Source organism: Helicobacter trogontum, assembly GCF_000765905.2.
GTDB lineage: Bacteria > Campylobacterota > Campylobacteria > Campylobacterales > Helicobacteraceae > Helicobacter_A > Helicobacter_A trogontum.
In genome coordinates, this window is the sequence record NZ_JRPL02000014.1 from 1 (window position 1) to 49,139 (window position 49,139).

Below are 49,139 nucleotides of genomic sequence, written 5' to 3' on the forward strand. Positions count from 1 at the left end.
ACGCAACAAAATGTAACTATTGCTAATCATTCGCAAGCAATTGGCAATTCGCTTGATGAAGTAGCAAAAAAGATTCTAGAGGATGTAAAAAGTAAAAAATTTACATAAAAGGTTGTCGCATTGCCATCCTTTAGTAGTATCGTAAGTCAACTCAATTTCACATGCTATATTTATGCAACTTCGTTATAATGGCAAATATCTAACTTAACAAAGGATGGAACATGCGTATCACAACACTAAAGCCCTTTAATAAGCAAGAATTTGAACAGATGGGGCTACTTTGGCATACAGACCCTGATAATACGGAATATATCAGTAATGAACTTATACATGTGAGTGAAGCAGAAGCTGATGCTTATTATGATGCTTGTAATGAACTTTATGATATGTATGTAGAGGCTGCTAGCTATGTTATTGAGAATAATCTTTTCTATGAGCTTGATATACCAAATTCACTCATTGATACAATTGTGCAAAGTTTTGAAGAGGATGTGCATTGGCATATTTATGGTCGTTTTGATTTGGCTGGTGGGCTTGATGGCAATCCAATTAAGCTTTTAGAATTCAATGCTGATACACCTACAATGCTATACGAAAGTGCAGCTGTGCAATATGCTCTTTTAAAGGCAAATGGCTATGATGGTGATGCACAATTTAATAATATTTATACTGCAATTTCACAAAACTTTCAACGGCTTATTACATTAAGTGAAGATATCAGTAATTTCCATGAGATATATGAGGGTTGGAAAATCTTGTTTTCAAGTATTCGTGGTAGCGAGGAAGAAGAAAGAACGATTAAGTTTTTGCAAGATATGGCACACGATGCAGGATTGCAAACAGATTTTTGCTATGTTGATGAAGTGCATTTAAGTCCTACTGATGGAATATTCTTTAATGACAGAAATTTTGAATTTTGGTTCAAGTTTATTCCATGGGAAAATATTAGTATTGATGAACCAGAATTAGCTTTAATCATAAATGATATCATGGCAAATCAAAAGGCGATTTTTTTAAATCCAGCCTATACTATCCTTTTTCAAAGCAAACGCATTTTAAAAATTTTATGGGATTTATATCCAAATCATCCCTTACTTCTTGAAACAAGCTATAATCCGCTTAATAAAAAGCAGGTTAAAAAACATGCATTTGGCAGAGAGGGTGCAAATATTAGTATTCTAGATGCAAATGGTAATCCTATTGCAACAAAAGATGGGGAATACGCAAATCATAAAGCAGTCTATCAGGAGTTTTGCCCACTCAATACACATAATGGATCGTTTTATCAAGCAAATGTGTTTTTTGCGTATGAGGCGTGTGGATTAGGCTTTAGAAAAGGAAGCGAAATTATTGACAATTACTCAAAATTTGTGAGTCATGTAATTGGTTAAATCTGATCGTATATACGACAGCGGCGTTACTCATATGTCTTGAAACTCTAAAACCTCTTAATTATACATTATAAACGCAATGCTTATATATTAGGCATTGCTAATCTGAGTTTTATTTAGTCTGCATATAATCTTAAATATCTGTTATAATATCCATGAAATTCAAATTTACATACTTTTAAAAACAAAGAGAGAAAATGGATAATATCGTTTTAATTGGCTTTATGGGTAGTGGTAAAAGCACAACTGCAAAATTACTCTCCATGTCTCTAAACATACCTTTTATAGATAGTGATACATATATTGCAGAACAGGAAAAAAGTAGTATTAAGGATATTTTTGCATACAAAGGTGAAGCATATTTCCGCCATTTAGAAGCTCTTTTTATAGAATCTTTTTCTACACAAAAAGGATATATTATTGCAACAGGTGGTGGTATGCCAATATTTAATAGTGTAAAAAAGCTTGGCATATGTTTCTATTTACAAAGTGATTTTAACACCATAATGCAACGTATTTTACAAGAAAATGAAACTACACAAGAAAACACACGCCCATTATTTAATGATATTTCTCAAGCTTTTTCTCTCTATAATGAACGAGTAAAAATTTATGAAAATTCATGTGATTATATTATAGATTCCAGAGGAGATACGCAGGTAATAGTGGATACAATTATATCACTAATACCTAACGTTCACTCTTAAAAAAGGCGTGTTGTATGCTTACCTTAAATACAAATACTCCATATCATTTTCTGCTTGTGCATTGCAATGATTACAAAAATGGTGTAAGCCTCGTACTCTCTTTGCATTGCATTAATGCTCTTGCAGAGCAGTTTCCACACGCTAAAATCAGCTTTCTTTTGCACTCAAGTATGCAAGACTTTTTTCAAAATAATCCATATATACATAAAATTTTTTGCATTGATACAGACCTTAATATAGTAAAATCTCTAGCAAATGCAAATATTAATATCTCACTCTCATTGGTTGCTGACAAAAAAAGTACAATAGCCTTATTTCGTGCTGGTATAAAAACACGAATTGGTATATTCTCACGTTTTTATTCACTTCTTTTTAACTATAAAATTAAACAGCAACGCACCTTAAATAACAAGCATGAGGCTGAATATAACTTTGATCTAATGCGATTTTTGCAATGCAAAAAATTTCTATATCCAAAACTTTACCTAAAACTTAGCGATATAAATATTGCTCAAGAGATTATTAGGCAGAAATTTGATGCAAATTCACAGGGAAATATCGATTATATTGCAATTTGCCCAAGTCATGGATTGCAAGAGATAGGGTGGAAATCAAGGCATTTTTTTACAATTGCAAATACACTTGCAAAGTTTCATAATGTCTTGCTATTAGCACCTGTAGATGAAATGCAAAGCTATCAAACTATGCTTCAGCAATTTCCAAATCTTTCACCAAAAAATCTTTTACTACAAGATAACACAGCACAATCTAATAAAATCACACAAATATTAGCTTTAATACATCTTAGTAGCCTCTTTATTGCCAACAATAACACGCTTTTACATGCTGCCGCTGCTCTTGAAGTCAGCACTTTTTCAATATTTCCTTATAAAAATACAATAAATCCTTACCGCTATGCGCCAATTAGTCAAAATACAAAACATATTATTTGCACACCTTTTGGAATCTTTAACCCAAAAGATTCCTATGAGATCAGTGATTACGGACTAAATACAGATAGCATTACCCCAGACCTTGTGTTGGCTATTTTACAAACAAAATTTTCCCTAGATGAACGGATTTTAGTGCAAAATCTTCCAAATGAACAAATACAAAGCAAGACAACACAAGATAACACAAAATCAGCAGAAGTTATTGCAAATACAGAATCTCAAACATTTATCACGCAAGATTCTACCTCCATGCCAACACCCCAAGACACAAGATTGAATATTATAGATTCAAATCTTACCCACACAAAACCAACTAGTCTTATTGACGAGAAGGGTTAATACGCTAGCAACTGATTTACATAAACCAATATAGCTTAACAGCTTAAAATGATATACTGAAGTGTAAGTTAAATATGTTGCATTATGCAGTATTATGTCTAACAATATTATTATAAAATATAGCCCCTATTAAAAATCAAATATTATTGCAATACTTTTATAAGTAAGCTAAACAACACAGCTAATATACTCTTTAGTTTTTACAAAAAAAACATGTATGATTAAGAAAAGCATTTAATGACTTATAGATTCCATAACCTCTTAAGGATGTTAGAAAAAAGTCCAAACAAAATTTAAGCTATGAATTGTTCCTAGCTCCAACTCATTATGTTTGCTATATATATTTGCACGATAGGTAATATCTGTATTGATTAAAAATGGAACTAATTTGAATACACCCAAGCCAATTTCAACATAATAGCCATTAGAACTTAGATTGCCTATCTTACTAAAGTTTGCCCCAGCACCCAATATGAAATGATACACACCTATCACCCCAAAGTAATTATCTTTACAGTGAATATAAAGTACTCCACCTACAGAGTGCGTAGGGGCATAAGTATCCATATAGAGATATTTCACCCTTACACCAAAATACAACTCTTGAAGGGTAAATGGAATGGGTATACCAGGATCTGGGTAAAAATTTTGTCAGCAAATACATTCCACCCCGCACTCACTCCGATAATACCGCTAAACATATCTTTGTTTATCTTGCTTGAATCTGCACTGTTGAGATCTAGGGTAAAACCATAATGCAATGAGGCCATTTGCCATACATTCATTAGATATAGGAGGAATTCATGGCCACTATCAGCTTTTGAGTTCCCACACATTATAAAACTAAACACAATAATTCTTAATAGCTTCATGATTGCTTCTTCTCTAATAAAGATTTTAAGATGCAACTCTAAAAGATAAAATAGTAGCATAGATTTCAATAGTCATGCGGTTTTTGAAATAATGATTTTTGCATAGCTATTGCAATTGCAATATGCATTTAATACACGCTATATTAAGCCATACTTACAAATGTTAAATCTCGCCAATGCATTTCAAGATTCTTTTGCCACTTTATAAACGCTGCTCACCAACTATACACAAAAGTATTTTTGATATTTTTCTAACGTGCTTTAAAGTGCGTTATCTAGGTAGTTTTGTCAGTGTTAAATGTGTAATAATGATATGTTATGATATAAAGCAATATGCAAAACCTCCTTACTTATCACATAAATAATAATCAAAGATTCTCATCATGCTATCTCATAACTATGCTAATTATTGAGGTGTGAATTTATCGCAGTCTCTTTACTTTGTCTTTGTCTACTTTTAATTATTTTTTTAGCTATATTTTTTATTTACTGCTGCCATCACAAATCTATGCTAAAAAATCTATCTTAGCATTAAAAAACTGAATATATAAAATACTTTAATTACTTTTAATCTTTATATTTTTATTGTTTGTTAGGATTAAAAAGAGTGTTTAAGGATTAAAAAATAAAAAGATTTAGACACATAAAGCTTAAGTATATTTACATGTATGTATAAGTGAATCTAGAAATACTTCTGTGGTTGCCTTATTATAATCAAAACTAGGTTTAGCTTTCTTAATTAGATTAAACATTTAAACTTTGATTGAGCAATATTGAGTACTGCTATATTAAAGTAATATAAAAATTAAAACATAAAAGTATTACTTCTTACATGCTACTCTTTTTAAATATTTATATAACTAAATATAAATATTTAAAAAATTAAAATAAGTAAAGCATTTACATAATACTTAAGCTACAAGGTTTACGTTTGAAGTTATATATGGATCAAGCAAATTAGGTTTTCATAAACCTTGTAATATGACACTATAAATTCTACCACAACCCATATCATTAATATTAATAAGGCTTTTTGTCTCATAAAAATCAAGCATAAGCTCTTTTGACATAATAACAGGACTTGTAACACAACTGGGACATGCAAAGAGAAATCCACGCGTAAGTGCCACAAAATCATGCAATAAGGCCCCACATGCAAAACAGACATTCTCTCGATAAAGTCTACCTTCAAACTCAAGTATATTTGCATACATGCTACAAATAAGTCGTTTTGCATTTTGCCTATGCAATAAGGTAACACTACGGTCCAATAAATCAAAATAAAACGACTCTATTTGTTTAGCTTCATGCAAATGTCTATCAAGCAGGGCACAGAATTGTTGCCAAACATACACTTTATCTAATTCCATCTCATAAGATTTTGGTAGATGTGTGAGGTTGCGTAACTTTGGTATATGCACTCCTTGATATTCAATCTCAAAATCAATCTTTCGCCCTGTATAAAGAATATTATGTCTTGCTCCATAGAATCTATAAAGTGTGTGGTAATGCCCTTGTGTTAAAACTTTTACGATTACATCCTCTCTAATGCTTTTTGTGATTTTAAGGATAAAGCCCTGCATTATCCATCGCTTTCTACTCTTAGAGCTTTTTTTGTGCAATTAGGAGTGAAGAAACATTTGCACTATAGCTTTTAGCAACAAGTGTGGACATACCACATGCTAAAAGCTCGGCTTCTAACCCTTCACGCGTAATAAAGCTATCAATAGAGCTAGGTAAATAACGATATGCTTTAAAATTACGAGAAATAAGCCCACCTACAATCGGTAGAATATTTTTTGTGTAAAATTGCATAAGCCTTGAGAACAAACTACGTGTATTTGGCGTAGTAAATTCCAAAATAACGAGTACACCATTTGGACGTAATACTCTATAAAATTCCTTCAGTGCTGCCTCCCTCTCCACCACATTACGCAACCCATAGGCAATAGATATGATATCTTTACTGCAAGATTCTAAGGGCAAGTTGTTTGCTTGTGCTACTTTGAAAACTCCATGTGGGATTTTTTGTCTTGCTTGTTCGAGCATACCATTTGATGGATCGATACCTTCTATGCTTTGAATCTCAACATGCAAGTTTTTGCCTACTTGTTCCCAATGCAGCATCATATCGCCTGTACCACAGGCTATATCTGCAATATCTAACTTTTGCCGATTAAGGATGCGAAATGCTTCTTTACAAGCTTCTTTACGCCAATTTATATCAATCCCCATACTTATAACACGGTTTGTCGTATCATAGGTTTTTGCAATGTCATCAAACATATGTATTATTTCGTCTTGTTTTAAACTTTGTTTTGCATTTAATCCTTGTTTATTCTCCATAATTGTATTGCCCTTACTTAGAATCTTTTTATAATTCTAGCATGTTTTTATGCAAAGTTTAGGGATATTGAGTTGTATTTATTGGGTAGCTATAATGGATTTTAGATAAAATTCTGTTATAATTTTGGACTATTTTTAATGTAGTTTTATGCTTTAAAGAAGGATATTTATGTTTGAAACATTGAGTAATGGCTTTCGTGGTGCAATTAATAAAATTAGATTTAGTGATGATGAGAAGGCACTTGATAAAGCTCTTGATGAATTGAAAAAGGCATTATTAAAAAATGATGTATATCATAAAACAACCAAAGAGATATTGCAAAAAACAAAAGATAAAACAAAGGCAAATGGTATTGGTAGGGATAGTTTTTTAAATGCACTAAGCCAGTCTCTTTTGGAGATTCTAGAAGTAAGTGGTATTTATGGTTTTACTTATGCGCAAAAACCACCAACAAATATTCTCATGAGCGGTTTGCAAGGTAGTGGTAAAACAACAACTTGTGCTAAACTTGCAAATTATTTAAAAGCACGCAATAAAAAAGTTTTGCTTGTGCCTTGTGATTTGCAGAGATTGGCAGCGGTTACGCAATTAAAAGCATTAGGAGAACAAATTGAAATTGAAGTATTCCAATCAGATTCTAATAACCCTGTTGCTGTGGCAAAAGAGGCAATGAAATATGCGCAAGAAGCACAATTTGATGTTGTGATTTATGATACCGCTGGGCGATTGGCTATTGACGAAGCTTTGATGAATGAATTAAATGAGATTAAAAACGCTATAAATCCACATGATGTTTTCTATGTTGCAGATGCTCTAAGTGGGCAAGATGGTGTGCGGACTGCACAAGCCTTTCATGATAAGATTGGTATTACCGGTGTGATTTTAAGTAAGTTTGATAGCGATTCAAAGGGCGGGATAGCACTCTCTATAGCATATCAAATCGGTATTCCATTGCGTTTTATGGGTATGGGAGAAAAAATTGCCGATCTTGATCTATTCATGCCTGATAGGATTGTATCAAGACTTATGGGTGCTGGAGATTTAACGAGCCTTGCAGAAAAAACTGCTAGTGTTATTAATCCAAAAGAAGCAAAAGACATTCACAAAAAGATTAAAAAAGGTACTTTTACTTTCACAGATTTTTTAAATCAGATTGAAAATGTTAAAAAAATGGGTTCAGTAAGCTCTCTTATGTCAATGATTCCAGGTATGGGAAATATGGCAAAATCTCTCAAAGATGTAGATCTAGATAATTCTGAAGAAATTAAAATTATTCGTGCCATGGTAAACTCTATGACGCCAAAAGAGAGAGAAAATCCTAGTCTTTTAAACGGATCAAGAAGAAAGCGTATAGCACTTGGTAGTGGACTACAAGTGAGTGATATTAATCGTGCATTAAAGCAGTTTGATCAAGCAAGTAAGTTTGCAAAAAAACTTAGTCAAAAGGGTGGTATACAAAGCCTTTTGGGTATGCTTTCTCAAAACCAAATACCACGTTAAATTTTTGATACAGAATCTTTGATTGTAGAGCATAGGAGGTAGGAGATTTATTTATGATTTCTTCTGTGTTTTTCGAGTGATGTGAAAAGTAATGAAAAATTTTAGACTTTAAATATCTTAGAGAAGTGAGATAAAATTGGTTGTCTCAACCCTATCGTGCTAATGTTGAACCTTTAATCCCCACCCCATTTTTTATTGGGGTATTTATGGATTAGTTATTTATTTATTCCGTTGTGTTTATCGAGTAGATGTGTTATAACTCTATCTTCAATGATTGCCATTTTAACTGCTGGTAAAAGATTATTTTTGCGATAATGTTCAATCACTTCTTGAGGATTTTGTCCGCTCATCATTGATTCATAATAAAGAGTTTGGAATACTTCATTATCATCTACATTGATTTTTTCTTGTTTTGCAAGCTTATCCACAACAAAAGTAACTCTTACGCTAGTTTCAGCTTTTGGTCTTTGTGCTTCTCTTAGCTCTTTAACCTTATCTTGATTGTCTTTTAATGCTTCAACCTCTTCTTGCTTCATTGCAGATATTTCGTTATTAAGCAACACATTCATTTCTTGCTCTAAAATATTTTCTGGCAAATCAAATGTGAATGCTTTGGCGATATTTTCCAAAGCCTCTTCTTTTAATTTTTCATTGTAGAGTTTCATTTTAGATTCCATCTCTAGATCTTTTCTAATTTGATCCTTGAGAGTTGTTAGAGTATTTTCCTCTTTATCGCCTAAAATAGCTTTTGCGAATGCATCATCAACAGCTACCTCATCTTTTTGCTTAATAGCATGTAATTTTACCTTAAATTGCACAGCTTTACCCGCAAGGTTTGGAGCTTGATAGTTTTCTGGAAAGGTTACATCAATCATTTTTTCTTCGCCTATCTCCATACCAATAAGTGCATCTTCAAACCCAGGAATGAATTGATTGGAACCAATTGTTAAATCAAACTTTTCTGCTTTACCGCCATCAAATGCTTTACCATCCAAAAACCCTTCAAAATCAATATGTGCTATATGACCACTTTTTAATTCTTTAGCTTCTGATGGCACTATTGGAGCACGATTTTTTGCAAGTTGTTTTAAACGCTCCTCCACTTGTTCATCTGTGATTTTTTCAAGTTCAAATTTTGGCATACAATTAATCGCATTATTAACGCTAAAATCAGGTGTAATGCCTATTTTAAGTTCAACTTCAATCCCATCTTCATGTTCTTCAAATTTTGTAATAAGAGGCTGCCCTATCACATCTTTCTCAGTGATATTTAACGCCTTAATAGCATTTGAAAAAAATTCGTTAATGCTTTGCTGACGAGATTCTTCAAGTAAACTATCTTTATAACGTGTTTTCACAATACTGACTGGCACTTTACCTTTTCTAAAGCCATCAAGTTTCATAGTCTTTGCATATTTATTTGCAAGCAAATCAATATGCTTGTTAATTGTTTCAGTAGCAATTCTCCCACTTGCTTTTGCATTTGCCTCATTAATTCTTTCTGTATTCATAACTATCCTTAAGGGTTTTTAAGTATAATTTCGTATTGTAACCAAATTTTTATTGTTTGTAAATCTTTTAAGGAGCAAAAATGTCTAAAACACATGACGATAATGCAAAACAACAACATACTATTAAAATTGCTTCTATTGAGAATCTAAAACAAAAATTAAGCCTTACAACCAACCTTTCACCAAACTTCGGTGAGATTATATCTGTGGAAACAAATATTATAAAAGCAGTGGGCTTGTCGCCGAGTGTGGGTGATGTGGTATGGCTTATTCGTGGCAATGATACACGAACAGAGGGCATTGTGATTGCTACACATAAGGAGGTATTTAGTATTAGTCCTTTTAGCTTTACAGAAGGGTTTAAAAGTGGCGATAGAGTCATGATTGCAAAAGAGGGCTTAAACATTCCTGTCGGAGATGAGCTCTTAGGACGGGTAATAAATCCATTAGGGGTTCCACTTGATAACCTTGGAGGAATATACGCAAGTGCTTGCACTCCTATTATTAATGCACCAATCTCTGCATTAAAGAGAGGGCTTATAGATGAGGTTTTTAGTGTAGGAGTAAAAAGCATAGATTCCCTACTTACTTGCGGTAAAGGACAGAAGATGGGGATCTTTGCTGGATCTGGTGTCGGTAAGTCTACGCTTATGGGCATGATTGTAAAAGGTAGTGTCGCACAAATTAAAGTGGTTGCATTAATTGGGGAACGTGGGAGAGAAGTGCCCGAGTTTATTGAAAAAAATTTGGGTGGGAATCTTGAAAATACAGTGCTTGTGGTAGCAACAAGTGATGATTCCCCACTTATGCGAAAATACGGAGCATTTTCAGCTATGGCAATTGCAGAGTTTTTTAAAGATAGAGGGCATGATGTGTTATTTATTATGGATTCTGTAACGCGTTTTGCGATGGCACAAAGGGAGATAGGGTTAGCTTTAGGTGAACCTCCAACAAGCAAGGGTTATCCACCTTCAGTTTTAACACTTTTACCACAATTAATGGAGCGCGCTGGTAAAGAGGAAGGGAAAGGAAGTATTACCGCATTTTTTACTGTGCTTATGGAAGGTGATGATTTGAATGATCCTATTGCTGATCAAAGTCGAAGTATTTTAGATGGGCATATTATGCTTGATAGAAATTTAACAGATTTTGGAATCTACCCACCCATTAATATCTTAAACTCATCATCAAGGGTGATGCATGACATTATTTCACAGGAACACAAAAATGCTGCAAGGAAGTTTCGTCGTATGCAAGCCCTTTTGAAAGAAAATGAAGTATTAATCCGCATAGGTAGTTATCATAAAGGCAATGATATTGAGCTTGATGAGGCAATTGACAAAAAAGCCTTAATGGAAGAGTTTTTGGGTCAAGATGAGAATGTGCAAACAGCATATGAGGAGAGTGTCGCACAAATGATAGAAATAGCCAATAATAGTGGTATATAATAAAATGGTTGGATTTTGTATTTTGTATCTCTATACATTGATAGTCCATCTAAACCAACAAATATGCTTATGTTTAACATATGAAAGAGGGTTATATAAAATTTTTTAAATGATTTTTCTGGATTAACAAGTTTTTTATATTAAATAACGAGTACATTAGACCAAGATTTATTCAATATGGCTTTTGGAGTATGGTAAAAATATGTAGGCAAACTTTCCATAAAAAGCAAGATTACAGAAGATAAGAAATCTTAAATTCACAAAAATTTGTTTTGATTCAATAAGGCTGATTTTGGAAAATAGCCTAGATATATATAGCCCTTATTTTGATATAATCTTAACATATCCTATACTTTCACGTCTAATACAGCCTTGTTTGCTACATAGAAGTTAAAAAGTTGTCTCCATCTTAAATCCTAACATACAAGATTGTTAGATATTGCTCGTTTTGAAAGGCTTTTATTTTTTGATAGGATTTTTAGTATCAAATAGATATAGAAACCTTGCAATACTATTTAGCAAAAAATATAGACATATTAAAAAACAAATAAGTAATTTGGGAGATACCCTTTAAGAACATTTGTGATAAAGGGTAAGTTACTTATTTATTGTCTTCTACCAAAAGTAATTGAATACACATCATTGCGTATTTCAAATAATGGATCTTTTGGAGCTTCTACACCAGTAGGTAAGATATTTGGCATAAATACATCACCATTACATACATCACCATTGTATTGTTTTACAAGTAATGTTCCAACCTCAATTTCTTTATGTTTGCCACTCCAAAGTGCGGTTGTATCATTGGTCTTGTCTTTAGGATTTGCAAGAACTAGGATCATTTTATAAGCAATAGGTGCCTTACTTGTTTTTGCTTTGAAATCAGATTCTAAAAAGTTATCACCTAGTTTTGCCAGTTGATCCTCATTGAGATATGAAACCCCATTTACTGGGACAAATTTAAATCGTGCAGGAATCATCTGATTTTTAGCATTTTTGAAGTAGAATGTGTGAATGCTATGATACATCGTATTTGCCACGCTACCTGTTATACCTATCTTTTTCATATATTCTTCAAAATTTCTATATGATGCTACTTCGTTGGTTTTTTTAGCAATATAATCAGAATCTACCTTACCTCCTTTTGGTATTCTCATTGCAAAAAAATCACCAAACTCTTGAGGATTTTTTGCAAAATTAATTTCAGTATTTAGCATAACGATTTCCCATTCATCTTTTTCCCCTTGAATCTTTAACGCCATGCCTCTTGGTTTTGATTTATCGCTTGCAACTCTGCTTCCACCGCCAAGTGAATACCTCACTTCCGTCTTAATGCTTTTTTCTTTCAACAATGGTATATCAAGAGTATTTGTAATATTTTTTGTTGGCACAAATTCTCCATATGCACAAAAGCCTTTTGCATGATTAATCTTTTTGTGTGGATCTTTAGAATCTCCATTGAGTGCATAAAACACATCAGCAATGCCTTCTGCATCATATTGCTTTACCTGTGTCTCATTTGCATAAACACATATTGTTGTAGCGAGTATGCTTGAGATAATAAACTTAGTAGTATTTTTTATACGAAACATTTACAGCCCTTAATATTAAAGATAAATTCTTAGAATCTCATGATTTGTTTATAAGTGTAACATTCATAAGATTGCCAAGGTGGAGGGAGTATAACATACAATGTTAAATTGTTAGAATTTTTTCTGCGTATTACCAATTAAGCCTTTTTATCCCTGTGTGATAGGATTTAGATACTAAGCAATGTAATAAAACATTTCATTTTTTACAGAGTTATGCAAACACTAAATAATTGATATAAATAGATGCAAGTTTCATAGATATTGTAGAGTTTTGCCTCCATATGCTCCATTATAGAGCCTATAGTGTGCATATTTTTGTCAGTTTGCCTAAAGGAACAAATATTGACAAATCTCTACATTAAAAACTATTTTTATGGATTTTGTTTACTAAGATTTGTGTTAATTTCATGTTTTACTTGGCGTGATTTCCATTTCAGATTCTACATCTTGTTTAGGTAATACTATGTGTTTGATTAGGGTTTTTGCAAGTAATCTTGAACCATAGGGTGTGAAGTGGATTCCATCTTGGGCTCTTACCAACCTGCTTTTTCCCTTACCATCTTTTATATAGGCACTAAATCTACCATTTTGTAAGATTGCATCTGCAGTGAGAAAGATCCCACCATTTTCACTCACAATCTGCTGATACAGTGTGTTTAGATACATTAGTTTTTTGTTTAAAGCCTCATTTTTTGTCATGGGGACTGCATACCATACAACCTCTGCGTGATGAGATTTTGCTACATTAATGATTGCTTGTATTCGTTTTTTATATGTTGCCTCCCAACTTTCAGAACCAAAACGCATTTTTGGCATATTCCACGGATCATTTGCTCCAAGACATACGACTAAAACCCCAATATCCTTATATTGCTGAAAAGCTTGTAGTGTTGCATTTTCCCAATCAAAAAATGATGGGTAAGTAAGCCCTGTGCTTTGTTTGGCGATATTTTTTGTACGGAATCCATGCTCTTGCAACATACGGGGTAAAACCATGCCAATACCCTGCATAAGAGAATCACCAATAAGCAAAAATCGTGTTCCTGGAGGCAATATAAGCATTTGATTATTATCTTGCATGTAATTGTAGGTAGATTCTATTGGCGTGATATATTGCTCTTGCGGTATGGTGCTTATAATATCTGTGGAATCTGATTTAAAATCCTGTAAAGACATACTAGTATCTTTAGATTCTAAAAGCTCCTTGTCTTCATACTTGATTTCATTTAATTCTAGTATATGTGTCATATGCGATTCGTCATATTGCGGCAAAGCCAATTCTATTGTGTTAGATTCTGCTTCAAAAATAGCTACTCGCATTTTTTCTAGCCCACTTGCAATTATATTGCCAAATGAAAAGAATGGGGATTCTGAGGCAATCATGTTACTTGCATAATGATATTGTTGCACGATATATGCAATAATGCTCTTGTGATACACATAGCAAACACATAGCATAGTAAGTAGGCTTACAAAAACAAAGTGTGCTATTCTCATCTAAAATCCTGCATAAATAAAGTTTGGAATTCCGCTTGGTGCAAAGCCAATAATAATGATAAAACAACATGCAAACACAAATGGTTGTAAAATAATAGGCATTTTGTGAAAAAATATAGAAAATCGCCTTTCCATATTCTCACACAACGGGTAAAGTATGAAGCAAATGGCACAGAAAAAAAACAACAAGACTTCAGTATTTGAAAATGGCTTTGCACTATTTATGACAAAAGATTCCAAATAAAAGAGTGCATCTTCAAAATTTGTATAATAAAAAAATACCCAAGCAAAAGTAACAAAATGAAACGTAATAAAAGTGCTTATATAAGGGATAGGTATGGATAGGTTGAGTGAGCGTATGCAGTTAAAGCAAATTGTCCCTAACCCATGTAAAAGCCCCCAGATAAGAAAATTATAAGTATTTCCATGCCATATACCAGATAAACCAAAGGAGATCAAAACAAACAGCTGTGCCAACCAAAAGCCTTTTTTATTTCCGCCTAATGGGATATAGATGTAATCTCTTATAAATAATGATAAGCTCATATGCCATCTTCCCCAAAAATCTTTTATATTTCTTGCTGCATAAGGCATATTAAAATTTTGCGGGAGAGTAAATCCAAGCATCAAAGCAAATGCACTTACTAGATCTACATAGCCACTAAAGTCGCAATACAGACGTATGCTATAGGCATAAATTCCAAGCAAAAGTGTTAATGTGCTGCAATCTGCAGGATTTTGTAGTATAGAATCTGAATATGTCTGTAAGTAACTTGCACACAATACTTTTTTAAATAAGCCAAACAATACTAGTGTAAAAATTAGACCTATCTTACCAAAATATCTTTCTTTGTAGAGCTGTGCAAAGAAAAAATCACTACGCATAATGGGACCAGAAATAAAAGTGGGAAAAAATGATAAAAATGTCGCTAAGGAAAATAGACTAACTACTCTTTTAGTTTTTGCGACAGATACAAGGTAAGTGATTGATGCAAAAGTGTAAAAACTAAGCCCCAAAGGAAATAAAATATTAATGTCAATAACATTAAGTCCAACAAGCATGAATATGGTATCAAAGCCATCTTTGATTGAAGCAAAATATTTAAAAAAAGCAAGATTTAATACAACAAGTCCAAGCGACAAAGTGAGCATAATTTTTGTTTCATACATATAAATAAGACTACTAAAAAGATATATAACAAGTGTATAGATTGCTACCACAAGAGCAAAATATGGATTAATCCATAATAATACCGCGTAATTAAATAGCAGCAATAAGGCATTCTGATATATTTTACCTATATGTTTTAACGCCCAGTAAAGACAAAAAAACAATAAAAATACAATTGCAAACTCTAAAGTAAAAAAAATCATAATATCCCCGTTGTTAATGCTACTTTAACTGCTCTGAAAATACAAAAATATAGATGAATAAGAACGCAAATTGTAACAAATTTTTCAAGAAAAAAAGTAGGTTTCTACGTTTATTTCAAAATATTATATAATTACTTTCTGTGTTTATATTTTGGTAAATATAGAATAAAATATTATGTTTAAAAGCTATATGTGTTATAATGGAATGTAAATATTAAATGAGGTAACATGTCATCTAAAAACAGCATATCAGAAAAATCAAACACCCATATGCAAATGCACATAGAAAATACACAAAACTACATGCAAAATCTCTTTCAATTTATCGGTGAAGATGGCAATAGGGAAGGGTTAGTAAAAACACCAGAAAGAGTAGCAAAACTACACGAAACACTTTATAGTGGTTATGCGATAGATCCAAACACGATTTTAGATTCCGTATTTAGTGATGGGGCATGTAATGAGATGGTGGTTGTACGAGATATTGAATTTTATTCAATGTGTGAACATCACTTGTTGCCATTTTTTGGGAAAATATCAATTGGTTACATACCAGATAAGAAGGTGGTTGGAATCTCAAATCTATCAAAGTTGGTTGAAGTCTTTGCAAGACGTTTGCAAATACAAGAAAAGCTTACAACACAAATCGCTGATACAATCATGCATTCATTAAAACCAAAAGGGGCTATGGTAGTATGTGAAGCTTTGCATTTATGCATGGCAATGCGTGATAATGCAAAACAAAACTCAAAGATTCTTACGTCTGCTGTGCGTGGGCTGTTTCAGCAAGATTCGCGAACAAGAATGGAATTTATGCAGCTTATTAAAACATAGGCTTATATAGATATATCTTACACAAAAAAGCACATAAAAGACTATGTTTTATCACATGGCAGATTCTAGAATCTTGCAAATAATGTATAATACATATAAAATATTACAGAGAGCAGCATGAAAAAACCAGATGAAATAAGCAAAGCCTACTTTGCTCAAGCATTTCCAAAGATAAATATTACACTGAAGATTGGTGAAAAAATAGGAAATCTCCATACATTGCAATCACGTTTTTGTTTAGTAAAAGAGAGTTTATATGATTCTATATTGATTGTAAAAACTCCCTTGCAAGAGGAGCTGCTACCACAAACATCTATAACACATGGTGATATAGTCTCTCAAGAACAATCTCAACCACACAAATCACAATTGCAAGAGCACTTGCAATGCTGTCTCTATGGTAATTTTGATTGCAAAATAGAAGATAATCTTATTTTTAAAGCATGTGTGCAGTTGTTGCAACATTTAGATTTTAGTGCAAAGCCTTGTACTATCCATATCATAGTGGATAAAAAAATACCAGTTGGAGGTGGGCTTGGTGGCGGGAGTGTAAATGCAGCATTAACTCTTTTATTATTAAATGAACTTTTTGATTTGCGTTGTGATGAAAAAACTTTATATGATTGTGCAAAAACACTTGGTAGTGATGTTGCATTTTTTCTTATGGTTTATACACAAAATAGTGCACATATTGCCCCATATTTTTATACAACACAAACTTTTAGTAAGGATGAGGTAAGCAAGATCTTGACAACCTTTCAAACTCAAAAGATTCTAAATGCTAGCTTTACAGAATCACTTAAGGAAAAACAACAAAAAGAATGCATTCATTTCCTTAGTGCAAATGTGTTTGGGACAGGTGAAATTGTAGAACCTTTTTATGAGGAGTTGCCCCATTTTATTATTCATTGTAATCCTATTGTATGCAATACTGGAGCAGTTTATAATGAGTTTGCCAAACAAAGAGAACTTGCGATAAAAGATTCTAAACAAGAAATCATAGATTTAAAAAAAGATTCTCTTGTATTATTAAAGACATATGATATGTTTATGTTAAATGACTTATATAAACCTGCTTGTAATCTCTATGGGTTAGAATCTATTGCAAACATGTTGTGTAAAAATTATGGCAATGTGTATTTTAGTGGGAGTGGTTCAAGCTTTTTTAGTATAAAATAAAATACAAAGGAGTAGTATGCAAGATTTTATCCGTTTTTTAGAAACCCATAACGAATTGAAGGTTATTGATACACCACTTGATATTGAGTTGGAGATTCCGCATTTAGCTTATTTGGAAGTGAAGAAAAAGGATTCTAAGGCTTTACTTTTTACACATCCAATCCATAGAAAAAAGCCCATTGAAACACAAAAAGAGGATTTGGAAGAAGCTGATTCTGCAGTTCATACTAATAAAGAAAGTCCAGTAGCACAACAAACAATGAGCAGCCTAACTCGCATCACACACGCAAAATCAAATACTGAAGACAATATAGAATCTTTTTGCATTCCTGTATTAATGAATGTCTTTGGTTCGCATAAACGACTACAACTCATTGCAACACAATATAGCTCAAATACACAATTTAAATCTTTAGATTCTATAGCTAATGTTATGAAAAATTTACTCAATCTTTCTATGCCAAAAACCTTAAGTGCAAAATTTACAAAATTAAAAGAATTGTGGGCTATGAGACATGTTTTCCCAAAACGATATAAGGGGCAACCACCTTGCCAAGAAAGAATCTATACAGCAGATTCTATAAATCTTTTTACATTGCCAGTTTTAAAGACTTGGGAGGAAGATGGAGGACGCTTCATCACAATGGGGCAGGTTTATACAAAAAGCCTTGATGGCACTTCGCATAATGTTGGTATGTATCGTTTGCAGATTCACTCACATAATGAGTTGCTTATGCATTGGCAGATTCATAAAGATGCAACGCATTTTTTCCACGAATATAAGAGGGCAAATAAGCTCATGCCTGTAAGCATTGCTATAGGTGGTGATCCACTTTATATCTGGTGTGCTCAAGCTCCAATGCCACCAAAGGTTTTTGAGCTTATGCTATATGGACTTATACGCGGTAAAAATCCATTATTAGCACAATGTATTAGTAATGATTTATCAGTGCCATATGATTGTGATATTGTGATTGAAGGCTTTGTAGATACAAATAAGTTTGCTCCAGAAGGAAAGTTTGGTGATCATACTGGATTTTATACGCCAATAGAGCCTTATCCTATCATGCAAGTACATGCTATAACCATGAAGCATAATCCAATCTATCTTGCCACAGTTGTAGGTAAGCCGCCACTAGAGGATAAATACATGGGTTATATGACAGAGCGGCTTTTTCTACCACTTTTTCAGACAAGTGCACATGGACTTATTGATTATTCTATGCCAGAAAATGGCGTGTTCCATAATCTCATTTTGGCAAAGGTAAAGACAGATTACCCTGCACAAAGTCTGCAAATGATGCATACATTTTTTGGTGTGGGGCAGATGAGTTTTGTAAAACATGCTATTTTTATGAGTGAAGATGCACCGAGTTTGCATGATAATTATAAGTTGTTGTGTGATTATATTCTTGATAGAATTAATACCAAAAAGTTATATAACACTATGGGGAATTGTGATGCACTTGATCATGCGTGTGTAAGTTTTGCTATGAGTGGAAAGCTTGGCATTGATGCGAGTGGTGAGACAATAGAGCACAATTTTAAAGAGATTAGCGAAAGCGATTTGTTACAAATGATGCAAAGTATTACAGAGGGGATACAAACCCTGCATATTTATAAGCATAAGAATCCGCTTGTATTTTGCGGTGTGCATAAAAAGAATAAGCCTATATTGGAATATGCAACTCAATTTTATGAAGCTTTAGGACAATATGCCGCATTTTTTATTTTTGTGGATGATGACAATATTCTAACAAATTATTACATGCTTGTATGGAGGATTGTGAATTCTATTGATGTAGCAAGGGATTTAAAAATTATTAACGAGTGTGCTTTCCTAGATGCAACAGCAAAAGGAACAATGGAGGGTTATGATAGGGAATGGCCTAAAGATACACTTTGCACGAAATCCACCTTGAATAGGCTAAAAGAGCAGGGCTTACTAGAGGGTGTGGATGAGAAGTTTTATAAGCAGTTTGGGATTATATAGCTTGATCATTTGTGTTTTAGTATCATGATAGGATATAACGTATTTTTTTTGAGATTTGCAGAAATTATATGCAATAAGAGAAAATATTAGATTCTATAAAATTCATTCTAAACAACTATAGAGGCATGATTGCAAGATGTAGTCTTAAGACATGTATACTCAATATGCTGATAGAATTAAAACTAGGGATTGCCGTATGAAATACAGCAGGGCAATATAGATATTTTTTGCATTACTTCATTAAGAAAGAGATAGATAAAGATTTCACATGGATGGATTTGAATCTAGCATTTATTATGCTAAAAAATATTACAGATTTTAATAAGTGGTTTTATTTTTTCAAAAGTCTAGGTATTGTATAATCTTTCCTACACATTTATATGTAATCAATAAGAGGTATGTTAATATGCTTTGATTATATTTAATATGATGTACTGCTGATATATAATATTAAATATAAAAGCGTGAAGAATACATGTTTACAAAGAGAGCAATATTATATTTGCAATGCGGTACTAATATGTTATCATGACTGCTTTTGCAAAGCTTAAAGGAGTGGTATGCTTGGTTTTTTTGATTTAATGAATCTGTTTAGTAATGATTTGAGTAGAGGTGGTATGGATTGGAAACATAATAAGGCTGCTGTGTTTCGTCATTCACATGGTTTTTGTTATTTCCATGCAATAAGGAAATTACCACACATAGACGCACAAAAACTAATAGGCGTGAAAGATAATTATGAGCTATTAAAAAACAATACTAAAAACTTTTGTGAAAATAAACCTGCTGCAAATGCACTTTTATGGGGGGCAAGAGGTTGTGGTAAAAGTTCTATTGTAAAAGCAGTGTGCTATGAATACGCAAAAGAGTATCCATCACTCCGAGTGCTTGAAATTGAAAGTAAGGATATTGCGATTTTACCACTTTTGTTTGACTGCATGTGTGATCTTGGACATTACAGGTTTATTGTGTTCTGCGATGATTTAACTTTTAATGCGAATGCATCCACATATTATGGACTAAAAAGCACACTTGATGGTTCTATGGAGCAACAAGCAGATAATATACTCATATATGCTACTTCAAACTTGCGTCATTTGATGCCAGAGAAAGCAGATCTAAATATGCTGCATACGCAAGATTCCATACATGAGACACTTGCATTAAGCGATAGGTTTCCATTGCAAATTGGCTTTTATGATAATGGACAAAAAGAGTATTTAGAGATATTGGAAAACTTAATAAAACAGGAAAATATAGCTGTATCACAAGAAACATTGTCATGTGTTATGCAAGAAATAAGGCAAGATTCTCTAAACTTTGCCACAAAGATTGGCAATAGAAATCCACGCACCGCAAAAAGCTATTATGCTCTCAATCATGATAGAATCTCTAAGCTCATAAAAACAAGAAATACTAAGTAGTGCAATGAAATATATACAAAAAGATTTTTTTACAAGTAAAGATAGTAAGCTTTTTTGCTCTACTAAGCTGCATTTTGTATTAACAAATCGCTATCATGGCGTAAGTAAGTCACCCTACAATAGTCTCAATCTTGCCTATCATGTCAATGATAAATTGGAATCTGCAAGGATAAATCGCTCATATATCATGCAGAAATATTATAAAAACAAAACACTGCTCTACCTTAATCAAATCCATTCTAATACTATTTTTGCTATACAAGAAAACAAAGGCATTTTAGAAGCCAGTCAACACAACCTCAAAGGTAATATCACCACAGCAACAAAGCATAGCATTTTGATGCAAGATGATTCTCAATATAACGAGATACTTGTGGGTGATGGTGATGGTATAATTTGTAATAAATCAGATTTTGTGCTTATGAGTATGGTGGCAGATTGTAATCCAATTCTAATTTATGCAAAGCCACAAAATGTTTTTGCGGTGTTGCATGCAGGTAGGCAAGGTGTGTGCTCTAAGATTCTCACGCATGCACTTATGCTTTTTATACATGATTATAATGTAAAAATGCAAGATATTTGTATTTTCATTGGCACGTCAATACGTAAATGTTGTTATGAAATTGATAATAACCTAGCATTTCAGTTGATGCAAGAGTTTGGGGAAAAATATATAGCATGTGAAAATGAGCGATATAAACTTGATATGATTGGACTTTTATGTGATGAGATATTATCTTTTGGTATTGAGTTATCGCAGGTAGAAATTTCTCCAAGTTGTTCTTGCTGTGATGAGTCATACTTTTCTTATCGTAGAGAAAAAATAACAGGGCGTTTCGCACTTTTTGCGAGTCTTTGTGATGAGGTGTAGAAATGATTGTATCTCATATGCAAGTTTGATCTAAAGCTGGATGTTTTATAGATGCTTATTTCTCATGAATTTTTACTAAACAAAGATTGAGCATATAGTGTAATTTTATATCCCTTTATATACACATAAATTTCTCTTTGTCAAATATCTCAAGAGTTATAATCAAAATAAATAAACCTCATTGCAAAATTAACAAAAATTAAAAATACAAATAAATATATGCATTTATCAAGCATAAATTTCTCTTTCATTAGAATCTAGGGCTAAAAGAATTAGATTTGGTTGTAAGTCTATAATCTCCCATTCATAATATGTGGGATATGATTTTTTATTTCTTATATATTTCGTTTAAGCAAACTTTAACCCCCTATTAATTATTATAGTGCTATTTTTCCAATCCTACCCCATATCTTTATGTGGTTTATAAAGCTAGGCAAAGAATCTTACTTATTGATTTTTTCATTCATTTTTAAGAAAGTATAACTCTACTTCCTCTTTTCGTAGATAGATTTTAGAATTTGTAGCATTAGAATCTTTGTTTGTGTCATCTGTGATTTTAAAATCTATGTTATATATGCATGAAGTATTTGTCTTTACTGCTGTATTTATATTCTTAGACATTTTTATTAAATTGATTGTAGTTAAATTGTGTATGCTACCTATCCGCCTTTATGGATGTAAAAGTTTAAAAAAAACCTATCTATATCTTCCAAAAATGATGATTTTTGCTATACTAAAAGTACTTTAAATTCATAACAAAAGGATATATGATGAAGATTACCTACACACTTACAGACGAATCTCCAGCATTGGCGACTTACTCGTTTTTACCCATCGCAAAGGCTTTTTTAAATCATGCTGATATTAAGATAGAGACTTCAGATATTTCTTTAAGTGCTAGAATCTTAGCACAATTCCCAGAAAGCTTAAGTCCCAATCAACGCGTAGAAGATGCTTTAACTAAATTGGGTGAGCTTGTCAAAACACAAAGTGCAAACCTCATTAAGACTCCAAACATTTCTGCTTCAATTCCGCAACTAAAGAATGCTATTAAAGAGTTGCAGTCTAAGGGTTATAATATACCAGACTTCCCAGATGAGGCTCAAAATGAGCAAGAAAAGGCAATAAAAGAAAAGTATCAAAAAGTATTGGGTTCTGCAGTCAATCCCGTGCTTAGACAAGGCAATTCTGATCGTCGCAGCACAAATGCGGTAAAGTCATATGCACAGAAAAACCCCTATCGTGTCGCACCATTTGAAAAAAGTTCCAAGAGTTGTGTAAGCTATATGAAAGATGGAGATTTTTTTGATAATGAAAAGGCGGTTTTAATAGAATCTCCCACAACCGCGAGAATTATTTTTAAAGATTCGAATGGCGAAAGGGTGCTAAAAGATGGTTTACAACTCGAGGCAAATGAGATTTTAGATGCGACGTTCATGGACGCACAAAAGCTAAGCGATTTTTATGCAGCTCAAATTGAATTTTGTAAAAAACAAGATATCTTATTTTCATTGCACTTAAAAGCTACAATGATGAAAGTAAGCGATCCTATACTTTTTGGATACGCAGTTAAAGCATATTTTAGAGAGCTTTTTGCAGAATTTGGAGATGAGCTAGAAGCTCTGGGTGTAAATGCGAACAATGGTGTGAGTGAGCTTCTTGTCAAAATAGAATCTAGCTCCAAGAAAGAGGCAATTCTTGCTAAATATAATGAGATTTTGCAAAAAAGTGCAAAAATCTCTATGGTGAATTCAGACAAAGGTATTACAAACTTACATGTTCCAAGTGATGTTATAGTAGATGCTTCGATGCCTGCTATGCTTAAAAATGGTGCAAAGCTATGGGATAAAGATGGTAGAGAATGTGATGCTAATGCGGTGATCCCTGATAAGACTTATGCTACTATTTACGAGGCAGTGATTGAGGATCTACGTGTAAATGGTGTGCTAAATCCTGCAAACTTAGGCAGTGTTAGTAATGTTGGTTTAATGGCAAAAAAAGCACAAGAATATGGTTCTCACGACAAAACTTTTGTTGCGCCAAATGATGGTGAATTTGTAATTGTAGATTCTAATGGTAAGATTCTGTTGTCCCATAAGGTACATAAAAATGACATTTATAGGGCAAATCAAGCTAAATTTGATGCTGTGCAAAACTGGATTGATTTGGGGATTGAAAGAGCAGATCTGACTGGAGATAAAGCTATTTTTTGGCTTGATGAAAAAAGGGCGAGCAATGCGATCATGATTGATTTAGTCAAGAAGCGTTTGCAAGAAAAGGGTAAAAATATAGCAATTTTAGCTCCAAAGGAAGCATGTTTGGAATCTTTACGCCTTATTCGTGCTGGTAAAAATGCCATCTCCATTACGGGCAATGTTTTACGTGATTACCTTACCGATCTTTTTCCAATCTTAGAGCTTGGGACAAGTGCAAAAATGCTATCTGTTGTACCTATGTTAAATGGTGGAGCAATGTTTGAAACTGGTGCTGGTGGAAGTGCGCCAAAGCAAGTAGAGCAGCTGGTAGAAGAAAACCATTTACGTTGGGATAGCTTAGGTGAATTTTTAGCTCTTCAAGCAAGTTTGGAATTTTATGCGCAAAAGCAAAATAGCTCTAAAGCAAAGGTTTTGGCAGATGCACTAGACATTGCTACGTCACGATGGCTTGATAATAATAAAGCTCCTTCACGCAAGGTTGGCGAAGATGACAACCGCACAAGTCATTTTTATTTAGCAATGTACTTTGCTAAAGCATTAAGTGAACAAAATGCAGATTCTAACATTGCGGAATTTTTTAAGCCAATTGCAAGTGAGCTAGAATCTAAGCAAGATTCTATTAGAGCAGAGTTTAACTCTGTTCAGGGTGTCAAGGTAGATTTAGGCGGATATTACAAATTTGATGATGGCAAGGCGGAGACAATTATGCGACCAAGCAAGAGTTTTAATGAATTGATTGAGAGAATTGCAAATACAGATAAATAAAGTGATCCTTAAGTTTTACTCAATTTTATCGAGTTGAGTGTAAATGTGATATCTCTTCTATGTGAGGAGTATTGGGATTTTATAGTGTTGAAGTATCTTAGATTAGATAAGGGTGGGAATTGATTATTTGGAAAATATATGGTGATATCCCCACGTTTATTTGACTAGAGATGCTTCTTTAGGGTAGGGGGTTTTATCTATAAGCATAAAATTCCACTATTAAGTGGCGTAAGTCTGTCGCCATTTTAGTAAAATCAAGTAGATTTTTTGCTTCATTACTAATAAAACTACATAGCGAGAAAATATAGCTTCCGTGCTTTTATAAAACATAAATTTTGAAAATACGTACAAACAATATTATGACCAATATGGATAATAGGCTAGAATGCTTGAAGTCCTGTAAATTTAATATTTGTTTTGAAAATGGTAGCTCCCCAGGATACCTGACTGAGAAATTATTTAATGCATTTATGGGTGGATGTGTGCCAATTTATTGGGGAGATACAAGTCTTAGATGCAAGGTGGATAATGAGTTTGGGAATTTGATTGAAACGCAAGAAATAGGTTATCATCTTAACTTGGAGCAAACGAAAAAGGAAGTAGATTTTGTTTATAATGGGGAGGGCTATGGTGTGTTTGATACGCGTATCCCCAAGACTCCTGCATACTTATTTGACTACAAAATTAATCCAAAAGCTTTTATTAATGCACATGATTTTCCTACATTTAAGGAGCTTATCGATGAAATAAAACGTATAGATAATGATGAACAAGCTTTTAAAGACATGTTGAATGAACCAGTCTTTCTTAATAACTTTAATCCCAAAGAATTTTACTCTCAAAAAACCTTTCATTTTCTTGATTATATTGTATCTCAAGGTCCTGTGTGTGCAAAAAGAATTGGGAGGGGTTTGCATCTACAAAGAAAAGAAAATATAATGAGGTTGTTTTCTTATGATACTGATAGCGTGTTAACACCTCATTTTATGAGCTATTGCGTGAAACATAAAAAGATTATTGATAGAGTGAGAAGAGTTTGTGAATTTCCAAGAAATATTATGCGAACCATAAGAGGAAAATGAAGTATTTTAATGTCTTTTATGTGATTTATCATCTTTAATCTGCAAACATTATCGTTGTTTTTTGTATATTGCAAAAATATTATATTGAGGTGTGGTACACTCTAGGCAGTTATCTATAGGCTTAGTCTATGTGTAGATGACTTTGATTGCTATTAAAAGATATAAAAAAGATTTTTGTATAGCTTATATGGAGCATATATTTAAAGCATTAATATACATATACCCCTATGGGTATATTAGTCATTTCGTGTTATACTCTGCATTCATTTTTATATATTTAGATATTGCATGATTAAGATAAAAGGAATGAGTATGCAAAAATTTATTTTAGAGAATCTTGATTGCAATTCATGTGCAAATAAGCTTGAAAAATCCTTGCAGACTCTGTCATGTGTGGAGCAAGTAAATATAAATTTTAGCACAAACACACTCTACATACAAACAAGCGATATGCAGGCAGTAAAAGCACAAATTGCCAAAATAGAACCCAGTATAATTGTGCGTGACATACATGATAATACATCTAATACCCTATCTTATAAAAAAGAGTTACTTATGCTTTTAGCTCTTCTTTTTGGGTTTGCTGTATGTATGTTAAGTCTGCATTATACGCCTTTAACATCGAGCTCTTTTATACAATCCTTCAATCAAAACTTAAGTTTTATGACACAAGAAACTTTTCTTGATACCCAAAATGAAAACAGATTTATTATCGAAGTTACACCTTTTAATATTCTCATCTACCTCATCTTATTGCTACTCTACATTATCGCAGGTATGCCTATATTCAAGGCGGTATGGCGAAATATGAAAAATAAAAACTTTTTTGATGAAAACACTCTTATGTTTGTTGCAACCATTGCAGCATTTTGTATCGGTGAAATAAGTGAGAGTGTGGCGGTTATGCTATTTTTTCGTATAGGTGAGTTTTTGGAATCTTTAGCTTTGAAGCGTTCTAAAAAATCTTTATACAATCTATTAGATATTACTCCAGAGATCGCACATCAACAGATAAAACAAGAAGATTCTAAGAATGCCGTATGGCAGGATACACATCCAGAGCTACTAAAAGTAAATGATATAATTCTTGTAAAAGTTGGTGAAAAAGTCCCAGTTGATGGCATCATTATACAAGGAAAAAGCGCATTAAATATGCAGGCATTAAGCGGTGAGAGTAAACCAGTTGATGTATTAGAGGGTGATGAAGTTTTAGCTGGAGCTATTAATATGCAAGGCGTTCTTACTTTAAGGGTTAGTAAGCCATTTTCTCATTCTCAAGTAGCAAAAATAAAAGCTATGATGGAAGATTCAAGCAATACAAAAGCAAAAAGTGAGCAAATCATCACGCAGTTTGCGAAAGTTTACACGCCAATTATGTTTTTTATCGCACTTGGTATTGCGTGTATCCCGCCGCTTTTTACTGGTGAATGGCATGAGTGGATTTATCGTGCGTTGGTGGTGCTTATGGTGAGTTGTCCTTGTGCTCTTGTATTATCTGTGCCGCTTGGATATTTTGGTGCATTAGGCATCGCAAGTAAAAAGGGTATACTTATTAAGGGGGCGATGCACTTTAGCAACCTTGCTCAATTGCAACAAGTTGTATTTGATAAAACAGGGACGCTTACACAAGGTGTATTTCAGATCATTTCTATAAAATCATTCACAGATATGAGTAAAGAAACTCTATTAGAGATAGCACAAAGAGCACAAAGATTCTCAAATCATCCAATAGCAAAAGCTATTATGAAAAATTCCAAAAATACACATATGTGTGAAGTAAAAAGTTTTGAAGAAATAAGCGGGAGAGGCGTATATGCTGTATGCTGTGATGATAAAATATTAGTAGGCAATGAATCTTTAATGCGTGAGAACGACATAGATATCAGTCTGTTTTATACACACAAAGAAGCTATAGAAGATGGAGTAAGTATAATCCATATCGCGAAAAATGGAATCTATTTGGGTTATATTACACTAGGTGATGTATTGAAGGAGGAAAGTAAGAAATGCCTACAAGCTTTAAAGGAGCTTGGTGTTGCTCCACTTGCAATTTTAAGTGGTGATAATGAAAAAAGTGTAGCCCATATTGCAAAAGAGCTTGGTATACAGCAATATTATGCAGGATTACTGCCTACACAAAAAGTAGAACAACTACAAACTTTAATGATGAATAATGAGTTAGAATCTAAGCAAAATAATAAGACAAATAGGCGACACAAAATCACTGCATTTGTTGGTGATGGTATTAATGATTCTATTGTGTTAAAACATGCAGATATTGGCATTAGCATTGCTACACAAGATTCTCATAGCGACATCAGTAAGGAAAGTGCTGATATTATTCTTACAAATCCATCACCTATGGGTATAGTGCACACTATAAAAATTGCAAGAAAGATTCAAAAACTTACGTGGCAAAATATCATCTTTGTATTAGCTGTTAAGCTATTTTTAGTGTTGCTTGGTGTGGCAGGCATTGCAAATATGTGGCTTGCTGTATTTGGTGATGTAGGTGTTGCTCTTCTGGCTTTGCTTAATGCGTTACGAGTTATTAAGATATAGAATAAAATAATAAGAGTATTTATCTGTAAGCAAAAAATGTCTGATATATGGCATGTGAAATCTTGCAATACCGAGTTAGTATAATTAATTGACTTAATAAAATGCGATTTAATAGAATGCACAATTCAAGGTAGAATAGTTATAGCTAAACGCTATAGTAGATTCTATGCTTAAGGCTTAGTTTGCATATTATGTGAAACTTTGTTATAATGTTGCTTTGAATGGATACAAGGATATGTAATGCATCAACATGATAAAAAGTATAAGAAATCTCACAACATACAAGCCTTGCAAGATGAAATACAGGATTTAGAATCTCAAATTCTTGATATGTTTGAAGTGGCATTCCACTTTGCTGGACTAAAACCTGAAAATTTACATGATGCGCTTAATTATTATATGGAAGTTATGGAATCTCAAAGCGATGATTTACCTTACACAGCACAGACAATTATTGCAAATATATTACTTATAAAGCAAGATAAACCAGAGTGGTTTGAATCCTCAAAATAAAGTCAAAAGGAGATTTTATGGGACAGACAACAATAAATGTAGTGATACTTGTAAGCGGGAATGGCACAAATATGGAGAATCTAGTCTTGTCTCTGCATAACAAGACGATTACACAAGCAATGCGACAAAATGGCATGAATCTTACAAAAAATCATGTGTGTGAGGAAGTAAAACCATTGCAAACAAGTCCAGATGCTTTTGTTATCAATAGTGAAACCACACAAGATTCTATGTTGGCCAAAGATCCAATAATCAATGTTTTAAGCATTGTAAGTAACAATAAAGATGCACATGCACTTGTGCGTGCAAAACGACTTGGCTTACATACACACACCATAGATAGTGCAGGTAAGAGTAGGCAAGAGTTTGATGAAGAGTTATTGATATATTTAGAAAATTTAGAAAAAGAGCATGGACTTGATTGTATTTTACTTGCAGGATTTATGCGTATTTTAAGTGGTGAGTTTTTAGCAAAAACACAACACATTCGTATACTTAATATCCATCCAAGCTTTTTGCCATTACATAAAGGGCTGCATGGTATTGAAAAGAGTTATGCTGATGAGAATGATTTTGGTGGGGTGAGCGTTCATTTTGTAACAAATGAACTTGATTCTGGCTTAATTATCTTGCAAGAAAAAGTCAAAAAGATTCCAAATGAGAGTCTTGAAGATTTTACACAACGTATACATGAAGTAGAATATAGAATTTATCCTCAAGCCTTTCTTAAGGCATTTGCTCAAGGCATACACCAAGAGATACAAAAAGAGTCATAATTGTATTATATGTGTAATCACAAGACTAGGGTATAAACATGCATCATGGACAAGAGTTACATGCCTTTGCAGTTATTGCACTTTTAATCGTAATAGCACCTTATGTGAGTAGATTTAGTCGCATTCCTGTTGCGGTTATAGAGATTTTGCTTGGTGCTTTTGCTTGTTACTTTGGAATCTTTGAAGGAAGTGAGACATTAAATGTTGTAGCACATGTGAGCTTTTTGTATCTCATGCTTTTGGCAGGTATGGAAGTTGATTTGCGTGGGTTTAGTAAGCTTGGTAGGGATTTTTACAAAAAAGCATGTTTATATTTTATTGTGCTTTATGCTGCTGCAGGAAGCATTGTTGTAATTTTTAATCTTGAATGGATATATATAGCTATTTTTCCTGTGATGAGTCTTGGAATGCTTGTAACGCTAATAAGGGATTATGGGAAAAATCGTGAGTGGCTAGACGTCGCTTTAAAGATTGGAATTGTTGGGGAACTCGTAAGTATTACCGCTCTTGTTGTGGTGCAAAATGGTTATGCACAAAATGCTGGTGCGATCACTTCATGGACTTTTTATAAGGCATTTGCATTTCTTGCTCTTTTTGTTGTGGCATTTCTTATTATTTTTCGTATTGGTAAAATTGTCTTTTGGTGGAAACCTGCTATAAAGTTATGGTTTATGCCAACAGGTGATAGTAATAATCAAGATATTCGTTTTAGTTTTATGCTCTTTTTTATCCTTATTGGAATCACAACTCTAATGGATATTGAAGATGTGCTTGGTGCATTTTTGGCGGGTATGGTTATAGCTACTTTTTTTGCTTATAAGCATGATATGGTGCATAAGCTTAATGATATAGGGTTTGGTTTTTTTGTGCCTTTATTTTTTGTATATGTTGGATCAACGCTAAACCTTAGAGACATTTTAGGTAATTATCATGTTGTATTGCATGGAATCTACATCGCATTTGGTATGTTGGCAGTGAGATTGCTTGCAGCAAATGTTGCGTTTGGGGCATATTTTAAAAGTATCAAGAATACTACGCTTTTTGCATTAAGCGATTGTATGCCACTCACTTTTTTGGTTGCTATTGCAAAGCTAGGATTAGATTTACAAGCAATTACACAAGAGCAGTATTATTCTCTTATTATTGCAGCTACCTTTGAGGGGATATTTTTTACAATTTTTATCAAGATTATTTTTTATTATGTAAGAACTAGACATTAAGTCCTTGCAAGTCAAATTATTTGCAAGACTGAATTTATATGTGTCAATACAAGCCCATATACTGCAGGAATATTATTTAAGAGAAATGTTGGCTTAAAATTGTAAACATGTATTAATAAGTGCTTATAGGATTTTTTAATGTTTTATCTTAAAATACTTTCATTTTCCATGTGTCTATGAACTTTCGGGTAAATATAAACTTCATATTTATAAGTTAAAATAAAAATTAATATTATTTTAACTACTATTTTAGGAATCCTTAGACAATATGAAAACACTTAAAGTCGTTTTAGTGGGGCAACCAAATGTCGGCAAAAGCTCATTGATTAACGCATTAAGTAATGCGAAAATGCGTGTTGGCAATTTCAGTGGAGTCACACTTGAAAAAGCAGAGGCCACACTTAATTATAAAAACTACAATATCATTATGATTGATTTGCCAGGGACATATTCTCTACACGGCTATACAACAGAAGAGAAGGTTTGCAAGAGCTTTTTAGAGAATGAAGAGTATGATATTATTTTAAATGTACTTGATTCTACCAATCTTGAAAATAATCTTATTTTAACCTTACAATTACAACAATTAAAAAAGACAAAAGTAATCGCCTTAAATATGATTGATGAAGCTAGGGTTGATGGCATCTCTATTGATAGTGCAAAATTGAGTATGCTGTTGAGTGCAAATGTGTGTGAAGTATCTTCTACAAAAAAACAGAATCTAGAAATGTTGCTTGATACCTTAATATCTTCATATGAGGCTCATGCAAATAACCTCAATACAGAATCTACACAAAAAAAAATTAGTTACAATGCAATACAATGGCATAATACGCAAGAAGAGATAGTTGAACACGAGAGTAAACACTTAGGTATTACAAGTGCATTATCGCAAAAAGCACATATAATTGCAAATCATGTCCAAACGATTACAAAAACACGTGCCGCAGGGAGCGTAAAACTTGATTCTATTTTGTTACATAGAGTATGGAGTATACCTATCTTTTTATTTGCAATGTTTTTTGTCTTTGAGCTTAGTTTTGTGCTTGGAAATTTTTTTAAAGATTTAATAGAATCTGGTATTGATATACTTGCAACTTTTACAAAAGATTCTATATCCAATGATCTTATAGCGTCATTACTAGGTGATGGGATTATTAAGGGCGTTGGAGCTGTGCTTAGTTTTTTGCCTTTGATTGCTACTCTATTTTTAGGTTTGACACTTTTGGAGAGTAGTGGCTATATGGCACGAGTGGCTTTTATGCTTGATGGTTTATTTTTTAAGTTTGGTTTACATGGTAAGAGTTTTATTCCGCTTGTTATGGGGTTTGGTTGCTCTGTACCAGCATATATGGCGACACGCACATTACAAAACAAACGTGATAAATTACTTACACTTTTTATTATTGGTTTTATGAGTTGCAGTGCGAGATTACCTATTTATTTACTCTTTGTTGGTGCATTTTTTCCTGTGGAGTATGCAGGGCTGATACTTTTTGGAATCTATTTTTGCGGTTTTATCATTGCTTTAATGCTTGCTAAGATCTTGAGATTATGTGTCTTCCGTGGTGAAAGTGAGCCATTTGTTATGGAAATGCCACGATATAGAATCCCCACACTTCGCGTGGTATGGTTTAGCGTATGGGGTAAAAGTTATTTGTTTTTAAAGAAAGCTGGTAGTGTGATTTTAGTTGGGGCCATTCTTGTCTGGGTGCTTGCAAATTTCCCAAAAAGTACAGAATTGCAGGAGCAATACACTAAGGATATGCAAATTTTAGAAGCACAACACCTAAGTGAAGAGGAGTTTGCAATAAAGCAAAAAGCATATGAAAATAATCTTTTAGAATCTCAACTTGAATATAGTTTTGCAGGACGATTGGGGCATGTGTTGGAACCTATTTTTGCCCCGCTTGGTTTTGACTGGCGATTATCTGTTGCGCTTGTTACTGGATTTTCTGCAAAAGAAATGGTTGTTACAACGCTTGGCGTGCTTTATGCTCTTGGGGAAGGAGTAGTTGATGATGATTCCAAAAATCAAAGTCTGCAAGAAGAGTTAAGAGCTAGTATTGATACACAAGCAGCGGTTGCTTTTATTTTTTTTATTATGCTGTATATACCATGCTTTGCTGCAACAATCGCCTTTATCAATGAAAGTGGTAAAAATATTTATGGATTTTATCTCTTTATTTTTACAACTCTTGTTGCCTATACATTTGCTTATATTGGACACGAAGTTGTAGGATTGCTAGGCTATTAAGATGGCAGTGGTATGTGGCATTGATGAGGCTGGTAGGGGTTGTGTAGCTGGTAGTTTGTTCATTGCAAGTGTGCTGCTTGATGAATATTATTTTGAAGCATTTAGGAAGCTAGATATAAAGGATAGTAAACAGCTTACACAAGCAAAGAGACAAGAGAGGGCAGATTCTATATATGAGTTTTTGGCAAAATATGGAGGTAAGGCAAAGATAGTGAGTTTTTCTGCCAATACTATTGATAAAATGGGTTTATCACATTGTATGCAAACAGGATTAAAGGAGCTTTTGACACATGCAAGGCAATATCAGTGTGATAGTATTATATTTGATGGCAATACAAGTTTTGGCATACAAGATATTCACACTCTAATAAAAGGTGATAGCAAACATGTTCTAATTTCTGCAGCATCTATCCTTGCTAAGACAAGTAAAGATTCTGAAATGCTTAATTTGCATGATTTGTATCCACAATATAATTTTCAGAACAATAAAGGTTACCTTACAAAAACACACATAGAATCCATTCTGCAGCATGGCTATACACCCATTCATCGCAGGAGCTATTATATTAAAGCTTTAGAGTCTCGTTTGTTTTGACATGTGATTTTTCGAGGCTAGAATGTGTTGGCTAGGTAGATTGTGAATTGCATTACTTTGAACCGATAGTATGATTGGCAAACATTATGCTAAAAGATAATAATGATTAAAGCATTACGTGATTTTTACTTAGTTTAACAAGATTCTACACTTTTAATTTAACCTTCATATCCCCCCATCTATCTAAGATTAAAGACTAATGCCGAGTGCTTTAGATATTCTTTAGCAGTGCAGATATTAACCTTGAAAATAAGATTAGAACTCAAGACTTACGATATTTAGGTTTTAAAGTTACACTTCATAATATATTGTAAGCTATTAGTTACTAAATGTAACATAATTTTACAGGGTAGTTGGTTTTTTATTTATAAGAATAATTCTCATATATATTATAATACTCATTATTATTTTATATAAGGAGTATTATAATGTGCAATGTATCAACATGTAAAGGTTCAAAACTCATTTTATCTACAACATTGTTTGGTATATTCTTTGGTCAGGTATTAGGTGCAAAGCAAATAGTGCAAGATGATAAATTGGTGATGCCTATAGATTCCAAACAAAGCAGTATGGATACACGGGTAAAACGACTTAATGCGGTGGTAACATCAAGTACAGGCTTTGATCTAGCACTCAAAAATGAAGTTAAAAATGTATTATTGATAGATAAGGAGGGGTTGCAAAATAAGGGATTCTTAAATATCAATCAAGCGTTGCAATACAGCCCTCTTATTACATTTAATAATAATGGTTTTGGTAATAATATAGATTTGAGGGGGCAAGGACTAGATGCGAATAGGGCTGTAAAAATTTTGGTCAATCGCGTACCCATATCATTGTTGGATACATCACATGGTGTATCACCCTATAACAACATAGATATTGAGAATGTGGAGAGAATAGAGGTAATACCTGGTGGTGGAGCTGTAGTATATGGTAATGGCACAAGAGGTGGTGTGATAAATATTGTAACAAAGATTCCAAGTAGGGATTTCAATCGTATTGTGCTAAAAGCAATAAGTGGGGAATATATCGGGTTGCAAGGTGGAAATTTAAGTATTGCTAGCGGTAAAAAACTGAATGATAAACTATTTCTAAAAGGTGATGTCAGTGTAGGATATACGCCAGGAGTCCGCAATACTGCTGGAATTGCTACTGACAAAAGCGAAATTAAGGCATTTAGTAATGATAATGAGACAAATATTTACACCGCCTTCCAAGCATTGTATAATCCTAGTGAGAATCAAAAGTTTGATTTTAATATAAGCTATTCACATTCATGGTCAAATATCCCTTTAAGTTACCTCTCTTATACTTCTAGTATCAGAAATGGCCCTACATCAACAACAATCACAAAAGATGAAAGCACTATTAAAAATGAGCGAAATATGCCAGATGAATACACCATCAAAACGCAAAATGATTCTTTGCAAACTTCTTTAAACTATACAACAAAATGGAGCGATAATTTAGACTTTGACGCACTAGCCTTTTATCAATTCTCACTTACAAGATATATAGATTATAAACGCTGTCTTAGCACAAAAGCAACTATTGCATTTGGGTGTCCAGCAGGTTTTATGGATATGGGGAAACCAAGCGGATTTCAAAATCATGGTGCAGGCTTAAATCTTAAAGCAAAATATGCAACTACAAAAAATACTTTTATAGTTGGGCTTGATAATGTTTTGGAGGCATCAAAACGTATAAATCATATTAATCATGTTTTTCCAATGGCTTTTCCTCCTCTCAATATGAAAGAATATACTACCAATATCACAAATACCGCTATAAAACTCTCTAATAGTGTGTATGTCTTTGATAGCTTTAATTACACAGATCAATTAAGTCTTAGTGGTGGTGTGCGTTTAGAGTATTCTAACTACTGGATGCAAAATATCCAGGACTATTGGCAGCAAACAACTACTGCACAATCTTTTGAATATTTTAATTTCAAGGATCATGCACAAAACCTTAGCTATGCTGCAGAAATCACGCCAAACTATCAATACAGCGATACAGGCAATACGTATGCAAAACTAGAATTAGGCTTTATAAGCCCTAGTGCGTTTCAAATGATCAATGCCGATCCAAGCTCAAGTGTAAATAGCGGCAATAATGGTATGCTCAAACAAAATGAATCAAGTGGCATTAAGCCAGAGCAATATCTCACAGCAGAGATAGGCATAAAAGATGAGTTTGATTTTAGTTACATCTCTGCTACACTTTTTTATACGCACACATTTAATGAAATTTTTGTAAACAACATTGCACATGGTACAGCCTATACATATAGTAATCTAGGACAGACACAAAGGGCTGGTGCAGAACTTATTGCACAGCAAAGCTTTTTTGATACTTCTTGGTTGCGACTAAGTGAAAGCATTGGATTGCTTTATACAAATATACTACAAACAAATGTGGCAAATGCACACTTGCAAGGTAAAATGGTACCTTATGTCCCTTGGCTTAAAGCAACTTTTAATATAGAATCTGATGTTTTACGCACTAATATATTAAATCTTACGCTTTTCTTCAATAACACCTATGTGTCACAATCATTTGATTCTACAAATGGCACAAGTAACACAGCAGGACAAAGTAATGTTATGAACAAGGGTGGTTATATCCTTAGTGATTTTGGTGCCATGTTGAGTATTAAGGATCTAAAGATAAATGTTGGTGTACGCAATCTTTTTGACTCTTGGTATGTTACTTATCAAAAATATCCTCTTTATGCACCAGCTCTTGGTAGAAATTACTATGCTGAATTACGATATGCTTTTTAAGACAAGCAACATTGATCATGTTTGATTTTAACCAAACTTAAATAAAATAAGGGGGGAGGGGGTAGTATTTTTGATTCTAGAATTATGGGGAATCATCTATTATGTCTAATTATAAAGATAACTATAGATTTCAAGCAGCACAAATAATCTTTTTTTGTGTTGTCTAAAAATATATAATATAAGAATTTATATAGCTAGAGCATTACTTGGCATAATACATACGCATACTTTTGTTGCTAGGTAATTTACAATAATGATAACTAGATATAGATCTAAATATCATGGATTTATAATAACACTAATATTTCTTATATTAAAGTTAAGAGTATTGCACGATTTGTATATATTTTGGAATCTTAATTGCTTGGACATTCTTGAAATTCAATAAGGATATTAGTCTATGCTGCGATATATTGCTTTGTTTGGCATCACTATGCTGTCTGGGTTTATGTGGGCGGATACTTTTTTAGATGAGGATAGTCAGTCATTTCAAAAAAGCAAAGATGATCCTAATATGCTTGTTTTTGTAACCTCCCATGTTATACCTATTACTCCAGAACTCGTGCAAAATACTCCTTATGGACGTATGATAGCTATTCCACAAGAAGCTTTAAATCCTCACAACAACACAAATATCGTAGCAAAAGGCATGTATAATCATGGCAATTACACCATATTTCGTTCTAACAATAACAACATTACTTTCTATCGTCACACACGCAATACGACAAGGCAGTATACACGTATGGCACCAAATATTTATAAAGTAACACATTTTGCTGGGAGTTTTTATAAAGTCGATCCTATGCCACCAAAAATAACTGCTTGCTCTCTTGTTATTTCACGTACGTTTGAAGCACAAAAAACCTCAAGTCCCCAAGTTTTACTCGATTTAAATAAAGTCCCAAATCAGGGAATTGCAGATATTTTACTTGAATGTCCAAAGCCACCTGAATATTAGCGATATATGAGTTTGGAGGTGAAAAAATATGAGTTTATTAACGCTATTTTTACTTGCATATGTTGGAGCAATCACGCCTGGACCCGATATTTTGCTTGTCATGCGTAATACTTTGTTGTTTGGGTTTATACAGGGAGTAAAAGTATTTAGTGGTATTGCTAGTGGTTGGATTGTCTATCTAGGTGTGCTATATTTTGGATTTGGCTACTTTTTTAATGGCAAGGTAACACAAATTGTATTAAGCGTCTTTGGAGCAGTGTATCTTGCATATATTGCCTTTATGCTTTTTAAAAAGAGTGCGACACATATTGCTGTGCAAGATTCTAAAGTATCTAAAGAGAGTCCAGATACATATCTAAAAGCTTTGATTATTAATCTATCAAACCCAAAGGCAATTTTATTTTTTAGTGTCATTGTCGCTCCTTTTATAGAATCTAATCCTCTTGTAAGCTTATCTGTGTTATTTTGTGGTTTAAGCAGTGCATTTTTTTCTATCATTTTAATTGCCACTTTTTTTAGAAATCTTATTTGCGATAAGGTTTTTCATATTATTGATAAGGTGTGTTCCATCCTTTTTGCTTGTTTTGCTCTTTTGCTTCTCTATCACGCATATGATGTTTTTAAATCCTAGTATTATTTTTAGGTTTTAATATTTGAGATGTAAAATTAAAAATAAAATGTTTTACATTCTTTGATTCTGTTGTTTAAAAAAATTTTATGAAAACATATTAAAATCTTTGCATGTTTATTTAAGATATTATCTCAAGGAGCTTGAAAATATGAAAAAAATAAGTCATTACACATTGGTAAAAATGTTTGCGGTAATGCCATTAAGTTTTTGTTTGGGTTATGGATTTAATGTCACAGATGCACCCTCTTTTACGCGATCTATGCCTTCGAGTAAATCAAATGTTGTTTTTTCTTATCATGAGGCTATTAAAGATGCTACAAAAGCGGTTGTCAATATTACAACGGAAAGAAAAGTTGGAGGTGGAAACTCCCCATTTAATGATCCGTTTTTTCAGCAATTTTTTGGCGATATGGTGCCACAAGATAAATTACAAGGTGGTATTGGCTCTGGTGTTATTATCACAAACAATGGTTATATTGTAACAAATAGTCATGTGATAAAAGAGGCAGATAAAATTTATGTAACATTGCCTGGCGATACAAAAAAGTATGCTGCAAAGTTGATTGGTGAAGATTCTCAAAGTGATATAGCAGTAATAAAAATAAATGCAAATAATCTTCCTATACTTCCTTTTGCTGATAGCAGTCGCTATGCTGTTGGTGATGTTGTGTTTGCAATTGGTAATCCTTTTGGAGTGGGTGAAAGTGTAACTCAAGGAATTATCTCTGCATTAAATAAAAATGGTTTTGGAATTAGTAATTATGAGAATTTTATTCAAACAGATGCAAGCATTAATCCAGGAAACTCTGGTGGTGCATTAATTGATAGTAGAGGTGCATTTATTGGCATGAATACGGCTATTATCTCACGAACTGGTGGGAATCATGGTATAGGTTTTGCTATTCCCTCTGAGATGGTGAAAAGCGTTGCAACCGAGCTTATTAAAAGTGGTAAGGTTAGACGTGGTTTTCTTGGTGTAAGCATTAAGGATTTAGATTCTGATATTGCGAGTACTTATGGTGATGCACATGGGGCATTAGTTGTTGGTATGCAAGCAAATTCACCTGCACAAAAGGCAGGACTAGCAGTATGGGATTTGATTACTGCAGTTAATGGTAAGCCTATTAAAGGTGCAGCTGAACTGCGAAATCTCATTGGCTCCATACCACCAAATCAAAGTATTACATTAACGCTTATACGCAATAATATTCAAGGTAGTAAGACAAGTCTTGAAACAAAGCAAGTAAAAGTAGTGCTTGCAGAACAACCACAAAATATATCAACAACAAATCAACCAAATAAGGTAACGCCAAGCGATGGTGCGTTTGATGGATTAAGTATTGATAATCTAACCGCACAGGTACGCCAAGTTTATCGTGTGCCAAATGATATTAATGGGGCTCTTGTAAGCAATGTGCAGCAAAATTCAAAAGCACAAGAGTTAGGATTCCAGAAGGGAGATGTCATTTCACAAATAGAAAATATGCCGATTAAGAATACATCTGATTTTCAGAATGCATTACGTATATATAGTGGAAAACCAAAAAGAATCCTAATCTTTAATATCATGAATAATGAAGTCAAAACTATTGTGGCACAATAATATAACTACATCGTTTTTCAAGTAGCATAAAATAAAGTATATTTTGTTAATACTTTATTTTTATTCTGTCGATATAATAACTGATTGCAGTCTCTTAAGGTCTTAAGATAAGGAGTGAGTATGGCAGCGAGCAAGTTAAACGAGAATCTAGAGCAATTGTTTAAGAATACAAAAGAGGATTGTATCTCTTATGAGGTAATTGCACAGACAATTGATACAGAGCCTACAATGGCAATTATACAAAAAATAAAAGCCCTTTGCAAAACACATAAAAAACAATTGATTAGCTCATCTGAAATGGCAAAGAATTTAAATGAACAAGATAAGATTCAAGCTGATCTTATAAAACAAAAAAACATCGAAGAATCTTTGAGTGAAGAATTTGATTTTCAAAGAGAGAGGGAGTTGCTTGAATGGAGTAGAAGCGATAGCCCTGTACGTATGTATCTTCGAGAAATGGGGCAGATACCATTACTAAGTAAAGAAGAGGAAATAAATTTAAGCAAGGATATGGAAAAAGGTGAGGATATTATTATTGATGCAATATGTTCTGTGCCCTATCTTATCGACTTTATCTATGATTACAAAGAAGCCTTGATTAATCGAGAAAGACGTGTAAAAGAGCTTTTTAAAAGTTTTGATGATCCGCAAGGCGATGATGATTCTGATGATATTGAATTTGATAATTCAGAAGAGGAGTTTGACGAAGAAGGTAAAACAAAGACAAGAAAAAATACAAAAGCCGATGAAATACGCATTGAAAAGGTTCTTGAAAGCTTTCAAGCACTCAATGATGCAAAAAATGATTGGTTAAAAATCTTGCAAGAAGATAATGAATATGAAAGCAAGGGGCTTGTTAGAAAAGGTGATGAGGAGTTATTACATACTCTTATACTTGCACATAAAAAACATATATTAAAGCAGAGGTTGCTTAGTCTAGGACCTACAAGTAAGCTTATTAATGAGCTTACAAAAGCTATGGAAAATAGTCTGAAAAATGATGATGGATTTGATAGGGAGCTAAAAAGATTAGAGTATAGACTTAATTTATTTAATGATGTGTTGCGTGAAAATCATCAAGAGCTTCTAAAAAATATCGCCAACATGACAAGAGAAGAAATTGTGATGCAAGTGCCAGAAAACACGATGGTAGCAACCTATGTGGAGATACAAAAACTTTATCGCACAAGAGAGGCAAGTAAAAGTGGATTTAATCTTGAACCAGAAAAATTAAAAGAGATTCTAGAACAAATTAAGCGTGGTAAAAGAATTTCTGATACAGCTAAAACAAAGATGAGTAGAAGTAATTTGCGTCTTGTTGTAAGCATTGCTAAACGTTATACAAATCGAGGTTTGCCATTCCTAGATTTGATACAAGAGGGTAACATTGGACTCATGAAGGCAGTTGATAAGTTTGAATATCGTAAGCAATATAAGTTTTCAACGTATGCCACATGGTGGATAAAACAAGCAATTAGTCGTGCTATTGCCGATCAGGCACGCACTATAAGGATTCCAATCCACATGATTGATACAATCAATAAGATTAAAAATCTTATGCGTAAACATGCGCAAGAAAAAGGCGAAGAACTTGATGTGGAATCTATTGCAAGTCAAGTTGGTTTAAGCGTTGATAAGGTAAAAAATGTTATTAAAATTACCAAAGAACCAATAAGTCTTGAGGCACCAATTGGCAATGATGATGATGGTAAATTTGGCGATTTTGTAGAAGATAAAAGCACTATGAGTTCCATGGACATTATGTTAAAAGAAGACCTAAGAGAACAAATTGATAATGTGCTCGATCAACTTAATGAGCGCGAAAAGGCAGTTATTAAGATGCGTTTTGGTTTGCTTGAAGATGAAAGTGATAGGACATTGGAAGAAATCGGTAAGGCATTGAACGTCACAAGAGAACGTGTGAGACAGATTGAATCTAGTGCAATTAAAAAACTTAAGCACCCAAGGATTGGGAGACAATTGCGGCAATACCTTGGTGGATGAGACGAGATATAAGGTTAGGCTGATGTTTAATGTTAAACAATATGTTTAATACCAAGATGCTACAGGATATGATTATTTGAGATTTTGTGATAATACACAAGAAATTCCATTTTTATTAAAATTTTGCTCCTAGTTTTTATATGGTTGTGAAATTGTAGGCATAATAAAGCGTGTATAACACGCTATGTATTATTAGGAAACAATGCTATAATTACGATTTGGTTCGTAAATTATTTTACAAAAAGAGTATTTAATGAATGAAAAAGACATAAAAGCACAAAACAACACACAAGATAAACTTGGTGCAGTAGATTCATTCCGAGTTTTAGGTTTGAAAGAAAAGGTATTAAAGGGTATTAAGGAAGCAGGTTTTACGACACCAAGTCCAATCCAAGAAAAGGCCATTCCACCCATACTTGAGCGTAGAGATGTTATTGCACAAGCTCAAACAGGTACAGGAAAAACTGCGGCATTTGCTCTTCCTATATTGCATGGTTTAAAAAATGATACTTCTATTGAAGCGTTAGTAATCACACCTACAAGAGAGCTTGCTATGCAAATTAGTGATGAAGTATTTAAATTAGGTAAATTTTTAAAAACAAAGACTGTGTGTGTATATGGTGGACAAAGTGTAAAAAAGCAACTAGAACTCATTGAGAAAAAGCCGCAAGTTTTGATTGCTACACCAGGTAGATTATTGGATCATTTAAAAAACGAACGATTAAAGAATTTTGCACCAAGTGTTGTTGTGCTTGATGAAAGTGATGAAATGCTTGATATGGGGTTTATTGATGATATTGAAGAGATATTTCAATATATACCAAACAATGCACAAACGTTACTTTTCTCGGCCACGATGCCGGCTAGAATTAAACAGTTGGCTGATAAGATTCTTTATGATCCTGTACACATTAAAATTCAATCTAGCAGTACAACAAATGCAGACATAGCACAACGTTATTATATTATTAATGAGAACGAGCGTAATGAGGCGTTAACAAGGTTGATTGATACAGAATCTCCAAGTAAAAGTATCATTTTTATTCGCACAAAAAAAGAAGCTGATGAGGTAAATAGTTATCTGCAGAACAAGGGCTATAAAAGCACTGCATTGCATGGTGATATGGATCAGCGTATGCGCAGAGATTCAGTACAGGCTTTCAAGGGTAGGGACGCAGATATTTTAGTCGCCACAGATGTGGCTGCAAGAGGGCTTGATATACGTAATGTAAGCCATGTTTTTAATTATCATATACCTTTAAACATTGAGTCTTATGTGCATAGGATAGGACGCACAGGTAGAGCTGGTAGCAAAGGCGTTGCAATCACACTTGCCACACCACTTGAATACAAAGATTTAAAAAAAATCCAGAATGAGACAAATGCGCAATTTGAGCTTTATGAAGTACCAAGTGTAAGCAGTGATGTTATGATAAATACACTTTTAAATACAAAGGTATCCGATGAGGCAATCAATCTCTATGAAAGCATAAAAGATAAGACAGATTCAGCCCAGCTTATCTTGCGACTTTTAAGTGTTTATCTACAAGAACATGTGAAAATAGGATTAACAAAGCAAGAGGCATTGGAGGTTCAAAGACAAGAGACTTTGGAATCTAAGAAAGGCGCTAAGACAAAAGGTACTAAAGGTGCAAAAGGAAAGATTGCATCTAGAGACAAAAGTCAAAAAATGAGTACGAACAGACATGCCAATAAAAGCAATTTGTCAAAAAATGGACGACCAAGTAACGCGCAAGAACGTGCTAAAAAGCAAAAAATGCAAAGTCAGCAAAAATATTATAAAGGGTAGTCTTGCGACTTAATCACTTTATTGCATTGCATAGCAAATATTCACGCAGAGAAGCAGATAGACTAATTATGCAAGGTGCAGTAAAAATCAATCATACAATAGCAACACAACATAGCCTAGTCCCATCAATAGCCCTGCAAAATCCTTATGTTGCTGTAAAAGAATTTAAGGTTTTTATACATGGAAAAATGCTGCATTATGCAAAAAGGCCAAGTTACACAGCAATCATTTATCATAAACCAAAGGGTGAGCTAGTAAGTAAAAAAGATGCATATGGGCGAAGGTTGATTTATGATGGGTTAAATGCTAGGTATGCACATTTTATGCCTGTTGGGCGGCTCGATTTTGCAAGTGAAGGGTTGTTGATCTTGAGCGATAGCAAAGAGGTTGTAAGTAGGCTTATGCACTCCAACCTTGCACGTACCTATATTCTCAAAATTGATTCTCGTATTACAAAACCAATGATAAAAGCTATGGAAGAGGGTCTAATATTACATAATGCAAAAGCGGGTGGACATAGGCTAAGTAAGATCAATGCAATGCAGTTTATGCCTATGGAATATGATATTTTAAAAAGCGCATCGATTTCAAAACTAAAAGTGCGTATCACAGAGGGTAAAAATAGAGAGTTGCGTAGGTTTTTTGCACATTTTCATGCAAATGTACTGGATTTAAGACGTGTAAGTTATGGGTTTGTTAATCTGAACGCATTGCCAGTTGGTAAAACTCGATTCTTTACAAAACAAGAATATGATGATTTGCATAAGTTTATGAATGAAAAAGATTCTGATAAGTAGGAGTGCGATCATCATCAATTTATAGAGTAATCTTTTATATACTGAAATATAATATCAGGTGAGTTGGATATTCGAAGTATCGTCTTAACTTTAAAAAGAAGCTTTTAATATTTAAAAAGCAATTGGATACAAACACAAAATTGAATCATAGCGATACACATCATTGTATAGGTAGTTGGGTTAAGTATTGTTTGAGCCTATTTTTTAATAAAAAATAGTAGGTAAGCTCCCCCATCATACTATCGAGTATATTGTTTTTTAAGTCATATGGGTGGCTTTGAATTAAATTCTTAATATTTTTCCTTATTAAGCGTGTTTGGATAGGCTTAAGACTTATTCTTGTGTTGATGAAAATACTTAAAGATGCCTGTAGAATACAATTTAGATGATTTTAAATCTTTATCTTATCTTTATTTGTATAGCTTGGTATCTAAATATATTGTTATTTTGGATAAGTATGAACAAGTAATTATTTAAATAGAACCCATATTATTTTTTTATAATAGTGAATATACAGCATTTAAACTTTTAATCTAGCAAGTTCAATGAAAACAAGCAAACAATACCATACCATTAGATTCCATCATATTGTTTTTATGATATTAAAGTATTGGACTAGAAAAAGCTTTAAATTGACATGAAATTATGTGTTAACAAGGTATCATAAATGCTTACTAAACATGTTATAATTATGTGAATATAAGGGGATTATGATGAGCACCTATAAAATTTTCTCAATACTTCTTACTTCATTTTTCATTTGTATATTTTTTCCTAGTTGCACTACAATGCCAAGCATAGTAAATACTAGTGAACTTCAACAGCAAGCCATTGATGAGCGATTACAGGGTTATGAACTTGGTGCATTGCAATATGCATGTGATGGTTGTGATTTCTATATGCAAGAAGCTATCGTAAGTAAAAGTGCAGACATGAATGTAGGTAGAGTTGGTGGATCGCATAGCCAAACTGGTGTTAAGGTATATATTTTTCACGATATTTCAATTGATCGTGCATTCTATATGCTTTTAGATTCTAATATTTTTGCACGCAATATGGATCGGACAATGAAGGCTTCCCTCATGGATGCAATTTTAGCAAAAAAGAAGAACTTTAGGGATCAAAATGGCATTGATGAAATTGGCTTGTATGCGTTTAGTTCGCTTTCTTATGCAAAGCGACTAAATAGTGATGCTTCATCGCCAAAAGCTATGCTAGATTCCGTAGAAATCGTGCAAAAACAAAGTGAATCTCTTCATAGCACAAACTCTTTAGAAGCGTTTATTGTGAATAAAACAATTGTTATTTTACATTTTTATGGTGAAAGTAATTCTTGGACAAGGCGTTAAGGACTTGTAGGCAATAATAGCCGTAATTATATTATAATCCCCTTTTACTTTACCAATAGCAAAATAGTATTATTTCTGTTTATTTTTTCTTATCCCAAAAAGCATCTTGTCTATCAAATGGTATTGCAATTTAGTAAGATTCAAGGCTTATTTTAGCTTTCAAGTTGAAGCTAGTTCATTTCAAAACTTATAATATTTGTAGTAACCTATCGGATATGCAAGAGTGTATTTTGCAAACATAAATAAAGTATTGAAGCAAGAGTTATAGATATCAAGAAGCCAAAGTGAGTGTAAAATCGCAGTATTAGGGAAGGATTCTAGATAGTAATTTCAATATTAGTATATTTCTATCTATACTAAGATTGCATGAGTTATTTTTGGGTCAATGCTTCAAAGTATAAATTGTGTGTTTTCAAGTATTTAGAATTTTTAGATGTGCAAACAAAATATATCATTAAGGTGATTACTTGCTAAATAATAAGCTTTTTGATAAAAAGTTTGCTAAGTAGAATTATATTGATATTCTAAGATTTTATTATAACTTGAAATAAAGTGAAATACTTTTCCTAGAAAGTAGAATGCTAATAGGGACTGATAATGCAAGGGATAATAAACAAGTATAATGGCTACATAAAATATGTGTAGCCTTGCTCATTTAAGGGCAATAGAAGATAAGCCAAACAATCTTTGCAGTTTATACTTACTTAGAGATTGCTTGGACAACCTCTGAAGCACTTTGGCGAATTTGCTCCATACATGATTTTGCTTCATCTACAAGTGCTACGCTGCCATCAATTTCTTGAATTGAAGTCTCAATGCTTGCTACAACTTGTGAGGTAGAATCTAAAATTGAATTAATCGTAGAAGTGATTTGCACAATGGAATGCCCTGTACGCTCTGCTAGTTTTCGCACTTCATCAGCAACTACTGCAAAACCTCTTCCGTGCTCACCTGCTCTTGCAGCCTCAATAGCAGCATTTAATGCCAACAAGTTGGTTTGATCTGCAATGTCTTTAATAGTTTGAATAACAGCTTTAATTTCATTGGATTGTACGCTAAGACTATCCACAAGAGTAGCACTTTGTTGCATGGTTTGTGCAATCTTTTGGATATTTTCCGTAGTGTTGTTAATGATACGCATACCATTATCTGTAAGTCTATCATTTTCTGCAGCCAATGTTGTTGCATTTGTTTTTCGTTCTTGTTCTTGCATGACTTGCGGACTGATATCTGTAGCAAATTTTATAACCTTATACACGCGTCCATTTGGATCATATACTGGGTTATACGTAGCTTCTAAATAGATTTTATCCCCTTTTTTATTGATACGTACAAAGCGTCCAGATTGAAATTCTCCATCGCGTAATCGTGCCCAAAATGTGGCATAATCAGGAGAGCTAGTAAAACTTTGCTCACAAAACATTCTATGGTGTTTTCCTTTGATTTCATCTGGGTTGTATCCCATAGTTTTGCAAAAATTCTCATTTGCTGCGATAATGGTGCCATCCAAAGTGAATTCAATTGTTGCCATCGAGCGATCTACAGCATCAATAACACTTTTTGCATCATTGGCTTTGATAGTAGCTTGTGTGACGTCTGAAGCAAACTTAATTACACTTAACACATTCCCTTGAGAATCCAAAATGGGATTGTAGCTAGCCTCCAAATATAATTCTTTACCATTCTTATCGATGCGTAAAAATGTGCCAGATTGAAAATGCCCTGCACGCAAATTCCTCCAAAAGTCTGTATATCGCGAAGAATTTACAATCTCCTTTGGACAAAACATGCTATGATGCTTCCCCTTAATTTCATTTAGGTTATATCCCATAGTTTTGCAAAAATTCTCATTTGCTGTGATAATAACACCATCGATAGAAAACTCAATGCTTGCCATTGATCTATTAAGTGCTGCTACAACATTTTGTAGACTTTCACATTTATGTTTATAGTCTTCTAGACTGCGTTGCGTCTCTCTTTGCGTGTAAAAAACATATGAATCTCCTTTAACGTTGGGAAGTCGTAATAATACACCATAAAGTTAATGATGGACATTAAAAATTATTTTTTTTTGCTTATTGTTGCAATTTTATGTTAAAAAATGTAACAATACTGGTAATGATTATACAATATAAGTAACATACTAATAGTAAATGCCGTAAAATTTTCACAGATATTAACAATATCAGTATCACAAGTTTAATCATTGCAATATGTATTTGGTTTTACATAGAAATCATTTTAGGTCTCATGTCTATGTATTAATATGAGATTGTATATCAGATAAGATATGCAAAAATTATAAGCAAAATATATTTCAAGGCATTGATAACTATACATAAATAATATAAAGTAAATAGAAATTGAATGTAAAAATAATGTCATATTTAATCAATAGAGCATATAAAATAAAAGAACTACAAATAATTTGATACCCAAATTAGCAATAGATTCTAAAACTCCTTTATATCTTTATTTTAAAGATCCTAAAGTTTGAAAAATCTTGTATCTTCTTTTTCTAAGTCTATCCCCATTATCTCTATAACTACTTCATCCACGCAGATAGAAACCATCTCTTTGTATGGCATATTATGTTGTGATTTGCAGTCTTTATTGGTATAGATAAGGATTATTGTGCTCCCCCCCCATCATCTATTTTGTTCATTTTCTTTGAATATTTTTGAGATAGCACCTTGAATAAGTGTTTTTATATTGCCTTTTATCTATGCCTTTACTGATGTTTATTGTTCTCATAGATCATTTGCCTTTTTGAGAATCCTTTGTAATTTTGGCCTATCATTGTATTTTTCTTGCAAGATTTTATAGCTTTGTGGCAATGGTTTGCAATATATATCCATTTGCATATCAAGCTCTTTTTGTCTTGCCTCATCATACCCATATTCTCCACGAAAATAATTGCACTCACAAGTATTTTGTATATATGTGTCAATATCTTGTGGATAAAGCATTATAGATTCTACAACACCTCGTGTATCTTTGCCTACTTGTTTTAAAGAAAGCATATAGCTCCTATGAGTGCAAATTTTCTCTCCATTACTAAAAGCATTAAGATTTATGCTTACTTCATTTTCATTTTGCCATTGTATTTCAAGGCTTTCATAGCCATAAATTTCACTTTCATCATTATCAAACATTTGCGCAACATTTTTCATAGGCGTGATATTTTGTGGCAGATAATAAGTCTCAGAAAGACTATTTATCATTTTCTTATATGCCTCTGTGATATTAGTATTTGTAAAAATTTTTTCTTCTTTTATTTGTGCAAACAAACTACCATAACAAATTAGCATAATTAACACAAACCGCATATATTCTCCTTTATTTTCTATTAAATGACTAATGTGGGTCATCTT

Annotated in this window: 37 protein-coding genes and 1 pseudogene; 26 read left to right on the plus strand and 12 right to left on the minus strand. The window is 33.2% G+C overall.

The window, feature by feature from the left end; translation table 11 throughout:
* The first annotated feature begins 221 nt into the window (after nucleotides 1-221).
* From LS81_RS06530 to LS81_RS06540, 3 genes are all read left to right on the plus strand, one after another.
* The gene (locus LS81_RS06530; RefSeq protein ID WP_104696473.1) at nucleotides 222-1,391 is read left to right on the plus strand and encodes a glutathionylspermidine synthase family protein; all 1,170 of its coding nucleotides are present in this window, start codon (nucleotides 222-224) and stop codon (nucleotides 1,389-1,391) included.
* 197 nt (nucleotides 1,392-1,588) lie between these two features.
* On the plus strand, nucleotides 1,589-2,098 hold the full coding sequence (locus LS81_RS06535; protein ID WP_034346671.1) for a shikimate kinase: 510 nt from the start codon (nucleotides 1,589-1,591) through the stop codon (nucleotides 2,096-2,098).
* A 14-nt stretch (nucleotides 2,099-2,112) separates the two neighbouring features.
* Nucleotides 2,113-3,390, plus strand: coding sequence for a glycosyltransferase family 9 protein (locus tag LS81_RS06540; protein WP_034346672.1), 1,278 nt, complete (start codon nucleotides 2,113-2,115; stop codon nucleotides 3,388-3,390).
* 270 nt (nucleotides 3,391-3,660) lie between these two features.
* On the opposite strand, the gene LS81_RS11980 is transcribed toward LS81_RS06540, so the two are convergent.
* The 4 genes from LS81_RS11980 to ubiE all read right to left on the minus strand — a co-directional run bounded on the left by LS81_RS11980 (nucleotide 3,661) and on the right by ubiE (nucleotide 6,608).
* Nucleotides 3,661-3,957, minus strand: a complete 297-nt coding sequence (locus LS81_RS11980; RefSeq protein WP_233715890.1) for a hypothetical protein — start codon at nucleotides 3,955-3,957, stop codon at nucleotides 3,661-3,663.
* Nucleotides 3,958-3,974: 17 nt separating this feature from the next.
* Nucleotides 3,975-4,262 (minus strand): hypothetical protein, encoded by a 288-nt coding sequence (locus LS81_RS11985; protein WP_233715891.1) that lies wholly within the window; start codon nucleotides 4,260-4,262, stop codon nucleotides 3,975-3,977.
* Nucleotides 4,263-5,227: 965 nt separating this feature from the next.
* Entirely contained in the window at nucleotides 5,228-5,845 is a 618-nt protein-coding gene (gene recO, locus LS81_RS06550) for a recombination protein RecO (RefSeq protein ID WP_034345617.1), read from the minus strand.
* 19 nt (nucleotides 5,846-5,864) lie between these two features.
* Nucleotides 5,865-6,608 carry a bifunctional demethylmenaquinone methyltransferase/2-methoxy-6-polyprenyl-1,4-benzoquinol methylase UbiE gene (gene ubiE, locus LS81_RS06555; RefSeq protein WP_034345615.1) on the minus strand — a complete coding sequence of 248 codons (744 nt, stop codon included), beginning with the start codon at nucleotides 6,606-6,608 and terminating at the stop codon, nucleotides 5,865-5,867.
* Nucleotides 6,609-6,777: 169 nt separating this feature from the next.
* Here ubiE and ffh point away from each other — a divergent pair, with 169 nt between their 5' ends.
* Nucleotides 6,778-8,109 carry a signal recognition particle protein gene (gene ffh / locus LS81_RS06560; RefSeq protein ID WP_034345612.1) on the plus strand — a complete coding sequence of 444 codons (1,332 nt, stop codon included), beginning with the start codon at nucleotides 6,778-6,780 and terminating at the stop codon, nucleotides 8,107-8,109.
* Between the two features lie 215 nt (nucleotides 8,110-8,324).
* Here ffh and tig read toward each other — a convergent pair whose 3' ends face one another.
* Nucleotides 8,325-9,620, minus strand: coding sequence for a trigger factor (tig, locus tag LS81_RS06565; RefSeq protein ID WP_034345609.1), 1,296 nt, complete (start codon nucleotides 9,618-9,620; stop codon nucleotides 8,325-8,327).
* Nucleotides 9,621-9,700: 80 nt separating this feature from the next.
* Between tig and fliI the strand changes: the two genes are divergently transcribed.
* A complete protein-coding gene (fliI, locus tag LS81_RS06570) occupies nucleotides 9,701-11,068 on the plus strand; it encodes a flagellar protein export ATPase FliI (protein WP_052096504.1) in 1,368 nt (455 codons plus the stop codon).
* A 605-nt stretch (nucleotides 11,069-11,673) separates the two neighbouring features.
* Here fliI and LS81_RS06575 read toward each other — a convergent pair.
* The 3 genes from LS81_RS06575 to LS81_RS06585 form a co-directional block, all read right to left on the minus strand.
* Nucleotides 11,674-12,660, minus strand: a complete 987-nt coding sequence (locus tag LS81_RS06575; protein ID WP_052096503.1) for a catalase family peroxidase — start codon at nucleotides 12,658-12,660, stop codon at nucleotides 11,674-11,676.
* 405 nt (nucleotides 12,661-13,065) lie between these two features.
* A complete protein-coding gene (locus tag LS81_RS06580; protein WP_034345606.1) occupies nucleotides 13,066-14,157 on the minus strand; it encodes an SGNH/GDSL hydrolase family protein in 1,092 nt (363 codons plus the stop codon).
* Nucleotides 14,158-15,531, minus strand: a complete 1,374-nt coding sequence (locus LS81_RS06585) for an MBOAT family O-acyltransferase (protein WP_034345602.1) — start codon at nucleotides 15,529-15,531, stop codon at nucleotides 14,158-14,160.
* Between the two features lie 276 nt (nucleotides 15,532-15,807).
* Between LS81_RS06585 and folE the strand changes: the two genes are divergently transcribed.
* The 5 genes from folE to LS81_RS06610 all read left to right on the plus strand — a co-directional run bounded on the left by folE (nucleotide 15,808) and on the right by LS81_RS06610 (nucleotide 21,832).
* Nucleotides 15,808-16,365 (plus strand): GTP cyclohydrolase I FolE, encoded by a 558-nt coding sequence (gene folE, locus LS81_RS06590; RefSeq protein WP_233715894.1) that lies wholly within the window; start codon nucleotides 15,808-15,810, stop codon nucleotides 16,363-16,365.
* Nucleotides 16,366-16,482: 117 nt separating this feature from the next.
* Nucleotides 16,483-17,544 (plus strand): GHMP family kinase ATP-binding protein, encoded by a 1,062-nt coding sequence (locus LS81_RS06595; RefSeq protein WP_034345600.1) that lies wholly within the window; start codon nucleotides 16,483-16,485, stop codon nucleotides 17,542-17,544.
* A 16-nt stretch (nucleotides 17,545-17,560) separates the two neighbouring features.
* On the plus strand, nucleotides 17,561-19,537 hold the full coding sequence (locus LS81_RS06600; protein WP_034345598.1) for a menaquinone biosynthesis decarboxylase: 1,977 nt from the start codon (nucleotides 17,561-17,563) through the stop codon (nucleotides 19,535-19,537).
* A 560-nt stretch (nucleotides 19,538-20,097) separates the two neighbouring features.
* Nucleotides 20,098-20,961 carry a DUF815 domain-containing protein gene (locus tag LS81_RS06605; protein ID WP_034345596.1) on the plus strand — a complete coding sequence of 288 codons (864 nt, stop codon included), beginning with the start codon at nucleotides 20,098-20,100 and terminating at the stop codon, nucleotides 20,959-20,961.
* 4 nt (nucleotides 20,962-20,965) lie between these two features.
* Nucleotides 20,966-21,832: a purine nucleoside phosphorylase YfiH/LACC1 family protein gene (locus tag LS81_RS06610; RefSeq protein ID WP_081955905.1), complete on the plus strand. Its 867-nt coding sequence runs from the start codon at nucleotides 20,966-20,968 to the stop codon at nucleotides 21,830-21,832.
* Between the two features lie 459 nt (nucleotides 21,833-22,291).
* On the opposite strand, the gene LS81_RS11280 is transcribed toward LS81_RS06610, so the two are convergent.
* Complete coding sequence (locus tag LS81_RS11280; RefSeq protein WP_158659403.1) at nucleotides 22,292-22,453, minus strand: hypothetical protein; 162 nt, start codon at nucleotides 22,451-22,453, stop codon at nucleotides 22,292-22,294.
* A 149-nt stretch (nucleotides 22,454-22,602) separates the two neighbouring features.
* On the opposite strand from LS81_RS11280, the gene LS81_RS06615 reads away from it, so the two are divergent.
* The 16 genes from LS81_RS06615 to LS81_RS06690 all read left to right on the plus strand — a co-directional run bounded on the left by LS81_RS06615 (nucleotide 22,603) and on the right by LS81_RS06690 (nucleotide 45,765).
* Nucleotides 22,603-24,813, plus strand: a complete 2,211-nt coding sequence (locus tag LS81_RS06615) for an NADP-dependent isocitrate dehydrogenase (protein ID WP_034345594.1) — start codon at nucleotides 22,603-22,605, stop codon at nucleotides 24,811-24,813.
* A 368-nt stretch (nucleotides 24,814-25,181) separates the two neighbouring features.
* The gene (locus tag LS81_RS06620; RefSeq protein WP_237022205.1) at nucleotides 25,182-25,895 is read left to right on the plus strand and encodes a glycosyltransferase family 10 domain-containing protein; all 714 of its coding nucleotides are present in this window, start codon (nucleotides 25,182-25,184) and stop codon (nucleotides 25,893-25,895) included.
* A gap of 312 nt (nucleotides 25,896-26,207) precedes the next feature.
* Entirely contained in the window at nucleotides 26,208-28,457 is a 2,250-nt protein-coding gene (locus LS81_RS06625) for a heavy metal translocating P-type ATPase (RefSeq protein WP_034345592.1), read from the plus strand.
* Between the two features lie 240 nt (nucleotides 28,458-28,697).
* Complete coding sequence (locus LS81_RS06630) at nucleotides 28,698-28,970, plus strand: hypothetical protein (RefSeq protein ID WP_034345591.1); 273 nt, start codon at nucleotides 28,698-28,700, stop codon at nucleotides 28,968-28,970.
* 17 nt (nucleotides 28,971-28,987) lie between these two features.
* A complete protein-coding gene (locus LS81_RS06635) occupies nucleotides 28,988-29,746 on the plus strand; it encodes a formyltransferase family protein (protein ID WP_034345589.1) in 759 nt (252 codons plus the stop codon).
* A 38-nt stretch (nucleotides 29,747-29,784) separates the two neighbouring features.
* On the plus strand, nucleotides 29,785-30,966 hold the full coding sequence (locus LS81_RS06640) for a cation:proton antiporter (protein WP_034345587.1): 1,182 nt from the start codon (nucleotides 29,785-29,787) through the stop codon (nucleotides 30,964-30,966).
* 268 nt (nucleotides 30,967-31,234) lie between these two features.
* Complete coding sequence (gene feoB, locus LS81_RS06645; RefSeq protein ID WP_034345585.1) at nucleotides 31,235-33,223, plus strand: ferrous iron transport protein B; 1,989 nt, start codon at nucleotides 31,235-31,237, stop codon at nucleotides 33,221-33,223.
* 1 nt (nucleotide 33,224) lies between these two features.
* A complete protein-coding gene (locus LS81_RS06650; RefSeq protein WP_034345583.1) occupies nucleotides 33,225-33,818 on the plus strand; it encodes a ribonuclease HII in 594 nt (197 codons plus the stop codon).
* Between the two features lie 428 nt (nucleotides 33,819-34,246).
* Nucleotides 34,247-36,610: a TonB-dependent receptor gene (locus tag LS81_RS06655; RefSeq protein ID WP_034345581.1), complete on the plus strand. Its 2,364-nt coding sequence runs from the start codon at nucleotides 34,247-34,249 to the stop codon at nucleotides 36,608-36,610.
* 400 nt (nucleotides 36,611-37,010) lie between these two features.
* Nucleotides 37,011-37,571, plus strand: a complete 561-nt coding sequence (locus LS81_RS06660; protein WP_104696474.1) for a hypothetical protein — start codon at nucleotides 37,011-37,013, stop codon at nucleotides 37,569-37,571.
* Nucleotides 37,572-37,599: 28 nt separating this feature from the next.
* Nucleotides 37,600-38,202 carry a LysE family translocator gene (locus LS81_RS06665; RefSeq protein WP_034345579.1) on the plus strand — a complete coding sequence of 201 codons (603 nt, stop codon included), beginning with the start codon at nucleotides 37,600-37,602 and terminating at the stop codon, nucleotides 38,200-38,202.
* 148 nt (nucleotides 38,203-38,350) lie between these two features.
* A complete protein-coding gene (locus tag LS81_RS06670) occupies nucleotides 38,351-39,805 on the plus strand; it encodes a Do family serine endopeptidase (protein WP_081955903.1) in 1,455 nt (484 codons plus the stop codon).
* A 120-nt stretch (nucleotides 39,806-39,925) separates the two neighbouring features.
* Nucleotides 39,926-41,809 (plus strand): RNA polymerase sigma factor RpoD, encoded by a 1,884-nt coding sequence (rpoD, locus tag LS81_RS06675; protein WP_034345578.1) that lies wholly within the window; start codon nucleotides 39,926-39,928, stop codon nucleotides 41,807-41,809.
* A 253-nt stretch (nucleotides 41,810-42,062) separates the two neighbouring features.
* On the plus strand, nucleotides 42,063-43,619 hold the full coding sequence (locus LS81_RS06680) for a DEAD/DEAH box helicase (protein WP_034345575.1): 1,557 nt from the start codon (nucleotides 42,063-42,065) through the stop codon (nucleotides 43,617-43,619).
* Nucleotides 43,620-43,621: 2 nt separating this feature from the next.
* Nucleotides 43,622-44,416, plus strand: a complete 795-nt coding sequence (locus tag LS81_RS06685; protein WP_034345573.1) for a pseudouridine synthase — start codon at nucleotides 43,622-43,624, stop codon at nucleotides 44,414-44,416.
* 788 nt (nucleotides 44,417-45,204) lie between these two features.
* Nucleotides 45,205-45,765, plus strand: a complete 561-nt coding sequence (locus tag LS81_RS06690) for a hypothetical protein (RefSeq protein ID WP_237022206.1) — start codon at nucleotides 45,205-45,207, stop codon at nucleotides 45,763-45,765.
* A 700-nt stretch (nucleotides 45,766-46,465) separates the two neighbouring features.
* Here the strand turns inward: LS81_RS06690 and LS81_RS12515 are convergent.
* From LS81_RS12515 to LS81_RS06700, 3 genes and pseudogenes are all read right to left on the minus strand, one after another.
* A complete protein-coding gene (locus LS81_RS12515) occupies nucleotides 46,466-46,978 on the minus strand; it encodes a methyl-accepting chemotaxis protein (RefSeq protein WP_411710170.1) in 513 nt (170 codons plus the stop codon).
* Nucleotides 46,976-47,668 (minus strand): annotated as a pseudogene (locus tag LS81_RS12520) (PAS domain-containing protein); the annotation flags it as partial. The pseudogene LS81_RS12520 and the gene LS81_RS12515, both read right to left, overlap by 3 nt.
* 847 nt (nucleotides 47,669-48,515) lie before the next feature.
* A complete protein-coding gene (locus LS81_RS06700; RefSeq protein ID WP_237022207.1) occupies nucleotides 48,516-49,094 on the minus strand; it encodes a hypothetical protein in 579 nt (192 codons plus the stop codon).
* Between the last annotated feature and the right edge of the window lie 45 nt (nucleotides 49,095-49,139).

Bases quoted from the DNA above. Each gene is read 5' to 3' on its own strand.
- LS81_RS06655 (WP_034345581.1), top strand. From the start codon at position 34,247: ATGTGCAATGTATCAACATGTAAAGGTTCAAAACTCATTTTATCTACA.
- ubiE (WP_034345615.1), bottom strand. From the start codon at position 6,608: ATGGAGAATAAACAAGGATTAAATGCAAAACAAAGTTTAAAACAAGAC.
- LS81_RS06635 (WP_034345589.1), top strand. From the start codon at position 28,988: ATGGGACAGACAACAATAAATGTAGTGATACTTGTAAGCGGGAATGGC.
- LS81_RS06595 (WP_034345600.1), top strand. From the start codon at position 16,483: ATGAAAAAACCAGATGAAATAAGCAAAGCCTACTTTGCTCAAGCATTT.
- LS81_RS06690 (WP_237022206.1), top strand. From the start codon at position 45,205: ATGCCAAGCATAGTAAATACTAGTGAACTTCAACAGCAAGCCATTGAT.
- LS81_RS06600 (WP_034345598.1), top strand. From the start codon at position 17,561: ATGCAAGATTTTATCCGTTTTTTAGAAACCCATAACGAATTGAAGGTT.
- LS81_RS11980 (WP_233715890.1), bottom strand. From the start codon at position 3,957: ATGGATACTTATGCCCCTACGCACTCTGTAGGTGGAGTACTTTATATT.
- LS81_RS06610 (WP_081955905.1), top strand. From the start codon at position 20,966: ATGAAATATATACAAAAAGATTTTTTTACAAGTAAAGATAGTAAGCTT.
- LS81_RS06625 (WP_034345592.1), top strand. From the start codon at position 26,208: ATGCAAAAATTTATTTTAGAGAATCTTGATTGCAATTCATGTGCAAAT.
- LS81_RS06585 (WP_034345602.1), bottom strand. From the start codon at position 15,531: ATGATTTTTTTTACTTTAGAGTTTGCAATTGTATTTTTATTGTTTTTT.
- ffh (WP_034345612.1), top strand. From the start codon at position 6,778: ATGTTTGAAACATTGAGTAATGGCTTTCGTGGTGCAATTAATAAAATT.
- fliI (WP_052096504.1), top strand. From the start codon at position 9,701: ATGTCTAAAACACATGACGATAATGCAAAACAACAACATACTATTAAA.
- LS81_RS06575 (WP_052096503.1), bottom strand. From the start codon at position 12,660: ATGTTTCGTATAAAAAATACTACTAAGTTTATTATCTCAAGCATACTC.
- LS81_RS06580 (WP_034345606.1), bottom strand. From the start codon at position 14,157: ATGAGAATAGCACACTTTGTTTTTGTAAGCCTACTTACTATGCTATGT.
- LS81_RS12515 (WP_411710170.1), bottom strand. From the start codon at position 46,978: ATGCAAGAACAAGAACGAAAAACAAATGCAACAACATTGGCTGCAGAA.
- feoB (WP_034345585.1), top strand. From the start codon at position 31,235: ATGAAAACACTTAAAGTCGTTTTAGTGGGGCAACCAAATGTCGGCAAA.
- LS81_RS06615 (WP_034345594.1), top strand. From the start codon at position 22,603: ATGAAGATTACCTACACACTTACAGACGAATCTCCAGCATTGGCGACT.
- LS81_RS06540 (WP_034346672.1), top strand. From the start codon at position 2,113: ATGCTTACCTTAAATACAAATACTCCATATCATTTTCTGCTTGTGCAT.
- LS81_RS06680 (WP_034345575.1), top strand. From the start codon at position 42,063: ATGAATGAAAAAGACATAAAAGCACAAAACAACACACAAGATAAACTT.
- LS81_RS06665 (WP_034345579.1), top strand. From the start codon at position 37,600: ATGAGTTTATTAACGCTATTTTTACTTGCATATGTTGGAGCAATCACG.
- LS81_RS06640 (WP_034345587.1), top strand. From the start codon at position 29,785: ATGCATCATGGACAAGAGTTACATGCCTTTGCAGTTATTGCACTTTTA.
- LS81_RS06620 (WP_237022205.1), top strand. From the start codon at position 25,182: ATGGATAATAGGCTAGAATGCTTGAAGTCCTGTAAATTTAATATTTGT.
- LS81_RS06700 (WP_237022207.1), bottom strand. From the start codon at position 49,094: ATGCGGTTTGTGTTAATTATGCTAATTTGTTATGGTAGTTTGTTTGCA.
- LS81_RS06670 (WP_081955903.1), top strand. From the start codon at position 38,351: ATGAAAAAAATAAGTCATTACACATTGGTAAAAATGTTTGCGGTAATG.
- rpoD (WP_034345578.1), top strand. From the start codon at position 39,926: ATGGCAGCGAGCAAGTTAAACGAGAATCTAGAGCAATTGTTTAAGAAT.
- LS81_RS11985 (WP_233715891.1), bottom strand. From the start codon at position 4,262: ATGAAGCTATTAAGAATTATTGTGTTTAGTTTTATAATGTGTGGGAAC.
- LS81_RS06535 (WP_034346671.1), top strand. From the start codon at position 1,589: ATGGATAATATCGTTTTAATTGGCTTTATGGGTAGTGGTAAAAGCACA.
- LS81_RS06530 (WP_104696473.1), top strand. From the start codon at position 222: ATGCGTATCACAACACTAAAGCCCTTTAATAAGCAAGAATTTGAACAG.
- LS81_RS06605 (WP_034345596.1), top strand. From the start codon at position 20,098: ATGCTTGGTTTTTTTGATTTAATGAATCTGTTTAGTAATGATTTGAGT.
- LS81_RS06650 (WP_034345583.1), top strand. From the start codon at position 33,225: ATGGCAGTGGTATGTGGCATTGATGAGGCTGGTAGGGGTTGTGTAGCT.
- recO (WP_034345617.1), bottom strand. From the start codon at position 5,845: ATGCAGGGCTTTATCCTTAAAATCACAAAAAGCATTAGAGAGGATGTA.
- LS81_RS06660 (WP_104696474.1), top strand. From the start codon at position 37,011: ATGCTGCGATATATTGCTTTGTTTGGCATCACTATGCTGTCTGGGTTT.
- folE (WP_233715894.1), top strand. From the start codon at position 15,808: ATGCACATAGAAAATACACAAAACTACATGCAAAATCTCTTTCAATTT.
- tig (WP_034345609.1), bottom strand. From the start codon at position 9,620: ATGAATACAGAAAGAATTAATGAGGCAAATGCAAAAGCAAGTGGGAGA.
- LS81_RS06630 (WP_034345591.1), top strand. From the start codon at position 28,698: ATGCATCAACATGATAAAAAGTATAAGAAATCTCACAACATACAAGCC.
- LS81_RS11280 (WP_158659403.1), bottom strand. From the start codon at position 22,453: ATGTCTAAGAATATAAATACAGCAGTAAAGACAAATACTTCATGCATA.